We start from the raw sequence: 54,749 nt of genomic DNA on the forward strand, positions 1-54,749 counted from the left end.
AAATCGTCTCTGAATATCACGAGCATCGCCCCCAACACCGACCTTTCAGCGGCAAGGCCAACGGCGAAATCGTCACGCCACTCCGCCGCGCCAGCAACCACCCGGTTTTTGCGGGTCTCCATATTGCTCAGTGGCTGGCTGAAAAGGCTCCCGGGATCATACGTGAACGTGTGGACTTTATCCTAGACGCCACCTTGGGGCCGGAGCCTGACGGTGAAGCCGCCGATGAGATTGGAGAGCAAGCAGGATGACCGCAATCGATCCCATGAAGGTGATCGCTAAGCATTGGGATTCAACCCCGGTGCCGATTGACGCGATCATCAGAGATATTGGCTTGTCGCTAATTTATGAGCCAATGGACGACAATATTTCAGGTTATATCGAACGGCAGAACGGTAGTTACCGGATTGTCGTGAACTCGACCCATGCCCCCACGCGGCGGCGATTCACCGCCGCTCACGAGTTAGGCCACTACATCTACCATCGCGACCTTCTTGGTGAAGGTGTTGGCGATAACCGGGCATACCGAACGGAGGGGACCGACCGCCCCAACGTGAACATTCGCCCCATCCATGAGCGCCAAGCTAATAGCTTCGCCGCGAACGTATTGATGCCACGGCATAGACTGAATTCCGTGGCTGGGGAATCCACCGCTGCGCTTGCGAACCGGTTTGGCGTTTCGCAAGCAGCCATGAAAATCCGTCTTGGTAGGTAATCAAAACAGCGTCGGTTATTTTGGTTGAGGCTTAGGCAAGGCTAGTGTCATTTGCACCATAGTCTTGCCGTAATGCTCCGCAACCTTTTCACGCAACTCTCTCATATCATTGCAGGTTTTTGCCATACCCACAACTTCGTAACAGCGAGAAACGAGTTGGCGGACGCCAATATTCTCAGTTAGCTGGCGATGCCAATGCACCCCTTTTTCAGGTTTGTTGTCCTTCAAATATTGCGCAACGTCAGCATCCAACGTGTCGTAGATAAGCTCAATAACTAACTTACCCCACCAACGTGGACGACTGTGCAGGGGGCCAGACCAGTTTGTGAGTCGGCCAAACTCTTGCCATAATTCATCAGGGAAAGTTTTTTCCCATACTCTCAACTCATCTGCAATGAAGGCGCGTAGCTTCACCTGTAGCGCGTCTTCGGCGCGCTCATACTGGTAGCCAGTCGCTTCATCGACCAGTGCGTCAAGGCCGAGTCTCACAAGGCCGGAGCTAATGACCGCACATTTGATTGCGATTTCGCGCTGTCGGTCAGTCAGATCAGCTTTTTCGTAAAGCGCCTTCACATACGCGCTCAGGATAATCTCGAAATTAGCCGTAGTGAGGCCATTGCCTTTGAACTGTGTTCCGGGGATTGAGAACTCAATTAGTTCGCCCAGCACTAACTCACTGTTTATAAATGGCTTTAGCGCTGATACCCCGATGTAGTTGCCCAGGTTGCCACTGTCCGCGCCGGAGATAGCTCGGATTGCAGATCGAAGTGCAAGCACTCTCTCACCTGTATCCAGCACATAGCAGTCGATTGGGTCGCCACCGAGATCAATCTTCCCCGGCCATTGCGCGTAGGGGGATTCAGGCAAACGCGATAGCGCACCTGCCTGTGGCTGTTCAGGCGCTGCCACCATAGCTTTGGCCACTTCGTCAAACGCCGCGTCAATCGGCTCAATCATCTTCTTGTCATCAGGCATTGATCAAACCCTTGTAGGTGAGGCGCTTACCAACCGCGCGGCTAAGGGTCATGTCGATGAACGGCATGGTTCCAGCCTGTGCAGTGTTGTGGCGGAATGAGAACTCGTTGACGTAGCGATGCAGGTGCTTCGCGCTCATATAGTGGTAAATGCCGATGTAGCCGCGCTTCAGGAGCGACCAGAAGCTTTCAATGCCATTGGTGTGGGCCATGTCGCTGACATATTCGCCAACGGTGTGGTTGATCCGAATGTGATTGAAGCCAGCAGCAGCAAGGCCGACATAGCCGCCGTGGGTGTCAGTGACGACCGTAGCACCGGGATTGGCGTGTTCACGAACAAAAGCGCCAAGCGTCGGGGCCTTGGTGTCTTCTACGATTTCCGCACGGACTTCGCCGCTTTCAGCACGAATGCCAACCACTGCAATTTTGCCGACCATGCCGCGACCAGCGCGAAGCTTCTTGTTGGCGTGCTTATTCTTTTCACGGCCACCGATGTAGGTTTCGTCAACCTGCACATGGTCACCCATGCCGCCGTCCTGTCCAGACAGCCACGTTTCGCGGATGCGCTGTGCGAGGAACCATGCCGACTTCTGCGTGATGCCAAGTTCGCGCGCCATCTGTGTTGACGGGATGCCCTTGCGCGCCGTGGTCATCATGTAGATCGCCATCAGCCACTTGTGGAGCGGCAGGCGGCTTTCAGCAAGCACGGTGCCAGTGCGAACACTGAAGTGCTGGCGACAGTCGCGGCAGCGGTAAGGCATTGGCTTGTGGTTCTTGACTTCGGCAACCGACAAGCTGCCGCAGTGGGGGCATGAGACTTCACCGTTCCAGCGGTTGCGCTCGAAATATTGCCGTGCAGCTTCCTCATTCGGGAAGCGCTCGAAGAACTGATACAGGCTGACGGTTTCGGGCTTGTCGGTCATGACAACCTAACTAGCCAGATTTTTCGATGCCGTCAAATTATTTTTGGCTAGTTAAGTATATAGGCCCCAACAAAATGGGCTAAACCGCGTTCGCCAGCAATTCCTCCGCGCCGCCCAGGTCGACGCTGACCAGGCGGGAAACGCCGCGCTCGGCCATTGTGACGCCAAACAGGCGGTGCATGCGGCTCATGGTCACGGCGTTGTGCGTCACGATCAGGTAGCGGGTGCGGGTTTCGGCCACCATCGTATCGAGCAGGTCGCAGAAGCGTTCGATATTGGCATCGTCGAGCGGCGCGTCCACTTCGTCGAGCACGCAGATCGGCGCGGGGTTGGTAAGGAACAGGCCGAAGATCAGGGCGATCGCGGTCAACGCCTGTTCGCCGCCCGATAGCAGTGTCAGCGATTGCAGGCGCTTGCCCGGCGGCTGGGCCATGATTTCCAGGCCCGCTTCCAGCGGATCGTCGCTGTCCACCAGCGCGAGGTGGGCTTCGCCGCCGCCGAACAGGCGGGTGAACAGGCGGCGGAAATGGCCGTCCACCGCTTCGAACGCGGCGCGCAGGCGTTCGCGGCCCTCGCGGTTGAGACTGCCGATCGAGCCGCGCAGGCGGTTGACTGCTTCGGCGAGTTCGGCCTGTTCGGCAAGGCTCGTCGCCTGGCGCGCCTCGGCCTCGGCCAGTTCGTCGGCAGCCACCAGGTTGACCGGGCCAAGGCGCTCGCGTTCGGCCAGCAGCCGTTCGTGGGCGACGCTTTCGAGGGCGGCGTCCTCCACCTCCGCGCCGGCAAAGGCAAAACGTTCGGGCAGAAGCGGGGGCGGGCACTGGAAGCGTTCGCCCGAAAGCGTGGCCATTTCCTGGCGGCGCTGGTCTTCGTGGGCGGCGCGGGCCTGGGCCGTGGCGCGCGTTTCCCGCGCCGCGGCAAGCGCTTCGTTGGCCTGGGCCAGGGCCGCGTCGGCCGCCTTGCCCGCGCTTTCGGCCTGGGCCAGCGCGGTTTGCGCCGTGGCGAGATCCTGCGCCAGGCGGTTGCGGATCGATTCGCCCTGGTCGATTTCGGCCATGAGCGCGGCGGGCCGAGCGGCACCGGCCGCACGCTCGGCAGCAAGGTCTTCCGCCCGTGTGGCCATCTGCGCCAGGCGCCGGGCAGCCTCGCCGGCGCGGGCCTGCCAGTTGCGCATGTCGGCCTTCATGCCGCCCAGCCTTTCCCGGCCCACGGCGAGGCCCTGCTCCAGCGCGGCATGGGCCGCCATCGCCTGTTGCAGCACCGCGCGCGCGGCCTGGTGCCGGTCGCGCGCGGCGTCCACCGCGGCGCGGCCATGGGCGGGGTCGGGCAGGGCCGCCTGGCGCGCCTGCGCCGCCTCCACCTCCCGGCGGGAGAGCGCCATCTGCTCCGCCAGCGTGGCCTCCTGGCGGGCGAGGTCTGCCAGGCGGGCCTCGCGCTGGGCGCGGGCGGCCTCGGCCTGATCGAGCGCGCGCAGAGCGCTGCGCTCGGCCTCGGCCGCCTGGCCGATGGCCCTTTCCACCCCGGCCCATTCGGCCTGGACCCGGGCCAGGCCGTCGCGCGCGGCATCGTGCGCGGTTTCCGCCGCCTGCACCGCCGCTTCCAGCGCCGGGCGGCGCCCTTCGAGATCTGCCAGGCGATTGTCCGCCTCGAGCACGGCAGCCTCAGCCGCGCCTTCGCCCCGTGCCACGAAGCCGTCCCAGCGGCGCAAGTGCCCGGCGCGCGTGACCAGCCAGGTGCCGGGGGCCAGCGTCTGGCCTTCGTCGGTTTCCACCGCGCGCACCAGGGCCAGCCGCGCACGCAGTTCGGCGGGGCAGATAGACACTTGGCGCAGCAGGGCATCGTCCAGCGGTTGGGGCAGCGGTTCGGGCAAGGGGGTGCCGGTCCAGAACCGCCCTTCGCCGGCATCGGGCGCCGGCCCCAGCGGCGCCATGGCATCGCGGCCCAGCACGGCGGCCAGCGCGCGCTCCCATCCCGGCACCGCCCTGCAGCCGGAAAGGGCGGCTGGCCCCTGCCCACGCGCCGTGGCGGCGCTGGCCCGCGCCGCCTTGTCGCGGGCCAGCGCCTCAGCCTCGCGCGCCACGCCGGCAAGGTCTGCCCGCGCGGTGGCGAGCGTGTTGGCGGCATTATCGCGGGCCTGCGCCAGATGCTCGCGCGTGCTGGCCAATTCCTCGCGCCGGGCGCGGTGGGTCGCCAGCGCCGCGGCGGCTTCGGCCCGGCGGTTTTCCGCGGCGGCCAGCGCATGGGCCGGATCGGGTTGCGCGGCCAGATCGTCGCCTTGTGCGGCCAGGCGCTGCTCGTCGGCAGCAAGGCGGGCCAGTGCCGCCTGGGCCGTGGCCAGCGCGGCCTGCGACACGCGCCACTCCGCTTCCACCCCGGCCTGTTCGGCCTGGGTCTGGGCCTGGGCCAGTTCGGCGGCGCGCGCGGCGCGTTCGGCGTCTTCCAGCGCGGCGGCAAGCAGCGGCCGGCGCGCCTCTTCGGCCAGAAGCGCGCTTTCCGCCCCGGCGAGATCGCTTTCCAGGCGGGAAAGGGCCTGCGCTGCCTGGGCCGTCAACTGGTCGGTCTGGGCGCGATCTTCGGCAATGGTGTGCAATTGCCGATCGATATCGGAAAGCCGCTGTTCGGCCGCTTCCAGTTGCGCGGAAAGCGCGGCCATGCGCTGGCCATGGGCTGCTGCGTCTTGCCGGCGGTCGAACAGCTCTTCGCGCGCGGCCGCCATAATTGCGGCTGTAGCGTGCTGCCCTTCCTGCGCTGTGGTCGTCGCGGCCTGGGCCGTAGCCACCGCCGCATCGGCGCGCGCGGCCTCTTCGCGCGCGGCTTGCGCGGCGTTGGCGGCATCGCGCCAGCGGGCAAATACCAGCCGCGCTTCGGCAACGCGGATGCGTTCGGACAGGGCGCGATAGCGTTCGGCCGCGCGGGCCTGGCGGCGCAGCGTGGCGATCTGCCCGTCAAGGCCCGCCATCAGGTCTTCCAGCCGGGCCAGGTTGGCCTCGGTCGCGCGCAGTTTCTGTTCGGCATCGCGGCGGCGCACGTGCAGCCCGGCAATGCCCGCGGCCTCTTCCAGCATCATCCGCCGCTCGGCCGGCTTGGCCGCGATCACCGCGGCGATGCGCCCCTGGCTGACAAGGGCCGGGCTATGCGCGCCGGTGGCGGCATCGGCAAAGATCAGCCCGACGTCCTTGGCCCGCACGTCGCGCCCGTTGACGCGATAGGCAGAGCCCGCGCCCCGCTCGATCCGGCGGACCACTTCCAGTTCGCCACCCCATTGGTCCTGCGCGTCGGTCTGCGCGGTCAGCGATACTTCGGCAAAGGCACGCGCGGGGCGGCTGGCGCTGCCGGCAAAGATGACGTCGTCCATCCCCGCGCCGCGCATGGCCTTGGCCGAAGCCTCGCCCATGACCCAGCGCAGCGCTTCGAGCAGATTCGACTTGCCGCAGCCGTTGGGCCCGACCACACCCGTCAACCCCGGTTCGATGCGCAATTCGGCCGGTTCGACGAAGCTCTTGAAACCGGACAGTTTCAAGCGCTGGAAATGCATGATCCCCCCGTGCCCCCTCGGGAATCAGCGCGCGCCGGCGCGTTGCAGGATCGGCTCAAGCTCCTCCCAGGTCGCCACGTCCAGCTTCTTGCCGTTGAGAATGAACGTGGGCGTGCCGGTGATCGCGTACTTGTCGCTCGACGTCTGCGTATCGTTGGCCAAGGCTTCGGCCTTGCGCGTATCGGCCAGGCAGGCCAGCGCCTGATCGCGGGCGATGCCGCGCGCGCCGAAGAATTCGATCAGGCCTCCCTTGTCGGCCATCACGGTGAACAGCTGCGCGGGCGGCAGGTTCTTGCCCTGGATGTCCTGGGCCACGGGTTGCAGCCTGGCGAAGATGTCCCTCTGGTTGGCGTAGACCTGCTGGGTCAGCGCAAAGAAGCTTTCCGGTGCGCCGCAGTGCGTCAGCACGGCCATGGCGGTGTCGAACGGATCGCGCACGAAGTTGCGGAACTCCAGGCTCACCCGTCCGCTGTTGACATAGGTATCACGCAGCCTGGGAAAGCCCTTTTCCTCGAAATCCGCACAGTGCGGGCAGGTGAGCGAGCCGAACTCGATCAGCTTGATCGGCGCATCGGGATTGCCCATGACATAGCCGCCCTCGACATTCCTGCTGACCACGTCGCTCCAGGCCTTGCCGGCGGGCGACGCCACCGTTGGCAGGGCGGCGGCGGTTTCGGCCGTGGGGGCGGCGGCATCGTCCTTCTTGTCGCAGGCGGCAAGGCCAAGCGCGAGCGGCAGGGCCAGAAGGGCAAGGCGGACAGTGGCAAACGTCATCGCAGGTCTTTCCCGTATCGGAAGGGCAGAGGAAAAGGGTGGCAGGCGGTCAGTTCATGCGCGCTTCGATCTGGGGCTTGAGCGCGGCCCAAGTGCGTGTGCCGGCCAGCGTCACCCCGTTGATCATGAACGTGGGCGTCCCGTCGACATAATCGTTGTCGATCGCCGCCTTGGTGCCGGCCGCCAAGCGGTTGGCCAGGCCTTCGTCGGCCAGGCAGCGATCGAGCGCGGCGCGGCTGAACCCGCGCGTGGCCATCAGATCATAGAACTTGAAATCGCCGGCGATCGCGCGGGTGCGGCTGGCAAAGGGCCCTGCGAGCCAGCGTTGGCGCTGCGCGTCGGTGGCGGTCGTCATCAGCTCCAGCCACTCCTGCTGGCGGCCAAGGAAGAGAAGATGCGTCTGCCAGAACTGTGCCGTAGGCACGCAATGGGTGAGCAGGGCGACGGTCATGTCCACCGGGTCGCGCACGATGTTCCGCACCTCGATCGAGCCCTTGCCCGGCGCGATGAAGCCCAGGCGCAACTGGGCATCGGCCTCACGCGTGAACGCGGCGCAGTGCGGGCAGGTATAGCTGATGTATTCCACCAGCTTGACCGGGGCATCGGGGTTGCCCAGCACGAAACTGTCGCGCGGCGTGCGCATCGCGGTCTGGGTCCAGTTGCGGCCGGTCGGCGGGGCGGCGTGGGCGGGGCCGGCCAGCGGCGAGACGGCGAGAGTGGCGAGTGCAAGCAGGCGGGCGAAGGCATGATGTTTCATCGTCATTTCGCGATATCCCCGTTTTCCGTGTCGTTCCTGCCGCTGGCTTCTCCCAGCGAGCGCGCCAGCGATTCCAGCACAGCGCGCAGTTCCGGATCGCCGATGGCGCGCAAGCCGTCGCCCAGGTCCATCGGCACCGGTTTGAGCGCCGGCGGCGCCAGCGGCGCGGGGCCTGTCGGGCGCGGCGCCTGAACCACGCCTTGACGCAGTTTCACTTTGGCGACCGCGCGATAGCCGAAGAAGCGGTTCACCCGTTCGATGATTTCGGGCACGACATGCTGGATAAGCGGTGCATGCGCCGGCGTCACGACCAGTTGCAGGATGCCGTCGGCCTTTTCGCCCGGCGCGAAACGGATCGATTCGGGCATGCAGTGGCGGGCGTGGGTCCCTCCCACGATTTCCGGCCAGCGCGTGACGACGGAGCTTTGCACGAAGCCGAAGCGGCGGAAGGCGGTGCGGCCAATGGCGGGCATCAGATCGGCGATCTGGCGCGCTTCCCCGCCGCGGGGGCGTTCAGGCGCCGTGGCGGCCGGCCGGGCGGCTGCTTTATCGGCGGCGGCCTTTCGGGCAGGGCGTGGCTTGGGCAGATCACTTTTCATCCTGGGCCTTGCCATGCCATAGCGGCGCCATGCAAGCCAGTGGCCATCCCGATAATATCCCCGTCCACTGCGACGCCCATGTCATGGATCGCCCGCCCGCCGGTGTCGCGCCGGCGTTGCTTGCCTGGTACGATGGGCACGCCCGATCCCTGCCGTGGCGTTGCCCGCCCGGCGCCGGCGTGCCCGCGCCCGATCCCTATCACGTCTGGCTGTCTGAAGTGATGCTGCAGCAGACGACCGTCGCCGCGGTCCGCGCTTATTTCGAAAAGTTCGTCCGCACCTGGCCCACCGTGCAGGATCTGGCCGCGGCCGACGATGCGCAGGTCATGGCGGCATGGGCGGGGCTGGGCTATTATGCCCGCGCGCGCAATCTGCTCGCCTGCGCGCGCGCCGTGGCGGCCCGGGGCGCCTTTCCCGATAACGAAGCGGACCTGCGTGGCCTGCCGGGCCTGGGCGCCTATACCGCCGCGGCCGTGGCGGCGATCGCGTTCGATCGGCGCGCGGTGGTCGTCGATGCCAATGTGGAACGGGTGGTGGCACGCCTCTTTGCCATCGATGCGCCTTTGCCCGGCGCGCGCCCGGCGATCCGCGCTGCGGCCGATACGATCACGCCGCAGGCCCGCGCCGGCGATTTCGCCCAGGCGATGATGGACCTGGGCGCCACCGTCTGCACGGTCAGGGCGCCGCGCTGCCTGCTGTGTCCGCTGCGCGAGGCCTGCCAGGCGGCGCACAGCGGGCGGGCCGAAGCGCTGCCCGTCAAGGCAGCGAAGAAAGCCCGGCCCCAGCGCCGTGGTCAGGCTTTCTGGGTCGAGCGCACCGGCGCCGACGGGCAGGCCGAAGTGCTGATGGTGACGCGGCCGGGCAAGGGCCTGCTGGGCGGCATGCGCGCCTTGCCCGATGACGGGTGGAGCGCGCGGGCCGATGGCCACGGCCAGGCGCCGATGGCCGGCCCATGGCAATCGGCCGGCGTGGTGCGCCACGGCTTCACTCATTTCGATCTCGATCTGCAATTGCTGGTGAGTGAAGGACCGGTGCCGGCCCATATCCCCGGCGCGCATTGGTGGCCCCGCGCCGCGGTGGAAAACGCCGGGTTGCCAACGGTCTTTGCCAAGGCCGCGCGGCTCGCCCTGGCCGGTACGCGCAAAGCTTGAGAAAGGGTTTGGCGATGACGCATGACGGGATGACTTCGACTCTGAACCTGGCTCTGGCTCTGGCTCCGGCCCCGGCGCTCAGCCGCCGCGCCTTGCTTGGTGCGGCTGGCCTGCTGGGTGGCGGGCTGTTGCTGCCGGGCTGGGCCAGCGCTGCCCCCGATCCGCGCCTGCCGGCGCTGTCGGCCCTTCTCGATGACTATGTGCGCCGGGGGAAGCTGGTGGGGGCGGTGGCCAGTCTGGGCTGGGGAGATGCGGCCGCCGAGATCGTGGCCCGCGGCACCGGCACCCGGGGCGACACGCGGCCGCTCGACGAAAACAGCCTGTTCCGCATCTATTCGATGACCAAGCCGATAACCGGCATGGCGGCGATGATGCTGATCGACGAAGGCAGGCTCAAGCTGGATCAGCCGATCGCCGATTTCCTGCCTGCCTTTGCCCGGATGAACGTGCTGGCGGATCCGGCCGGCCCCATCGACAAAGTGGTGCCCGCCCGGGCGCAGATCACGGTGCGGCACCTGCTCACCCATACCGGGGGGCTGGGCTATACGATCGTGCAGACCGGCCCGATCCGCGACGCCTATGTCGCGGCGGGAATCACGCCCTTCGCCATCAGCCGCGTGCCCGTGCCCGGTTCCGGGCAGACCCGCCCCGCGCCAAGTCTCGCGGCCTTTGCCGAAAGGCTGGCCGCCCTGCCGCTGGTCTATCAGCCCGGCACGCGGTGGTCCTATTCGGTTGGGCTCGATCTCCTGGGGCGGGTCATCGAACTCGCTTCGGGCCAGGAATTCAGCGCTTTTCTGAAAGAGCGACTGTTCGATCCGCTGGGTATGACGAGCACCAGGTTCCGGCTGCGTCCGGCCGACGTGCCCCGGTTCACCACCAGCTACGTCGTCACCGACGGCCGCCTTCTGCCGCTGGACGGGGCGAGCAATTCGATCTTTCTCGACCGGCCCCCGTTTTCCTTCGGGGGCGCCGGGCTGATCAGCTCGCCCCGTGACTACGACCGGTTCCTGGCCATGCTGCTGGGCGGCGGGGTTTTTGCCGGCAGACGGATCATGCGCCGGCAGGCGGTGGACCTTGGCACCAGCAACCTCTTGCCGCCCGTGGCGAATACGGCGGGCACCGCAGTGGCCGGGCAGGGCTATGGCGCGGGCGGCCGGGTCGGGCTGGGCGAACGGGCGGGCACGTTCGGTTGGTCGGGCGCGGCGGGGACGATCGGTTTCATCAGCAAGACGGCCGGGGTCCGCGCCGGTTTCTTTGCCCAGTATTCCCCCACCACGGTCTATCCGCTGGACCGCGCCTTTCCCGAGGCGGTGCGCAGCGACGTGCGCGCGCGGCTGCTGGCGCAAGGCAAGGCGGCGGCATGACGGGCGTGGCCGCGCGGGCCGGCGCCCCGGCGCCGATCGCCTATTCCGGCAATCCGTTCGACCGCGCCGATGCGATACGCGGCGATCCGGCGCGGCTCGCCGCCGTCCAGGCCGCGCCCGGCGCGCGGCTGCTGGTGCTCGATGGCCTGGCGCCTGCCTTTGCCGCCGACGGCGGGCTCACCTGGGTGTCGCTCGACCGCGTGCCAGCCGGGGCCGAACTCGTGTTCCTGGGGCTCGATGCGGCCGGCTGCGGGTGCTTTGCCGCGGTGCTTTCGCGCCTTGCCGGCAGCACCGCACCCGCCGCGCCCGATCTGCGCGCGCTGCTCGATGCCATGCCGGTGCACGACCTGGCGATCTATGGCGCTGCGCGCAGCCTGGTCGATTGGCATGCGCGCCACCGTTTCTGTGCCCGCTGCGGTCATGCCACCCAGGCGGCCAAGGGCGGCTGGCAGCGATCTTGCAGCAATCCCGCTTGCGGCGCCGAGCATTTTCCGCGTGTCGATCCGGTCACCATCATGCTGGTCGAACACGATGACCGCCTGCTGCTGGGGCGCCAGCCCCGTTTTCCCGCGGGGCGCTATTCCACGCTCGCGGGATTTGTCGAGCCTGGCGAGACGGTGGAAGAGGCCGTCGCGCGCGAAGTGCTGGAAGAAGCGGGCGTCAAAGTGCACAGCGTGCGCTATGTCGCCAGCCAGCCTTGGCCCTATCCCTCTTCGTTGATGCTGGCCTGCCACGCGATGGCCGATGATCCCGCCATTGTCGTCGATCGGACCGAGCTGGAAGACGCGCGCTGGTTCACCCGCGACGAAGTGGCCGCCGCCCTGGCCGGCAGGCCGGATGCGACGTTCGGCGCCCCGCCGCGCAGCGCCGTTGCGCGATACCTTATGGAATGGTGGATGGCACGTTAGAACGGGAAAGGCCCCGCTTCCGGTCAGCGGGGCTTCCTGCGCCAGGCCTCAGCCCCGATAATGGCGATCGGCATGGCGGATCTTGTGGTGCAGCGCCCGGCGATCATGGCGCAGGTCACGGCGATCGTGACGCAGTTCATGCCGGGCGATATGCGCCGCGCGCACGTTGCCCCGGGCGCGGGCCATGGCCAGAGCATAGCGATCCCGGCGCACTTCGGCACGGTCCCGATGCACTTCGTGGCGTGCGGCGACGACAGCGGGGGCATCGAGAGGATGAGCGTTGGCAGCGGCCGGCGCCGCGACAGGCGCCAGGGCGGCAGCGGCGATAAGGGCGAGGACGAGCTTGCGCATGGATCGAACTCCTTGAGCGGGCCGTCCCTCGGCAAAGCGCCGGGGTCTGTCGGCCACCAAGAAATCATGCCGCCCCGCTGCTGAACGCTTGCAAAAGCGCTTTGCAAGAAACCGCTCAGGTTTGTCGTGTTCACGAAGCAAACTGTCGCATGATTGTTACCTGGCTTGTGCATTTCCCGGCCGTGGCGCTTGCACGGCGCCAATCAGGCCCTACACTCGGGCTGCAGCGGTTTAACGAAAGGAGCGCGAAAACCCCTTCCCATGGCTCGCAAATTCCCTCGCGCCCATGAAGAGGCGCATCGCGACATGACCTTCGACCGCCCTGGGCACCGTGCCGGAACACCCGGCGGCGCCACGGTCAAGCCGGAAGGCCCCCGCCGCGCGCGCGTGGAACTGGAATTTGAAGAGCAGACGATGCTGGGTGCGCTATTCGGGCAATTCGACACCAACCTGGTCCAGATCGAAAACCGGCTTGGCGTCTACATCTCTGCCCGGGGCAACAAGGTTCTGATCGAGGGCCCGGAAGACGCCGTCGCCCGCGCGCGCGACGTGCTCAAGGGCCTGTACCAGCGCCTCAACACCGGGCACGAGATCGATAGCGGCGCGCTGGAATCGCTGATCGCGATGAGCGCGGAACCCACGCTGGAAGGGATCATCACCGGTACGCCCGGCGCGGCCCCGCCGATCATGATCCGCACCCGACGCAAGACCATCGTGCCGCGTTCGGCCACGCAGATCGCCTATATGCAGGCGCTGGTAAAGAACGACGTGATCTTTGCCCTGGGCCCGGCGGGCACCGGCAAGACCTATCTGGCCGTGGCCCAGGCGGTGGCCCAGTTGATGACCGGATCGGTGCAGCGCCTGATCCTGTCGCGCCCGGCGGTGGAAGCGGGTGAGCGGCTGGGCTTTCTGCCCGGCGACATGAAGGAAAAGGTCGATCCCTATCTGCGCCCGCTTTACGACGCGCTTTACGATTGCATGCCGCCCGAGCAGGTGGAGCGGCGCATGGCCAGCGGCGAGATCGAAATTGCCCCCATTGCCTTCATGCGCGGCCGCACGCTGGCCGATGCTTTCGTCATTCTCGACGAGGCGCAGAACACCACGCCGGCGCAGATGAAGATGTTCCTCACCCGCTTTGGCCAGAACAGCCGGATGGTGGTGTGCGGGGATCCCAGGCAGGTGGATCTTCCCGGCGGCGTCGCGGCCAGCGGCCTTGCCGATGCGGTCGGCCGGCTGAACGGGGTCGACGGCATCGGCGTCGTTCATTTCACCCGCGCCGACGTGGTGCGCCACCCCATCGTCGGCCGGATCGTGGAAGCTTACGAAGGCGCGGACGGCTGAACGCCGGGCTCTGCCATGTCGGCGGGGTGGCGCGGGCCGCCCCGCCGTGCCAAAGCCGAATCAGCACCTGCCGTCCCTTTTTGCACAGGCGATATCGAATGACCGCGCCGGTTCTGGAAATCGACATCGATCCGATCTGGGGAGACGCCACCGATTGGGAGGAACTCGCCAACCGCGCGGCCGAAGCGGCGGCCCGGGTTGCCCCTGAACTGGCGCATCCCAACCTGCTGGTCAGCCTGGTGCTGGCCGACGATGAGGAAGTGCGCGGGTTGAACAAGCAGTGGCGGGCCAAGGACAAGCCCACCAATGTCTTGTCTTTCCCGATGCTTGCCCGTGAAGACGTGCTGCGCGCGGCGGCCGATGAAAGCGCGCCGGGGATGCTGGGAGATGTGATCCTGGCCCATGGCGTATGCAGTTGCGAAGCGGCGGAGAAGGGCCTGCCGGTGGCAAGCCACGCGGCCCATCTGGTGATCCACGGCCTGCTTCATCTGGCCGGCTACGACCATGAAGAGGGCGATGCGCAGGCCGAAGAAATGGAAGACATGGAACGGAAGGCGCTTGCTTTGCTGGGCCTGGCCGACCCATATGCGTGATCTGACGAACAGACGAAGGAGCGATGTCCGTGCCCGAGGGCAATGGACCGGGCGGTGAAAACCGTTCGGGCGAAGGCGACAGTAGCAGCGCGTTGTGGCGCGCGATAAGGGCCTTTTTCCGGGGGCCCGACCATGACCAGTCGCTGCGGGCGCAGATCGAGGAAGCGATCGAGGAGCACGAGCACGAACCCGGCCATATCGAGAGCGCGGATGGCGATCTCGTGCCCGTGGAGCGGCAGATGCTCAAGAACCTGCTGCATTTCAGCGAACGCGATGCCGATGACGTGGCCATTCCGCGTGGGCAGATCATTGCCATTCCCGCCTCGTCCACTTTTCCCGAAGTGGTCGCCGCTTTTGCCGGTCACGGTCACAGCCGCCTGCCGGTCTATGGTGAATCGCTGGATGAAGTGCTGGGCATGATGCACATCAAGGACGTGTTCCCGATTGTGGCGGACATGGCTTTCAAAGGCACGCAGCCGCCGCAGGACTGGACCGTGCTGATGCGCCAACCCTTGTTCGTGCCCCAGGCGCGCAGCGCGATCGACGTGCTGGCGGACATGCGCGGCAGCCGCACCCACCTGGCCGTGGTGATCGACGAATATTCCGGCACCGACGGGATCATCACTTTCGAGGATCTGGTCGAAGAAATCGTCGGCGACGTGGAGGACGAGCACGACGATGCCCCGGAAGTGCTGCTCAACCGGCTCGATCACGATACCTGGGATGCCGATGCCCGTGCCGAACTGGAGCACGTCGCCCAGACTATCGACCCACGCCTGGCCGAGATCGAGGAAGACGTCGATACGCTGGGCGGCCTGGCCGTTGTCCTCGCGGGCGAGGTGCCGCCGGTGGGCCGCGTGCTGGAGCATGGTTCGGGCTGGCGGCTGGAAGTGACCGGCGGCGACGAGCGCCGGCTGACGCGCCTGCGCCTGCATGCCCCCGTCACTGCCATCGCCGAACAAGAAGACGCCTGATGATCCGCCGCCTGCCCCCGCTGCGTTCGCTCGAAGCTTTCATCCGCGTGGTGCGCGCCGGCTCTGCCAAGACGGCGGCGGCCGAACTGGCGCTCAGCCCGTCGGCCCTGTCGCGGCGGCTCGGCGCGCTTGAGGAATTCGTGGGCAAGCCACTGTTCGAGCGCAAGCATCAGGCGCTCAAGCTGACCGAAGACGGCCAGACCCTTTACAACGCGGTGGCACCGCTGATCGACGAAATGGCCGACCGCATCGACAGGATGATCGATACCGGCAAGGTCATGCGCCTGCGCCTGGGGGTACTGCCCCTGTTCGGCAGCCAGCGCCTGTTTCCGCGCCTGGGCGAACTGCGCAAGCTGCATCCGCAATTGCACATCGATATCGACAGCTCGACCGCGGCCGAAACCAAGCTGGGCGATACGATCGATGCGGCCATCATCCTGTCGGAAGGGCCCGATGCCGCCCTGCATGCCGTGCGGCTGGATCACAATCGCGTCTATGCCATTGCCAGCAAGCAGCTTGCCGCCGAACTGGGCGATCGGCCTGACATGGCAACACTCGCCAGGCAGACGTTTCTGGTGCACAACGATCTGCCCGCCAGCTTCGAGGCCTGGAAGCGCACGCTGCATCTTGAAACGCTGGAGCCAGCGGCGATCGACCATTTCGATTCGGGCCAGCTCATCCTGGAAGCGGCCGCACAGGGCCTGGGCATCGCCATCATGCACGATGACCATTTCACCCGCAGCCACGATCCGCGCCTTGCCCGCGTCTATGACATCGAGGTGGACAGCCCTTATTCCTACTGGTTCGTCTGCCGCCCGCGTGCCCTGCAATCGCGCCCGGTCAGACTGTTTCACGACTGGATGCTGAAAGCCGGGCTGTAATGCCAGGCAAAAGAAACGAGGCCCCGGATTTGATCCGGAGCCCCGCTCGCATCGCATCTGGCTTGGTCAGGCGGCTTGCACCACCGCCTTGCGGATCACGCCGGGATCCTTGGGCGGCTCCCCCTTGGGCAGCGCGTCGACATGCTCCATGCCGCTCTCCACTTCGCCCCAAACGGTGTACTGGCGATCGAGGAAGCGCGCGTCGTCAAAGCAGATGAAGAACTGGCTGTTCGCCGAATGCGGATAGCTGGTGCGGGCCATCGAGCAAACGCCGCGCACATGGGGGTGATCGTTGAATTCGGCCTTGAGGTCCGGCTTGTCGGAACCGCCCATGCCGGTGCCCTGCGGGCATCCGCCCTGCGCCATGAAGCCGGGGATCACGCGGTGAAACTTCACCCCGTCATAAAAACCTTCCGAAACCAGTTCCTTGATGCGCTCCACATGGCCGGGGGCCAGATCGGAGCGCAGCTTGATCACCACGTCGCCCGAATCCAGCGACAAGACCAGTTTTTCTTCAGACATCGATCACTCTTCCTTGCCAAGAATGCCGCCGATATAGGGCCTTTCCGCCCAAAGTCACGCCGCACTGCACCATTGCATTTGGCCCATGATGGCCTATCCCCGCCAGGATGGACGAACGCCCGCCCCTGGAACCGAACCCGCAGATCGAGGCCGATGCCGCGTTGATCACCGCGCCCGAGATGGCGCGCAATTCGCAGGAACTGGACCAGGAAGACAACACGTTGCGCCCCTCGTTCCTGCGTCGGGTGACCGACGCGCTGGACGCGGAAGACCAGGAAACGGTCTATAACCTGGTCGAGCCCCTGCACCCGGCCGACATCGCCGACTTGTTCGAACTGATCGGCCAGGAATACCGCACCCCGCTGGCCCGCGCGATCAACGATCTGCTCGGCTCCGACGTGCTGGCCGAACTCAACGACTGGGTGCGCGACGACCTGGTCGAGGAACTCGACCCGGAAGAGGTGGCCGAGCTTGCCGAACAGATGGAGACCGACGACGCCGTCGCGTTGATCGGCGATCTCGACAAGGAAGACCAGGCCGCGGTTCTGGCCGAGATGGAGCCGGAAGACCGCGCCGCAATCGAAAGCGCGCTGTCCTATCCGGAAGAGTCGGCCGGCCGTCTGATGAGCCGCGATCTGATCGCGGTGCCCGAGCATCTCTCCGTGGGCAATCTGCTCGACTACCTGCGCCGCGACGACGACGATCTGGCTAACGAATTCTGGGAAGTGTTCGTCGTTGATGTAAAGCACCGCCCGGTCGGCACCTGCATGCTGTCCTGGCTGCTGCGCGCGCCGCGCGACGTTCCTCTGGCCGACGTGATGAAGCGGGACCAGACGCTGATCCCCGTCACCATGGATCAGGAGGAAGTGGCGCTGCGGTTCCAGAAGTATGCGCTGATTTCGGCCGCGGTAGTTGACGATAGCGGCCGCCTGGTGGGCCAGATCACCGTGGACGACGTGGTCCACATCATCCAGCAGGAAGCCAGCGAGGATATCCTGCGCCTGTCGGGGGCGGGCGACGGCGATATCAACGAACCGATCGCGCTCACCGTGCGCACCCGCCTGTCGTGGCTGGTCGTCAATCTCGGCACCGCGATCGTGGCCTCGTCCGTGGTCGGGCTGTTCCAGGGCGCCATCGCGCGCTATGCCCTGCTGGCGGTGCTGATGCCGATCGTTTCGGGCATGGGCGGCAATGCGGGCACGCAGACGCTCGCCGTCGTGGTGCGCGCGATCGCCACCAACCAGCTGACCAGTTCCAACACCGCGCGCATGATCCTGCGCGAGTTGCGGATCGCGCTGACCAACGGGCTTTCGCTGGGCGCGCTGATCGGGCTGGGCACCACGCTGGTGTACGGCAACGTGCATCTGGGCGCGGTGATCGCCGCGGCCATGGTGATCAACAATCTGGTGGCGGGCCTCGCCGGCATCCTCGTGCCGGTCAGCCTCGATCGGTTGCGAGTGGATCCCGCTGTCTCTTCGGCCGTATTCGTGACGATGGCCACCGATGTCATGGGGTTCTTCTCGTTCCTGGGCCTGGCCGTGGTGACCGGCCTCGTCCGCTGAGACGAAGACATCCTGAAAGATTGCCGCAATGCCTTTGCACATGACCAAAGTGGCCTATGGTGCCCAGTCGCTGGCCGAGATCCATGCATGGTTTTCCGAGGGGCACCGCCACGGCGCCACCGGCATCGCGCGCCTGACCACGCGCAACTGTCCGCGCCGCCACGCCGAAATGATCGGCGGCTCGCTGTACTGGATTCTCAAGCACCAGCTGGTGGCGCGCAGCGAGATCGTCGGTTTCGAGGATACCGACGGCGGGCGCACCAACATCCTGGTTTCCACCCGGCTGATCGACGTGGTGCCCAAGCCGCGCCGCGCCCATCAAGGCTGGCGCTATCTGGACGAAGCCGATGCTCCGGCGGATCTGGGCGCAGACGATGCCGGCGACGTGCTGCCGGCAACCGTCGCCGGCGAGCTGGCCCGGCTGGGCCTGGTCTGACGGGATCAGGCCACCAGTCTGCCGGAGAGGGAATTGGGCCCTGCATCCACCAGATCGACGGTAACCAGATCGCCGATCGCCACCGGGCCGGTAAAATGCACCGATTGCAGCCAGGGCGATTTGCCCAGCCACTGGCCGGGATGGCGCCCGTGCCGTTCCACCAGCACCTGGCACCGCCGACCGACACTGGCCTGATTGAAAGCCGTGGCATCGCGCACCAGCGCGGCCTGAAGGCGCTTGAGCCGCTCGTCCATGATTTCGGCCGCAACCTGTCCGTCCATCGTGGCGGCAGGCGTGCCCGGGCGGGGCGAATACTTGAAGCTGAACGCCTGGGCATGGCCCACCGTGGCCACAAGGTTCAGCGTATCCTGAAATTCCGCCTCGGTTTCCCCCGGAAAGCCGACGATGAAATCGCCCGAAAGCGCGATGTCGGGCCGCGCCGCGCGTACCCGCGCGATGACCGCCAGATAACTTTCCACCGTGTGGCTGCGGTTCATGGCCCTGAGCACGCGATCGTTGCCTGCCTGGACCGGCAGGTGCAGGAACGGCATGAGCTTGTCGATTTCCCCATGTGCGGCGATCAGGCCTTCGCTCATATCGTTGGGATGGCTGGTGGTATAGCGGATGCGGGCAAGATCGGGCTCGGCCGCCAATGCGCGGATCAGACCATCCAGGCCGATGGCCCGGCCCTTGTCGTCCTCGCCGGCCCAGGCATTGACGTTCTGCCCCAGCAGCGTGATTTCGCGCGCGCCGCCCGCCACCAGCAGCTTGGCCTCTTCCACCAGATCGGCAAACGGGCGCGAGATTTCGGCGCCACGTGTGTAAGGCACCACGCAATAGGTGCAGAACTTGTCGCAGCCTTCCTGCACGGTGAGAAAGGCGCTGGGGCCGGAACGGCGGCGCTTGGGCAGAGCGGCGAATTTCGCCTGTGCGGGCATGTCGGTTTCGGTGCCGGGGCGGCCTGCGGCCGCATCGGCAACCATTTCGGGCAAGCGGTGATAGGCTTGCGGGCCGACCACCACTTTCACCGACGGCGCCCGCGCCATGATTTCCTCGCCCTCTGCCTGGGCCACGCAACCTGCCACCGCGATCAATGGCGCGGTTCCGTCGGCCCGGCGCAGGCGGCCGATATCGGAATAGACCTTTTCCGTCGCCTTCTCGCGGATGTGGCAGGTGTTGAGCACGACCAGATCGGCGCCTTCGCGGTCGGGCGTGGCGGTCATGCCCTGGGCAGCGAGCAGTTCGGCCATGCGCTCGCCGTCATAGACGTTCATCTGGCAGCCGAAGCTTTTGACGTGAAACGTCCGGGGGGGATTCGATGCGGGCATAGGCGGCGGCCCATAAGGCAAACCGCAGGGAAATAGAAGCCGCCTTGCGGCGGGGAGCGCTTGCCCCGTCAGGCCGCCCGGTCGTGCTTGTCGCGGCTGTAGCCCACCTGCGGAACATCGAGATGGAACGGGCGCAGCGGCTGGCCCAGATTGCGTTCCATCGCCGGCACGATGCGGGCGCGCGCCTGGGCGGCGATGGCTTTGCGGCCCGGATAGTCGCGCGGGTCGAACGGTTCGAGGAAATGGATGTCCAGCCGGAACGACCCGCGTCGCGCCAGGATGCGCAAGGCATTGGCAAGCCCGCCCTCGGTGCCGATCCAGCCGATCCATTCGGCCACGGCACCGTAATCCAGCACGACCGGCTGCACCAGCACGCCCGGCGGCGGCGGTTCCAGCACGCGCAGCATCGATGTCTTGAACGGCAGCAGCGACTGCCCGTCGGTGGTCGTGCCTTCGGGAAAGACGGTGATCGCCCAGTTGTCGGCCAGAGTTTCGCGCAGGCGGTTGATCTGTTCGGCTACGCCCAGCCTGTCTTCCCGGCTGACGAACACCGTCCGGTTCAGTCCTGCGAGCCAGCCCACGATCGGGGTCCGGCCGACTTCCGCCTTGGACACGAAAGCCGTGCCGCTGGCCCCGCCCAAGGCCAGGATGTCAAGCCATGACAAGTGGTTGCTGATGTAGAACACATCGCGGCGCAGCGGTGTGCCATGCACCCGCACGCGCGCCCCGCACAGCCGCGCGGCCATGAACAGGAAAAGACGCGGCAAGGGCGAACCGTAATGGACGGTGCGCCAGACGTAATGCAGCGGCACGCAGACCGCCAGAGCCAGCACGATGCCCAACGCGCGCCACGCGATGCGCAGCTTGCCAAGCGTATCGATCGGCGCGTTGCGTTCCGGCCCGGCACCCTGCTGGCGTGCCATGGGGTCAGCTATCCCGGCCCAGCCTGACGCCGTAAAGTTCCATGCGATGATCGACCAGGCGATAACCGAGCTTTTCCGCGATCTGACGCTGCAACTGTTCCAGTTCGGGATCGACGAATTCGATGACCCGGCCGCTCTCCACGTCGATCAGGTGATCGTGGTGCGCCTCGGGCGTGGCTTCATAGCGGGCACGGCCATCGCCGAAATCGTGGCGATCGAGAATCCCGGCTTCTTCGAACAGGCGCACGGTGCGATAGACCGTCGCGATCGAGATGCGCGGATCGCGCGCGGCCGCGCGCTCGTGCAGCTTTTCCACGTCGGGATGGTCCGTGCTTTCCGACAGCACTTGCGCGATAACGCGGCGCTGGTCGGTAATGCGCAGACCGCGCTCGGCGCAAAGGGCTTCGAGATCGATCAGTCGGTGCACGCTGTTCTCGTCTGTCTGAGAGGTTCGCCGGCACTATAGGGGAATTCGCCGTGCTTGTTAACCGGGCACGCAGGCGGACCGGGCGAACCCGGCAAGCCAAGGTAGGCCAGTGCGGAATAACGGATAATCGCGATCGGCGCGCCGGGACAGCGGCATGCAAAAGCCCGGGTGGCATGCAGCGCAAAGCGCCTGTGCCAGCCGGGCCGGATGCGACGGTCGTGCCGGTCGGTCGGGCTTGATCAGGCCGAAGCGGCGGCCTTGCGCCCGCGCTTGGCCGGTGCAGCAGCGGCGGCAGGCTTGCGGCCCAGGCCGATCTTCTTGGCCAGTTCGCGGCGCTTTTCGGCATAAGCCGGCGCCACCATCGGATAGTCGGCGGGGAGATTCCAGCGCGTGCGATACTGTTCGGGCGTCATGTTGTAACGCGTGGCCAGATGACGCTTGAGCATCTTGAGTTTCTTGCCGTCTTCCAGGCAGACGATGTGATCGTTCTTGACCGAAGCGCGGATCGAAACGGCCGGTTCGGGCGCAGGTTCTGCAACGGGTTCAGACGGTTTAAGCCCCGCCAGCGCCGAATAGACGTTGGAAATGAGAACGGGCAGATCACCCACAGAGACGCTGTTGTTGCTCACGTGGGCGGCAACGATGTCTGATGTCAGCGTGATCAGGGTTTCACGCATATCGTTTTCGATTTCACTCATTGCGATCCGGCTTTCATTCTATGTTGGTATGCGACACATATAGGACCAGGTCCGATATACTAAGTCGCATTTCCTGTCTATACGCGTTTGTCTTAAAGAACAACCACCCGATGCTATGATATTCGATAAAAAGCAGCGGGTTTCAGAAACCGCAGATTTGCCGAGAATAGCGGATCACAGTTTAAGTTCCTGACTGATTGCGGCAATCCTTTCACCGCCCACCCCGCGATAGTAACCCGGCCTAATTCCGATCGCCTGAAAGCCATGCTTGCGGTAAAGATGGCCGGCCGGATTTCCTTCGCGCATTTCAAGAAAGATGCGGGTCATGCCCATTTCGCGCGACTGCGCAATGAAACGGGTCAATAGCGCGTCACCCAGGCCACGGCGGCGATACGGCGGCGCGATGGCGAACAGCAGCAGTTCTTCTTCATCGAACAGGCTGCGCGACAAGAAGAAACCAGCCGTGGACGCAGGATCGGCAGGACGTTCGCCGCCCTCCGCGCAGATCAGGCCATATCGCGTGCGTCCGATGAGGAGAGCATCGCTTACCTGGCGGCGGTTCCAGGCCTCGCCGTAATCGGCCGGAAAGGCCGCGGTCATAACCGCCATGATGTAATCGAGCGTGTCGCCTGGCCCCGTCATGCCGGCCCCGTCATGCTGGCCCCGTCATGCTGGCCCGGTCATACTGGCTCAGTCATGCCAGCAGGGCCGGGCAATATGCCGTCCGGCAGCCGCGCGTCGGGCGCGCGGCCATAGGCCGGAGCGGCACCGTCGACCAGTAGATCGGGCGCCAGAAGATGCGCGCTGCGCGCATCGGGCCAGAGCGGGCATGCCACCGTGCCCGGCCGGGCATCGCCGCAGGCGGCGGCCTGGCTGCCGGCGACAACCGGTGCGTCGAGGCGGGCCAACACCTCTTGCGGCGGCAGCGAGACGGGTGCAGCGCGGGGCCGGCCGGCGGCATCGAACGGGCAGAAGAACCATTCGCCATGTCCGCCGGTCATCACCACGTCCACCGCGGTTGCGCCGGCATGTTCGGCCAGAGCCATGGCCGCCACGAGCGCCAGGCTGTGATAACCCGAAACCGGCGCGTTCCATGCCAGTGCCAGCGCGCGCGCCGCTGCAAGGCCGACACGGATGCCCGTGAAACTGCCCGGGCCGCTGTTGACCAGGATCGCACCGGCGCGCCCCCTGCCGGGCAGCGCTGCGATCATCGGCACCAGCCGTTCGGCATGCCCGCGCCCCAGCATGTGGCACGCGCCGGCGATCAACCGGTTTCCGTCGAACAGAGCCACGGAACAGTTTTCGGTGGCACTGTCGATCACCAAGCGGCGTGGGGCGAAAAGGGCAGGATCGACCAAGGCGCGGTTCTTGTCCGGTCAGGCGGCGCGCACTTCGGTCACTTCGGGCACATAGTGCTTGAGCAGGCTTTCGATCCCGTTCTTGAGCGTTGCGGTGGATGACGGGCAGCCCGAGCACGCGCCCTGCATCCTCAGGTAGACCACGCCTTCGCGAAAGCCCCTGTAGATGATGTCGCCGCCATCGTTGGCCACGGCCGGACGCACGCGGGTTTCGATCAGGTCCTTGATCTGATCGACGATATCGGCATCGGCCGGATCATCGCCGATGTCGTCGTCTTCGGCCGGCACGGCAATGCCCGACGCGTCGCCACCAAAGAACAACGGGGCTTGCGAGACGAAATGGTCGAGCAGGATCGCCAGGATCTGCGGCTTGGCATCGGCCCACTGCGCGCCCGGTGCGATCGTCACGGCGACGAAGTGCTGGCCGAAAAGGATTTCCGTCACATCGCCGAGCGAAAACAGCGCCTGCGCCAGGGGAGACGCGTCCGCCGCTTCGGGCGACGTGAACGCCCGCGTGCCGCTGGCCATCACCCGTTCACCCGGCAGGAACTTGAGCGTGGCCGGATTCGGCGTCGTTTCGGTTTCGATGAACATAATATCTGCATGTAGGACCGGGGAGCCGGGGGTCAAGGGGCGAGAAGGGCAGAGCGCCCGCCAGACGCGCTCTATTTCGCTGGAAAGGGCACTATCGCCTGCTATGAACCGCGTCATGACCAATGCCTATGTGCGCGCACCGCGCTTCGCCATCGTCGTTTCCGCCGCGCTGCTGGCCTGGCCCGCCCTCGCGGCCCCGGCCAGGGCGCCTGCCCGGGGCCCTGCGAAAACGGCGATCCGCCCCGCCGCGCCGGCGGCGCCATCGGCGGCGATCCTGCCGGTGCCGTTGATGCCGGTGGTGCCCGCCGGCCAGCGCCAGTGCGGCGCAAGGACCGCCTCGGGCCTGGGCACGCTGGCGCTCCGGCCGCAGGCTGCGGCGATGGCGGCTCCCGGTCCCGCAGGCAATGCCGCGCACCCTGCCAAGGGTGATTTCGTACTGGTCAACTACATCGGCTATCGCGCCGCCGACGGGCGCATGTTCGATCAGAACACCGGCGCGGCCTTTCCGGTTGCCGGCGTCATTCCCGGGTTTTCCGAAGGGCTGCAACTGATGACAAAGGGCAGCATCTGGCGGTTCTGCGTGCCGTCCACCCTGGGCTATGGCGCGCAAGGGGCTGGCGAGATGATCCCGGCCGATGCCGATCTGGTTTTCCAGGTGGAACTGGTGGATTACAAGACCGCGGCCGAGGTGGAGAAAATGCGCGCCGCCGCCACCGCCGCTGCCGCCCGGCCGAGCGCCGGTGGCGATCAGCCTGCCGCACCCGCACCTTCACCGGCAGACCCGGCACCGGCAGACCCGGCACCGGCAGGCACTTCATCGGCCGGCACTTCATCAGCGGGCACGCCACCGGCGCCGGCCACCCCGCCCAAGCCGTAACGCTGCAAAATCGCGATGCGATCGCGCCGGCGCGCCGGTCTATTCACTGGCCCTTCACAAACCCCCTCCCTATAGATAGGCGATGCGATCCAATAACCGGCGCGTGCGGCGCTTCGCTTTTCTCCTTTTTCCGTTGCTCGCCACGGCGGCGCCTGCGGGTATCGCCGCCCAGGCCCGGCCTGCTGCGGTGCCCGCGGCAACGGCGGTGGACAACACCGCTCAGAACTGGCTCTATGCCGGCAGCGATGTGCCGCAGGACAAGGAATGGATCTTCGGCCGCCTGCCCAATGGCCTGCGCTATGCCGTGCGCCGCAATGGCGTGCCGCCCGATCAGGTCTCGGTGCGCGTGCTGGTCGATGCCGGTGCCTTTTACGAAACCGATGCCCAGCGCGGGTTTGCCCACCTGATAGAACATCTGACGTTCCGCGATTCCAAATACCTCAAGGCGGGCGAGGCAATCCCCACCTGGCAGCGCCTGGGCGCCACGTTCGGCAGCGATACCAATGCCGAAACCAGCGGCACGCAGACGGTTTACAAGCTCGATCTGCCCGGTGCCACGCCTGCCAAGCTGGATGAAACGTTCATGCTGCTCTCGGGCATGATCGTGGCGCCGATTTTCACACCCCAGGGCGTGAAGACCGAAGTGCCGATCGTGCTGGCTGAAATGCGCGAGCGGTCCGGCCCGCAAACCCGCGTTTCCGACGCCACGCGCGCATTGTTCTTCGCCGGCCAGCCGGCCGCCACCCGCTCGCCCATCGGCACGGTCGAAACGCTCGAGGCGGCCACGCCCGAAAGCATCAAGGCGTTCCACGACAAATGGTACCGGCCCGACAACACCATTATCGTCGTTGCGGGCGACGCCGATCCGCCGGTGTTGCTCGACCAGATCAAGAAATGGTTCGGCCCCTGGACGGCCAAGGGACCCAAGCCCGCCCCGGTCGATTTCGGCAAGCCGGTAGCACCCAAGGGCGCCGATCCCGCCAACCCGGTGGGTGAAACCGGCGTCGTGGTCGAACCCAGCGTGCCGCTCCAGTTCAACTATGCTATCGTGCGGCCCTGGAAACGGCATGCCGATACTATCGCCTATAACCAGGGACTGATGATCGACCGCCTGGGCATGGCGCTGATCAACCGCCGTCTGGGCGTGCGCGCCCGCGCCGGGGGCAGCTATCTTTCGGCTTCGGTGGACCAGCAGAACTATGCGCGCTCCGCCGATACGACGCTGGTATCCGTAACGCCGCTGGGCGACGACTGGATAGCCGCCGTGGCCGACGTGCGGGCAGTAATCGCCGATGCCCTCGCTTCGCCCCCTTCGCAGGCCGATATCGCCCGCGAGGTGGCCGAATTTGAACTCTCGTTCAAAGTGCCGGTGGAAACCCAGCGCACTCAGGCCATGTCCGATCTGGCCGATGACATCACCCAGGCCGTCGACATCCGCGAAACCGTGGCCAATCCCGACACGGTCTATGCGATTTTCCGGAAATCGATTCCCCTGTTCACGCCGCAGGCGGTTCTGGCGCACACGCGCGGGCTGTTCAAAGGCACCGTGGTGCGCGGCATGTTGACCACCCCGCGCGATACGGGCGCCACGCAGGCCGACGTGCGCGCCGCCCTTGTCGCCAAGCCGGTGGCCGGCAGCGGCATCCGCCTGCCGACGGACAAGCTGACGTTTGCCCAGTTGCCGCCGATCGGCACGCCCGGCACCGTGACCGAGGCGGTGCAGACCGGCATTCTGGGCATCGAGCGGCTGACTCTTGCCAACGGGGTCAAAGCGCTGCTGTGGGCCAACGACGCCGAACCGGGGCGGATCATCATCCGCATCCGCTTTGGCGGCGGGCTGGCGGCGATCGCGCCCAAGGACGCGGTCTATGCCTCGCTGGGCGATCTGGCCCTGATGGAAACCGGGTTTGGCAACGTCGATCGCAATGCGATGGACGAGCTGGCCACGGGCCGCAAATTCAATCTCAATTTCAAGCTGGACGATACCGCGTTCGAGTTTTCCGCCGATACGCGCCCGTCCGATCTCAAGGACCAGCTCTATCTGTTCGCGGCAAAACTTGCCCGGCCGCGCTGGGACCCGAACCCCGTGCAGCGGGCGGTGGCGGCGGCCAGGCTGCAATATGCCGCCAGCGGATCATCGCCCCAGGCTGTGTTGCAACGAGACATCGGCTGGCTGCTGAAAGACAAGGACCCGCGCTACAAGTTTCCCGATCCCGCGGCGCTCGACACGGTCAACCCCGACGATTTCCGCCGCGTGTGGGAACCGCTCCTCGCCCAGGGGCCGATCGAGGTCGACATGTTCGGGGATTTCACGCGGGAACAGGCGCTGGACGCTCTCAATGCCACGTTCGGCGCTTTGCCGCCACGCGCCGCCGCCAATCCGCCGCCGCTCGATCCGCGTCTGCCGGCACACAATGAAACGCCCCTGGTTCTGGCCCATACGGGCGATCCCAGCACGGCCGCGGCCATGGTGGTTTGGCCGACCGGCGGCGGGCGCACCGGCGTGCGCGAATCGCGTCAGCTCGAAATCCTGGCGCAGATCGTCAACAATCGCCTGTTTGATGACATGCGCGAAAAGATCGGTGCGTCCTATGCGCCGCAGGTCGAATCGGTCTGGCCGATGGATCTGCCTTCGGGCGGATACTTGGGCGCCACGGTGCAATTGCGCCCGCAGGACATGCCGGCCTTCTTTGCCGCTGCCGACAAGATCGCCGCCGACCTGGCCGTCAATCCGCCTTCACCGGACGAGATCGAGCGCGTGACCGAACCGCTCAAGCAACTGATCACCCGCGCCAGCACGGGCAACAGCTTCTACATGTCGCTCTTGGGCGGCGGCGCGCTGGAGCCGGGCAAGTTCGACGATATCCGCTCGATCCTTGCCGATTACAGCCAGACTTCGCCCCAGGCGATGCAGACGCTGGCGAGCCGCTATCTTCAGCACGACCGGTCGTGGCGCGTGGAAGTGGTGCCGAAGACCGGGAACTGAGATAGCGATCAGTCTAAGCGTAACGCGCCCTTTGCAATCGAGGGCCGGCGCGCCTATGTCGCCGCTCTTGAAAGGACGAGGGCTGTGGCACAGAACTGGAATGCAAGGAGCTGGCGGGATCACGAGGCACGGCATCTGCCGGTCTATCCCGATGCGGAAAAGCTGGGCGCTGTCGAAAGCACCCTGGGCAACTTTCCGCCGCTGGTCTTTGCAGGCGAAGCGCGCGCGCTCAAGGCCGATCTGGCCCAGGTGGCGGCCGGCAAGGGTTTTCTGCTCCAGGGCGGGGACTGCGCGGAAAGCTTTGCCGAGTTTCATCCCAACAACATTCGCGACACGTTCCGCGTGCTGTTGCAGATGGCCGTGGTGCTGACCTTTGCCGGCAAGCAGCCGGTGGTGAAGGTTGGCCGCATGGCAGGCCAGTTTGCCAAGCCGCGCTCTTCCCCGGTTGAGCGCCAGGGCGATGTCGAATTGCCGAGCTACCTGGGCGACAACATCAACGGCATCGACTTCACGGCCGAGCAGCGCACGCCCGACCCCGACCGGATGCTGCGCGCCTATAGCCAGGCAGCCGCCACGCTCAACCTGCTGCGCGCCTTTGCCGGCGGCGGCTATGCCAACTTGCGCCAGGTCCACGGCTGGACGCTCGACCATATCGCCAAAAGCCCCTGGGCCGCCAGGTTCGGCGAAATGGCCGACAAGATCGAGGAAGCGCTGGACTTCATGGAAGCCTGCGGCGTCGATCCGTCAAGCGTGCCCCAGTTGCAGGGCACAAGTTTCTATACCAGCCACGAAGCCCTGCTGCTGCATTATGAAGAGGCGATGACGCGGCAGGATTCGTTGACCGGCGATTGGTACGATACCAGCGCGCACATGCTGTGGATCGGCGATCGCACCCGTTTCGAAGGGTCGGCTCATGTCGAGTTCCTGCGCGGCGTGGGCAATCCGATCGGCATGAAGTGCGGACCAAGCCTGACGCCCGATGCGCTGCTCCGCATGCTCGACACGCTCAACCCCGCGCGCGAGCCCGGGCGGATCACGCTGATCAGCCGCTTTGGCCACGACAAGGTAGAGACGGGCCTGCCGACGCTGGTGCGCGCGGTGAAGCGCGAAGGGCACCCCGTGGTGTGGAGCTGCGATCCGATGCACGGCAACGTGATCAAGGCCGACAACGGCTACAAGACGCGGCCGTTCGATCGCATCCTGGCCGAAGTGAAAGGCTTCTTTGCCGTGCACCGCGCCGAAGGCACCCATGCAGGCGGCATTCATATCGAGATGACCGGCCGCGACGTGACCGAATGCACTGGCGGGGCCGTGGCGATCACCCAGGAAAGCCTGGCCGATCGCTATCACACCCACTGCGACCCGCGCCTCAACGCCGCGCAGTCGATCGAACTGGCGTTCCTGCTGGCCGAAATGCTCAACCTGGAGCATGCGGACCGCAAGGCGGAAGCGGCCTGAGTTGCCCTGAAAGACCCCCTCCTCTTTAGAGGAGGGGGTTGGGGGTGGTGGATGTCTCGCGCTAATTTTAAAAGATCGATGAAAATTGACGATGGAGGATGTTGTGAGTAGTCCTCAACCCTCAGGAGAAGAAAATTTTCGTGAATATTTCGAGGCGCTGAGAAAACGTATTGAGAATTTGTCTGAACGTTTCAATGCTTTTTCAGATCTTGAGTTAGTTGTTCTTTCGGCGAATGTCACAGATTGCCTATGCCGATTGATCTTGGCACAAGGGAACCGTCTATCTGCTGCAGATACGTGGGATCCAAGTGAGGTCAAAAGAAGTTTTGGCACCCGGATTTTGGAGCTTAAAAAGCAAGATTTTATCGATGAAGGTCTAAAAGAAATTCTTATATCAATCAAAAATATCAGAAATAAATTTTGTCATGATTTTCGAATAGATAGCTTTAGAATTATTAATTCTGATAAAATTTTTAATTGGAAAGTCAAAAAACAGCATTTTCAAAAAGTTGTCATGGATAATGTGTCAAGATGCGACGAAAATTTTTTAGATCTTGACCCCATTGAATATGAAAATTCGGGGTATAAATATTTTCAATGTGACGAAAATTTTAGAATAATTTGGGGAATAAAGTCTTTTAGTCCGTTCAAAGATGAACGAAAAAATGCTTTTTGTGAAACAATCAGTGCAGTGCTGTTCGTGATGGGCGCAATATATGTCCATGAGCTTATGGTGAAGTTTGGCATCGAGCATCTCTGACACCGCTATTTGCCCGCACCCACATTTCCGGGCACAACCGCACACTCCCACTTCCCCCCGCGTGCGCCATCGCGCACAACGCGTTCCATGAGCCCGCCCAACGCCAAGCCAATCGACCCCCTTGCCCAGCGGGCGCTGTTTGCCCAGGCGGTGGATCTGTTGGGCGGCGTCAAGGCCGCGGGCAAGGCCATCGGGGAAAGCGAGCTTGGCATGGCTGCGCTGCTTTCGGGTGCGGAGCCGTTGCAGCCCTTGACGCTTGAGCGGGCGAGCAAGGCGCTGATCGCCCATGCCGATGCCTGCCGCCTGCTGGAACGGCGCATTTCTCCCGCTTTTGTCGCCAATCTTACCGATGCGCAGATCGGCAGGGGTTGAATAAAGGGCGGGCTTTCGTTCATCGCCGGCCGTATGGCGTTTGTCGAACTGGTGGGAAACTATCGCTTGACACGGTTGGCGTTGCGCGTTCGATGCAAGGGTAACTATCGAACAGGATTATATCTTTGCGCCACGCTTTGTTGCTCGCCGCTGCTGTTTCCCTACTGACTTTGCGGCCCATGCCGGCGCTTGCCAAGCCCGCCGAAGCCGATAAGACCGCAAGTACGCCACGCGGCGACGATCCCGATGGCGTGCCCGATCCCGATACCGCCACGACCACGCGCTTTTTCCAGCCGCGCAAGGTGCTGTCCGCCGGCACAGTGACGGTTGGCGGCCAGAAGATCGACTATGCGGCGGAAGCCGGCACGATCGTGGTGCATCAGGGGGACTGGGACGATGCCGACTGGCGCGAGAAGGTCGCTGCCGGCAAGGGCAAGGAACAGGCCGGGGATGCTCCCGCCGAAGCATCGATGTTCTACACCGCCTATTTCAAGAAGGGCACCCCTGCCGCCGATCGGCCGATCACGTTCCTGTTCAATGGCGGCCCCGGTTCGGCCACGGTGTGGTTGCACATCGGCGCATTCGGCCCGCGGCGGGTGCTGACCGCCAATGACACTCATACCCCGCCTGCGCCTTACACGCTGGTGGACAACGCCCATAGCCTGCTCGATGCGTCAGACCTGGTGTTCATCGATGCGCCCGGCGCGGGCTGGTCGCGCATTGCCGGCAAGGACAAGGAAAAGGCGTTCTGGGGGGTGGACCAGGACGTGCATGCCTTCCGCGAGTTCATCAAGGCGTTCCTGTCTGACCATGGCCGCTGGAATTCCCCCAAGTTCCTGCTGGGCGAAAGCTATGGCACGCCGCGCGCGGCCGCACTGGTCAATGTTCTGCAATCCGACGATTCGATCGATTTCAACGGCATCGTGCTGCTTTCGGCGATCCTCAATTTCGACCTTTCGGCCGATAGCCCGCAGAACAATCCCGGTGTCGATCACGCCTATGTGGTCAGCCTGCCCACGGTGGCGGCCACCGCGTGGTATCACAACCGCCTGTCCGGCACGCGCCCGGCCGAGCTGGAGCCGTTCCTGCGCGAGGTGGAACGGTTCGCCACCACCGACTATGCCATGGCGCTGATGCAGGGCAGCGCGCTGCCCGATGCCCAACGCCAGGACATGGCCAAGCGCCTGGCGGGCTATACCGGCATTCCGGCCGATTACTGGCTGCGTTCAAACCTGCGCCTGAACGTGGGGCAGGTGATGCAGCACATGCAGCAGGACCTGGGGCTGACCACCGGGCGCCTCGATACCCGCTTTTCCGGCCCGGCGCTCGATCCCACGGCCAAGGAAGCGGGATACGATCCGCAAAGCGCGGCGATCAGTTCGGCCTATATCACCGCGTTCAACAGCTATGCCCGCGAAAGCCTGCGCTATGCCACACAGGCAACCTACAAGCCCTTTGCCGGCCTGACCGACTGGGACATGACGCACCGCCTGCCCGACGGCGGCCGGTCGGAAAGCGGCCCGCTCAACGTGATGCCCGATCTGGCCAATGCGATGAAGCAGAACCCCAGGCTGAAATTGCTGATCGCGGGGGGCTATTACGACTTGGCCACGCCCTATTTCGAAGGCCTGTTCGAAGCGCGCCACCTGCCGATGGCGGCATCGCTGCAGGGCAACATCAGCTATGCCTATTATCCTTCGGGCCACATGGTCTATGCCCACGAGGCGTCGCTCAAGGCATTTCACGATGCCACCGCCGCCTTCATCGCGCGCAACAGCGGCGGCGGGCGCTGACTGGCAAGCAGGCTAGGGACTGTCGAACAGGACCACGGTGCGTGCGCCGTCACCCCGGCGCATTGCATCGAACCCGGCGTTGACCTGATCCAGCGCGATCCGCTTGGCGAGCATCGTGTCCAGCCGCAACTGGCCGTTCAGATAGAAATCGACCAGGCGCGGCAGGTCTACCGGGAAGCGGTTCATGCCCATCAGCGCGCCTTGCAGTCTCTTGCCCGAAAGCAGATCGATGGCCGAAAGGCCCACCTGCTGATCGGGCGGCAACATGCCCAGGATCGTGGCCGTGCCGCCGCGCCGCAAGACCCGCACCGCCAGTTGCGCCGACGACTGCCGCCCCACGGCCTCGATCGCATGGTCCACCCCGCCGCGGGTCCATTCCACGATCGTCTTGGCCGCATCGTCGATTGCCGGATCGATCGTGTCGGTGGCGCCCATTTCTAGCGCCAGCGCGCGCTTTTCGGCGGAAAGATCGGCGGCGATGATCCGGCCTGCGCCGGCAATCCGCGCGGCATTGATCGCGGCCAGGCCCACGCCGCCGCAACCGATCACGGCCACGCTTTCGCCGGGCGTCAGCTTGCAGGCATTGAACACCGCGCCTGCCCCGGTGGTTACCGCGCAGCCCAGCAGCGCGGCGCGGTCGAGCGGCATGTCGGGATGGATGGCAACGCAAGCATTCTCGTGCACCAGCATCATCTCGGCAAGACCGGAAAGATTGAGCAACTGGTGTACGGCGGCGCCGTCGGCACGGGCCAGGCGCGGCGGATCGGCCCGCCCGCGCCGGGTGTCGCTGCCCCGGCACAGCGCCAGGCGCCCGGTCACGCAGAATTCGCAGTGGCCGCAGAACGCAGACATGCAGGTGACGACGGCATCGCCTTTCTTCACGCGGCGCACGTCGCTGCCCACGGCTTCCACGATGCCGGCCGCCTCGTGCCCCGGCACGCAGGGCATGGCGTGGGGATGAACGCCGTCGATGAAATGCAGATCGGAATGGCACAGGCCGCAGGCAACGGTGCGGATCAGCACTTCGCGCGGGCCAGGCTTGGCGATCGCCAGGTCTTCCACGGTCAGCGGCTGGCCCGCTTGCAGGGCAACGGCGGCTTTCATCGGTGTTCCTTCGTCCGGCTTTCGACGCTTAGCCTTGCCCGGCGAAGCGGTGCCCAGTCAACTGGCGTCGAGTCAAATGGCATCGAGGCGACCGGCTGCCTTAACGGCCTTTCAAAGTGATCATCCAAAAGTCGGTGCGCGTGCCGATGCGCAGCGGAAACGAGCCCGATCCCACCCCGGCGGTCACGAAGACCTGGTGGCCGCGCCAGGGGATCAATCCGCAGCGAAAGTCCGGATCGTAAAGCTTGCTGCCGTCGATAAAGCTGTTGGCGGTAGAAAGGCCGGGCAGATCGATCTGCCCGCAATGGGTATGACCGGCGAGCAGGACCGGGGCATCGTCGGGCAAAGTGCGGGCAAGGTTGGGGGCATGTTCCACCACCACGATCGGCCCGCCCAAGGCTCTCGCGCGCCCGAAAATCTGCTTCAGCGACAAGTGGCGCCTGACGTAATCGTTGAAGCCCACCAGCGCTACAGGCCCCAGGCGTGCCGCTTCATCGTCGAGCACGATCACGCCGGCTTTCGTCAATGCCCTGGTCACGGCAACTGGATCGGTCGCCTGGTCATGATTGCCCATCACGGCATAGACGCCAAGCGGTGCCCGCAGGCGCGCAAGCGGGGCGGTCAGCAAGTCGGGACGGAAATTCGGATCGCGCGGGGTTTCGCCGTTGACGAAATCGCCGGCCAGAACGACGGCATCGGGGCGCTGGGCATTGATCAGCGCGACCACCCGTTCCAGGCGGCGCGTCGACATGCCGTGATTGCCGACGTGAATGTCGGACGCGAGCGCGATCGTCACCTGGCTTTTGGTGCCCGAAAGCGCGTCGAGCGTCACGGTGGCGTGGCGGACCGCCGGCATCCAGGTTTCGACCCAGTAACCCCAGGCTGCCATCAGGGCGACGAGAATGACGAGCGCCGGGATCAGGCGGCGGATGATGAAACGCGATGCCGTGCCTGGTGATCCGGCCGCCGGCGAAGCTTCGTCCTCGATCAAGGGATCAGCCGCGCATCAGTTCGCGGACAAATCCGATCAGCCCGGTCTGCCGCGCCCGCTTCAACCGTTCGGCGGTAAGGATCTGGCAGATCTGGGCATAGCACGCGTCCATGTCGTCATTGACCACGACATAATCGTAACTGTCCCAGTGGCTGATTTCGGCCTGGGCGCGAGCCATGCGCGCGGCGATCACGTCGGCGCTGTCGGTGCCGCGCCCGGTCAGGCGGCGGCGCAGTTCCGCAATGCTCGGCGGCAGGATGAACACGCGCACCACATCCGCCTCGGCCTTTTGATAAAGCTGCTGCGTGCCCTGCCAATCGATGTCGAACAGCGTATCGAGGCCCTGCTTGAGCCGCACGCGGATTTCAGCCTTGGGCGTGCCATAGCAATGGCCGAAGACTTCGGCCCATTCGTAGAAGGCATTGGCTTCGACCATGCGGTCGAACGCCGCCCGATCGACGAAATGATAGTCCCTGCCGTCGACCTCGCCCGGGCGCATGGGCCGGGTGGTGGCCGATATCGACATGGCGATCTGCGGATCGTGGGCGAGCAGACGCCGGGCAATCGTGGTCTTCCCCGCGCCCGAAGGCGATGACAGGATCAGCATCAGGCCGCGGCGATGCAGCGCATCGGCATGCGGCAGGGGCAGGATCGGGGACGATGCGCTTTCGGCCATGGCCGCAGATGGACCATGGCTGCCCTGCCGGTCAAGCCGCAGCCGATCCGCCGGCTAAGATTCCCGTCCGCTTCAGCGGGGCTTCGACGGGGCCTTGCCGCCCTTGCGGGCGCGGCGGGCCTGGCGCTTGTCATAAAGCGCCTTGGCCACCAGGCTGCCACCCACCACGATGGCGCCCGGGACCGACCGGGTGGCCACGCGCGCGATCGCGGTGCCGATCAGGCTGCCGGTCAGCGTGGGGGCCTTGACCAGGCTGCGCGGGCCGCCCCGGGGCAAGGCACGGCCCAGCACCCGCCCGGCAACGCCACGTCCGGCCATGCCGCGGGCCAGCAAGGCACTGCCCGCACTGAGCGCGATATCGGTGAGGATCAAGGTGGTCAGCGCGGGCGGGCGGACCTCTTCGGCCCGGGCGTCAGCCTCCGCCTTGGCGTAAGCCTCTGCCCCGGCCTTGGCCTCGGTTTCGGCCTCGTCGCTGGCAGCCGGCCGCGTCGGACCGTCCTGCCGCTTGTCGTGCTTCGTTCTGAAAACCATCTGCGCATGCCCCGTTGCCCTGGTGCCTGCGCCAGACCGGGAGCGGGCTTGCGGCAGGCGTTTACTTCTTGCGGCCGAAATCGACGGTGACGACATTCGAGCCATCGTCGCTGCGTTCAACGGCAGGTTTGTCGGATGTTTCCCCGGGGCTGGCCGACGAGTCGTTTTCGGCATCCTCATGCGCTTCTTCGTCCAGCGTATCGGCGGCCTGGAACTGCAGCCCGAAATCGACCGCCGGATCGACGAAAGCAGTGATGGCGCGGAACGGGATCACCAGGGTGGAGGGCACCTGGTTGAAGCTGAGCCCCACCGAAAAGCTGTCTTCCCCGACTTTCAGGTCCCAGAACTTGTTCTGCAGGACGATGGTCATCTCGTCGGGAAACCGTTCCTTGAGACGGACGGGAATCGAAACGCCCGGAGCCCCGGTGCGGAACGTGATGTAGAAATGATGCTGGCCGGGAAGCATGCCGCCCGATGCTTCCACCTGGCCCAGAACGCGGCCCACTACCGCGCGCAGGGCTTCCTGCACGATCTCGTCATAGGGGATCAGGCTGTCGGGCGCGTCGCTCATAGGCAGCACAACTGGCGCTGGCGCGGGCGCGGGTCAAGAGGGAGTGATTGATTCTCGCCCCTCTGGGCGTATAGGCATGGCTCATGCGCACCGGATCGATCACCCGCACCACTCACGAAACCGATATCGGCGTCAGCGTCAACCTGGATGGCACCGGCGTTTACGATATCAGCACCGGGATCGGCTTCCTCGATCACATGATCGAGCAGTTTTCGCGCCATTCGCTGATCGACGTGACTCTGCGCGTGAAGGGCGACCTCCATGTGGACGAGCATCACACGGTAGAAGACAGCGCGATCGCGCTGGGCCAGGCCATCGCCCAGGCCCTTGGCGACAAGAAGGGCATCACGCGCTATGGCGCTACCTATGCCCCGATGGACGAGGCGCTGGCTCGTGTCGCGCTGGATATCTCCGGTCGCCCCATGCTCGTGTGGAAAGCGGCGTTCAGCCAGGCGCGGCTGGGCACCATGGATACCGAGATGTTCGAACACTGGTTCCACTCGCTGGCGCAGGCGGCGGGGATCACCCTGCATGTCGAATGTCTGTACGGCGCCAACAACCACCATATCATCGAAGGCATCTACAAGGGGTTCGCCCGCGCCATGGCCCAGGCCATCGCCATCGATCCGCGCAAGGCCGATGCGGTGCCGTCGACCAAGGGCATCCTTGGTGGCTGAGACGCTGGCCCTGATCGATTATGGCGCCGGCAACCTGCGCTCGGTGGCCAACGCCCTGAAAGTCGCCGGTGCCGAAGAGGTTGTTCTGACCGCCGATCCCGATGTCGTGCGCCGGGCCGATCGCATCGTGCTGCCCGGGGTCGGCGCTTATGGCGCCTGCGCCGGCGCGCTGCGCGGCGTTGCCGGCATGATCGATGCGCTAGAAGAGCGGGTGCTGGTCGATGGCATGCCTTTCCTGGGCATCTGCGTGGGCATGCAACTTCTGGCCACGCGCGGCGTGGAATTCGGCGTGACCGAGGGGCTGGACTGGATCGGCGGCGAAGTGCGGCGGATCGACCGGACCGACCCGGCCATCAAAGTGCCGCACATGGGGTGGAACGACGTTTCGCCCATGCGCCATGCCGACGGTGCCGCCCTGATCCAGGGTGGCGAGGCCTATTTCCTGCATTCCTTCCATTTTGCGGTGGATGACGGCGCCGACGTGGCGGCGATGACCGATCATGGCGGCGGCCTGGTTGCCGCCGTGGCCCGCGACAATATGCTGGGCGTGCAGTTTCACCCCGAGAAAAGCCAGGCCTATGGCCTGGACCTGCTGTCGCGCTTTCTGGCCTGGCGGCCCTGATCGCCCCACCGCGCCGGTTTGCAGCGTTGCCCCGCACATAGGTTAAGGGGTGGAACGCGCCTGTCCGACAATGGCTTTCTTTCCTGACCGAACCACGGAAAGGACATGCCATGGCAACGACATACATCCCCGCCCGCAACGGGCAGGGACATACCGAACTGGTCTCTCTGGCCGGGCGCCGCGTGGCGATCACCGGCGGATCGACCGGCATCGGCCGCGCCACCGCCCTGCTGCTGGCCGGCGAAGGCGCGCGTATCTTTACCTGCGGGCGCGATCCCGAAGCGCTGGGCGACGCCATCGCCGCCGTGCAGGCCGCTGGCGGTGAAATGGACGGGCTGGCGCTCGATCTGGCCCATGACGGCGCGGTCGACCGCTTTTTCACCGCGGCGGAGCAGGCGATGGGTGGAATCGATGTGGCCGTGATCAACGCTGCCATCGCGGCAGGGGGCCTGACCTCGATGGACGAAGCAGGCCTGCGCGAGGCGATCGCTATCAATTTCACGGCCTATCTGATCTCTGCCTGGCGCGCTCAGGCGGCTATGCCCAACGGTGGCGACATTGTGCTTGTCGGTTCGGTCTCGGCGCACAGCCTTTCGCCGGGATCGACCGTCTATGCAGGGATCAAGGCCGGTATCGCGGGCTTTTCCCAGGCGCTGAGCCGCGAAATGGGCAGACGCGACGTCCGCGTCAGCCTGGTCGAGCCGGGATTGACCGGCAGCGATATGCAGTTGCCGGAAATCCCGACCGAAAGACAGCGTGAGATGATCGGCGAGGGAACAATGCTGCGCGCCGAAGATATAGCCGTCGGCGTTCACTACTTCCTTACCCAGCCGCGCCGCACCGTGGTGCAGCAGCTGGTCATCGTGCCGCGAGTAAGCAACGAATGACGTTTCCCCACGATCGTCTTGTCATCACGCCTCATGTCATCGACCTTGCCCGTTCGCCGCTGGCCGGGCATTTCGACGCCCCCACCTACGTGCTGGGGGCGTTCAACCCGGGCATGACAGTCCTGCCCAACGGCAACGTGCTGTTGATGGTCCGCGTGGCCGAAGCGCTGCGCGAGCCGGTCCATAACGGCAAAGTGCGTGCGGTGCGGTGGGACCGGGGCGCTTACGTGCTCGACAACTGGGCGCTGGAGCTGACCGATACCCGCGACCCGCGCAAGTTCATGGTACCGGGCGCGGGGTGGAAAGTCATGGCGCTGACCTCGCTTTCCTGGCTCTTGCCGGTGGAAATGACGCCCGATGCCATGGACATCGTCACTATCCATTATGACAAGGCGATCGCCCCCGCGGGTTCCTGGCAATGCTATGGCGTGGAAGATGCGCGCATATCCCGGATCGCCGATGGCCAGTATCTGATGACGACGTGTTCAGTCAGTCCCGAACGCCACTCCACCACGCTCTATTCATCGGCCAATGGACTGGACTGGACGTTCGAAGGCCTGGTGCTCGATCATCAGAACAAGGACATGCTGATTTTCGAAGGTCTGGTGGATGGCCAGTACTGGGCCCAGACCCGCCCGTTGGGCGATCTGTGGTTTGCCTATCCGCCCGGCAGCCCGTTCCGGGCGGGCCCTTCGATCAATCTGGCCACCTCGCCCGATGGCCGGCACTGGAAACCCCATCTTTCTCCGCACATTCGCCCCCGTGCCGATCGATCCGCCACGGCGCGCATGGGCGGCGGCGCGCCCCCCGTCCTGACCGAAGTTGCCGGGCAGCACGGCTGGCTGTCGCTGTGGCACGGGGTGGAGCCCAAGGAGATCGTGGGCGTTTATCGCACGTTCTGGACGCTGCTCGATCCCGCTGACCCCACGCGCGTCCTGGCCGAGGGCGAGGCGCCGCTGCTGGAACCCGATCCGGCGCTCACCCAGCCGCTCGAAGACCTGCTCTATCTGCGCGATGTGGTCTTTACCACCGGCATCATCGACCAGGGTGATCGCTTCATCGTCGCGTCGGGCGAGGCGGACCTTGCCTGCCGGATCACCCACGTGCCCAAGGATGCGTTCGGATAAGCGCCGCCAGGCCGGCGCGCAAAACAGCGGCAAAACCCGTTGGACATGCCTGCGCGCGATGCTAGGCGCGCGGGCTATGATCGTATTTCCCGCCATCGACCTCAAGGGAGGTCAGGTCGTTCGCCTTGCCGAAGGCGACATGGATCGCGCCACCGTCTATGGCGACGATCCCGCGCATCAGGCCCGCTTGTTTGCCGATTCCGGTTCGCAATATCTTCACGTCGTCGATCTGGACGGCGCCTTTGCCGGCGAGGCACGCAACGCGCAGGCGGTGGAAAGCATTCTCAAGGCCTTTCCCGGACACGTGCAACTGGGCGGCGGCATCCGCAACCGGGTCTCGGTGGACGGCTGGTTCGATCTCGGCGTTTCGCGCGTGGTGATCGGTACGGCGGCGCTGCAGGACCCGCAATTCGTCAAGGACATGGCCCGCGCCTATCCGGGTGGTATCGTCGTTGCCGTGGATGCGCGCGATGGCATGGTCGCGACGCAGGGCTGGGCCGACGTGTCCGACGTCTCGATCGTCGACATGGCGCGCCGCTTCGAGGATGCTGGCGTCGCTTCGTTGCTGTTTACCGACGTGGGCCGCGACGGGCTGCTGAAAGGCTGCAATATCGAGGCGACAGTCGATCTGGCACGGGCCACGCGCCTGCCGGTGATCGCCAGCGGCGGGGTGAAAGGCCTTGATGACATCGCCATGCTCAAGGTGCATGAAGCCGATGGCATCGAAGGCGTGATCACCGGCCGCGCGCTCTATGACGGGCGGCTCGATCTTGCCGCCGCGATCCGGATCGCCGAGGGCTGAAGAAAGGCACGCATTGCCATGACCGTTCGCGTCCGCGTCATCCCCTGCCTCGATGTGGCCGATGGCCGCGTGGTCAAGGGTGTCAATTTCGTCGATCTGCGCGATGCCGGCGATCCGGTGGAGCAGGCCCGCACTTATGACGCCGCCGGCGCGGACGAGCTGTGCTTCCTCGATATCTCGGCCACCCATGAAGGGCGCGGTACGCTGCTCGACGTGGTGGCCCGTACGGCAGAGGTATGCTTCATGCCGCTGACCGTGGGCGGCGGGGTACGCGCGGTGGAAGATGCGCGCGCGCTGCTGCTGGCCGGGGCAGACAAAGTGGCCGTCAACAGCGCGGCGGTGGTTCGTCCCGAACTGGTGCGCGACATTGCCGAACGGTTCGGCGCGCAATGCGTGGTCGGCGCGGTGGACGCACGCCGCACGGGGCCGGCGAAGTGGGAAATCTTCACCCATGGCGGGCGCAGGGGCACCGGCATCGATGCCCTGGCCCATGCCGAACGACTGGCCAGCCTGGGTGCGGGCGAATTGCTGGTCACCTCGATGGATGGCGATGGCACCAAGGCCGGCTATGACCTGGAATTGACACGCGCCATCGCCGATGCGGTGCCCGTGCCGGTGATCGCGAGCGGCGGGGTGGGCACGCTCGATCATCTCGTCGATGGCGTGATCAAGGGCCATGCCAGTGCCGTGCTGGCGGCCTCGATCTTTCACTTCGGCACCCACACGATCGCGCAGGCCCATTCCGCCCTGCGCGCCGCCGGCCTGCCCGCGCGCGGCTGATGCCTCGGCTGTATTGCCGGGGAGAGGGCGAGAAGTCTTGACCCATGCCCCGTGCCGTTCCATGCCGCGTGCGATGGACCACAGCAACGCCACGCTTGCCCGTCTCGAGGCGACGATCGCCGCGCGACGGGGCGCCGATCCCGATGCCAGCTACGTAGCCCGGCTTCATGCCCGGGGCCTTGCCAAGATCGCCCAGAAAGTGGGCGAGGAAGGGGTGGAAACGGTGATCGCCGCGCTTGGCGGCAGCGACGCCGAACTGGTCGGCGAGGCGGCCGACCTGCTGTTTCACCTGATCGTCCTGCTGGGCGCGCGTGACGTGCCCCTGGCCAGTGTGCTGGCCGAGCTCGATCGGCGCGAGGGGGTTTCCGGCCTTGCCGAAAAGGCGGCCCGCCCGCGCGACTGATCACTTTCACCGGGCCAGGCCTTCCGAACCGACGACAATCGGTCCAACATCTTTCAAAGAGCCAATGCCATGCCGATCGATGCCACGCTGCCTTATGACGAGCAGAACGTCTTTGCGAAAATCCTGCGTGGAGAAATCCCCGCGAACAAGGTCCATGAAGACGCTTTCGCCCTGGCGTTCCACGATATCGCACCGCAGGCGCCGATCCACGTGCTCGTCATTCCCAAGGGGCCTTACGTGAGCTGGGACGATTTTTCGGCCCGGGCACCGGCAGAACTCATCGCCGGTTTCGTGCGGGCCGTTGGCACGGTGGCGCGCAATCTGGGGCTGGTGGAACCCGGCTATCGCCTGCTGGCGAATCTGGGCGGGCATGGCGGGCAGGAAGTGCCGCACCTGCACGTGCACCTGTTCGGCGGCGCACCGCTTGGGCCGATGCTGACGCGTTAACCCTTTCGCACCGCAACACGATAGAGTAGGGTACGATCATTCCGTCGCAAGGCAGCAACGCTTCGCCCATGAACGATCCGGAAATCCCGTCTGGCTCTCTCGATGGCAGAATTCACCGACTGGGCCTGCGCGTCTATTACGAGGATACCGATCTTTCCGGCGTCGTCTATCATGCCAATTACTTGCGGTGGTTCGAGCGGGCACGTTCGGATCTGTTGCGGTTGATCGGCATAGACCAGCGCGCCGCGCACGAGGGCGGCGAAGGTGCCTTTGCCGTTGCGGAGATTCGCCTGCATTACAAGGCGCCGGCGCGGCTGGATGACGGCGTCGTGGTCCAGTCCCGTCTTGCCGCGCTGCAAGGTGCAAGCTGCACGCTGCTTCAGCAGGCGTTCAGGCACACCAGCCTTTTGTGTTCCGCGCGTGTTCGCGTCGCCTTTGTCACGCCAGAGGGCCGGCCGCGCCGTCTGCCGCCTGCGTGGCGCGATGCTTTTGCCGCCCTGATTGATCCCGAACAGGACCTTGAGAAAGCTCTTTCATGACACTGGCCCTTCTTGCCGCCGCCGCAGGCGTGACTGCCGGCGCTCCGACCAGGCTCAATCCGCTGGCCCTGTTCCTGCATGCCGATATCGTGGTGCAGACCGTGATGGGCGGGCTGGTGCTTGCCAGCATCTGGGTGTGGATGATCATCGTTTCGTTCAGCCTGCGCATGGGCGGGGCCAGGCGCCGTGCCAATCGCTATGAGCAGGGCTTCTGGGACGCGCGCGATGTCGATCTCTATCACAAGGAAAACGGCAAGGGCGACGTGCCCACCGCCCGGGTGGTGACCGCCGCGCTCGCCGAATGGCGCCGTTCGACGGCAGGGAAGAACGTTGACCGCGAAGGCACGCGTCAGCGCCTGGCCGTGGCCATGGATAGCGCCGTTGCCATCGAGACCGACCGCCTTTCGAGCCGTCTCAACTTTCTCGCAACGGTCGGTTCGGTGGCGCCGTTCGTAGGCCTGTTCGGCACGGTCTGGGGCATCATGGACAGTTTCTTCAACATCGGCGCGCAGGCGAATTCCTCGCTCGCGGTCGTGGCGCCCGGCATTTCGGAAGCGCTGTTCGCCACGGCCATCGGCCTGGTTGCCGCGATCCCGGCGGTCATTGCCTATAACCGCTTCAGCAATGCCGTGAACCGCTTCGAAGCCGGCCTTTTCCGCTTTGCCGACCGGTTCCACGCCACGCTCAGCCGCGAACTGGAACAATAGGCCATGGCCATGAACCTGGGCCAGAGCAGCGGAAGCGGAGGCCGGGGGCGCAGGCGGCGTTCGCGCAGTGCGCCGATGGCCGAAATCAACGTGACGCCGTTGGTTGACGTGATGCTGGTGCTGCTGATCATTTTCATGGTCACTGCGCCGATGCTGACCGCCGGCGTGCCGATCGACCTGCCCGACAGCAAGGCCGAGGCGTTGCAGGAAAAGAAGAACGAGATCACGATCAGCATGGATGGCCAGGGCCGTCTGTTCCTTGACGATCAGGAACTGGCCCCGGGCGAACTGGCCGACCGGCTGGCGGCGGTGCAACGCCCGGACGGCAAGGCGCCGCTGGTCACTTTGCGTGCCGACAAGACGCTCGATTATGGCCGGGTCATGGCAGTGATGGGCGAACTGAACGCCGCCGGCTTCAAGCAGATCTCGCTCGTCAGCAATGGTACGGCGGGGGGTGCCGCAGGGGATATGGAGACCGGTGATGGCGCTGCCGCTGCTGCGCCGGTCGCAGAAAGCCGGCCCTGAATTTTTATGGCCACGCGCGTTCCCCTGGATAACGTCGGTTCCGGTTTCCGCCGGGAAGAGGCGCTGGCACTGGGCGTGGCGGTGGCGGCCCATGCAGCCCTGATTGCCGCGCTGACGCTTTCGCCGCCGGGCAAATCGCTCAGGCCGCAGCCCGAACGCATGGTGGTGACCATCGCCGATGAGGTGGCCGATAGTGCTACCTCTCCCGATCCCAACGCCCAGGCTGCGCCCGATATCGCGCCGGACCTGGGCGAACGGCAGGCCGCCGCGGCACCCGAAGCGGCACCGCCCGCCCAGCCCCAGCTAACTACGCCCCAGCTAACTCCATCGGCGCCCCGACGCGAGGCACGCCCCGAACCGCGCCCGGCGCCGCGTCCCGCAGCACGGCCCGCGCCGGCCCGGCCCGAACCGGCCCGCACCGCCCCGGCAAAGCCCGCGCCGGACAAGCCGTCGCCGCCGGCCCCGCGTCAGGCCGATCGGGCGCCCGGCCGCGCCACGGCCGCCCCCACGCCACCACGCAAGGCGCCGCAGGGTGGCAGCCGGATCGGCAGCGATTTCCTGGCCGGCGTGCCCGGCAGTGCGAACCCCGGCACATCGCGCACCTCGCCGGCGCAGGCTGCCGGGCCTGAGGTGCGGGCATCGCTGGGCATGGCCTTGTCGCGCCAGATCAAGCCGCACTGGATCGGCCCCTCGGGAGTCGAGATCGAAAAACTGGTGACCGTCGTGGCGTGGAACCTCAATCCCGATGGTTCGTTGGCCGCACGGCCGGTGGTGATTTCGCAAAGCGGGATCACCGATGCCAACCGCGCCCAGGCCCGCCGGCACGCTGAACTGGCAATCCGGGCGGTGGAACTGGCGGCCCCGTTCGACCTGCCACCGCAATTCTATAACAGCTGGAAGCGCGTTTCCGCGTTTCGGTTTGACTGGAAACTGTCGCAATGATGCGTATTCGCGCCGCATTTCTTGGCTTTTTCGCTTTGGTTCCGGCCGCCGTCCCTGCTCTGGCGCAGCAGCAGACGCTGCCCGCTTCCAGCGCGCCGCAAGCGGCCGCAACGCCCGCGCCCGATGACGACGGGCTGACCGGGTCGGTGACCGGGGAAGGCGCCTGGCAGGACCTTGGCGTGGCGATACCCGCTTTTCCCACCGACAACGCGGTTTCGACCGCGGCCGAGGGCGGCAACACCGTCGATCTTGGCAAGAACCTGGCGCGGGTCGTCTATAACGATCTGCGGAACAACGGCTTGTTCAAACCGACCGGGCCGGATGCCTTGCCCGGTATTGCCTATCAGGAAGTGCCGGCGCCCAATTTCGGCAACTGGCGCGCGCGTTCGGCCGAAATGCTGGTGCAGGGCTTCGTCCGTGCCGCGCCGGACGGGCGGCTGACGGTGGGTTGCTATCTTTATGACGTGGCGCTGGGCAGCGAACTGGCGCGCCAAGGCTATGTCGTGCCGCCGGCCGACTGGCGCCGCGCCGCTCACAAGTGCGCCGATATGGTCTATGCGCGCCTTTCGGGCGAAAGCCCGTTCTTCGACAGCAAGATCGCCTATATCGCCGAAACCGGCCCCAAGGATCGTCGGCGCAAGCAACTGGCGATCATGGATTCCGATGGCGCCAACCACCGCTTCATCACCAATGGCCAGGCCACCGCGCTGACGCCGCGCTATTCCCCCGATTACAAGCGGATCGTCTATCTTTCCTATCTCAACGGCAATCCCCGCATTTATGTCTATGACATCGGCACGGGTACGCAGCGCCTCGTCCTGCAAAGCCGCAACCCTACCTTTGCACCGCGCTGGTCGCCCGACGGCAAATCCCTGCTGTTCTCGATGGCGGTCGGCGGCAATACCGATATCTATCGTATTCCGGCAGCGGGGGGCGAGCCGGTACGACTGACCAATGCGCCCGGGATCAACGTGGGTGGATCTTACAGCCCGGATGGCAAGCGCATCGTGTTCGAAAGCGATCGCTCGGGCAGCCAGCAGATCTATGTCATGAATGCCGACGGCACCGACCAGAAGCGCATCAGCTTTTTCGGTGGCCGCGCCGCGACTCCGGAATGGAGCCCGCGCGGCGACCAGATCGCGTTCACCTGCATCTGCGGCAACTTGCGGGTGGCGGTGATGAACCCGAGCGGCGGCGACATGCGGTTTCTGACCGATAGCTGGCAGGACGAAGCGCCGACCTGGGCGCCCAACGGCCGTATCGTTCAGTTCTTCCGCACTCAGAAGAATACGGGTCGCACGTCGATCTGGCAGGTCGATCTGACGGGCCGTAACGAACGTAAGCTCAATACCCCGGTGGACGCATCCGATCCGGCATGGGGGCCGGTGCTGCCTTGATGCTTTTCCTATCGCACTGCGGTGCAAAAAAATTGGCGCTTTATGCCCTGCAATGCAATATCCTGAAACGGGATTGGAGGAGACTATCATGAATCGCATGTTTCTTGCAGTGACCATGCTGGCGGGCAGCCTGTCGCTGGCGGCTTGTTCTTCGAACTCCGCCAAGAACCGCACCGCGGCTGAACTGCCGCCGCCGCCCGCCTCGACGACCACGACGACCACGCCCCCTCCGGCGGCCACGCCGGCCGGCCCGGCGCCCGGCAGCCAAGCCGATTTCGTCGCCTCGGTTCAGGCCGATACGATCCATTTCGACACCGACCGTTACAACGTCGACGCGCAAAGCCAGGCCATTCTGCAGAGCCAGGCCCAGTGGCTGGCACGCTATCCCGGCAAGCTGGTGACGATCGAAGGGCACTGCGACGAACGCGGTACCCGCGATTACAACATTGCGCTGGGCGAGCGCCGCGCCAATGCGGCCAAGGCCTATCTGGTCAGCCTCGGTGTCGATACCGGTCGCATCACGACCGTCAGCTATGGCAAGGAGCGCCCGATCGCGACGGGGTCCGACGAATCCAGCTGGGCACAGAACCGCCGGGCAGTGACCGTGACGGTGCAATAAGCGATTGCTTGCGTCGGGACATGCCCGGCGGTTAAGAGCAATTTCGGATCAGGGGGCGCCTTGTGCGGCATTGCCGCGCAAGGCGCCCCGTCCGCATCAGAAGCGAATGGCAGCTCGATGGCAAGACAAGGGCGATCCACCGACTGGGGTTTTCCCCGCTGGCGTGGCTATGGCAGCGCGCGCGAGACGGTGAACGTGCGCCTGTGCGATCGAGTGGGGTGCACCGAACCAGGCAATTGCCCCGCACCCAAATCGCCCAACAGCCCTGATCGATGGTATTTCTGCGAAAGGCACGCAGCCGAATACAATGCCGGCTGGGACTATTTCGCCGGGCTCGACAAGGAAGAAGCGCAGGCCCGCGAGCATGCCGAACGGCGCACCAGCGCAGGCTATCGCGAGGCATCGTGGCAAGCCTGGGGCGGGCCGGGCGACGGCAGCCGCAGCCGCGACGAGCTGCGCGCGCTCGATGTCCTTGGCCTCGATCCCGATGCGACCTTCGACGACGTGCGCAAAGCCTGGCGAACCCGCGCCAAGGAAGTCCATCCCGATGTCCGGCCGGGCGACGAAGCGGCGGCGGCAATGTTTCAGACGCTGCAACTGGCCTATGACGTGCTGCGCGCGGCCGAGGAACGCCGCACCTGGAAGGGTTAGCCTCGGCGAGGCCCGGCCCCTGCGTCTCGGCGTCTCGGCGTCTCGGCGTCTCGCGAACGGGGGCAAAGATGGGACAGGCTGCACGGGGCGCGGTTGACAGGGCAAGCCCCTGCCCACGATGGTGGCCGGCGCAGGGGCCGTTATCGGGGCAGGAAACCATATGGGGTTGCCATGAAAAGGATTTTAATAGGCAAAAGGCTTCTGACGGGCTTCACCGTTGCCGCGGGCCTGCTGGCCTGCCCAGCGCTGGCTCAGGCCAAGGGGCTGGGCGTGGAAGCGACGGGCGGCAAGGCGGATGGCCAATGGGGCTTCGAACTGGGCGGCAGCTATAGCATGGGGTTCGGGCCGGTTACCGTGCGGCCGGTCGTGGGTGCATTCATTCCCACCAGCGATGGGGCCGACACCTCGCTCTATGCCAAGGGAGAGGCGACGTTCACCATTCCCGCCATTGCCGAACTGGGTTTGGGCGCACGCCTGGCCCATGAAAAAGTCCGTGCCTACGGCATTGCCGCGTTTCCCTTGATGCCCGCACTCAAGCTGACGCTGCAGGGCGGCGAACACTATGGCGCGGCGGGCGTCAGGTTCTCATTCTGACAGCGCGCCGGTGCGGCCCGGGCCGGGTTCGAATATCGACCAGCCGGTGTGCTGCACCAGCCGCTCCAGCGCCAGAGTGCCGGCCAGCGAATTGCCCCGCGCGTTGAGGCCGGGCGACCACACGGCAATGCTGGCCACCCCCGGCGCGATTGCCAGGATCCCGCCGCCTACGCCGGATTTGCCCGGCAGGCCGGTGCGGAAGGCGAATTCGCCAGACCCGTCATAATGCCCGCACATCAGCATGAGGGCATTGATCCGGCGCGCCCGCTGCGGGGAGATCACGCTATGCCCGGTATCGGGATTGCGTCCGCTTGCCATCAGAAAGCGGCCTGCCATGGCCAGCTGGCGGCAGTTCATCGCCAGGGCGCATTGGTGGAAATAGAGGCCGAGCACCTTGTCCACCGGATGATGCACGTTGCCGAAAGCACGCATGTAATTGGCCAGCGCCATGTTGCGATAGCCGGTTTCCTGTTCCCCGCGCGCCACGTCCTCGTCGATCAGGATGCGCTCGTCGCCCGCCAGCCCGCGGACGAAGCGCAGCAGTTCGCCGATCGCCTCGCGCGGTTCGTAACGGCCCAGCAGAATGTCGCACACCACGATGGCGCCGGCGTTGATGAAGGGATTGCGCGGAATGCCGTGCTCGCTTTCCAACTGGACGATGGAATTGAACGCACTGCCCGATGGCTCGCGCCCGACCCGCCGCCACAGCGCATCGCCCACCGCGCCCAGGGCCATGGTCAGGGCGAACACCTTGGAGATGCTCTGGATCGAAAAGCTTTCTTCCGCGTCGCCAGCCAGATGGCAGGTGCCATCGGCCATCACTACCGCCATGCCGAAGCGATCGGGCGAAATGGCGGCCAGCGCGGGAATGTAATCGGCCACTATCCCCTTTTCGGGCAGGGCGTGCATTTCGGCGGCAATATCGCATACGATGGCGCCAAGATCAGCCATGGCATCCTCCTCATCGCGTCTCGTTCCACATCACACCGGTCGAGGGCAAGTGCGGGATAGCCAGCCGGGGCCTTTACCGTTTAGGAGGCTGCGCCATGGACCCGATCACCGTTGCCGCCCTCTACCAGTTCGCGCGTTTCGCCGATCCGGGCGCCCTGCGGGCGCCGCTGGAGGATCTGTGCCGGGCACAACGGATCAACGGCACGCTGCTGCTGGCCGGAGAGGGGATCAACGGCACGATCGCGGGAACCGCACCGGGGGTTGCCGCTGTCCTGGCGCATGTGCGCGCACTACCGCATTGCGCAGATCTCGACGTCAAGTACTCCACTGCCGCGGCCATGCCCTTTGGCCGCCTGAAAGTACGCGTGAAGCGCGAGATCGTGACCATGGGCGTAGACGGCATCGATCCGCGGGCGGGCGTTGGCACCTATGTCGATCCGCAGGACTGGAATGCATTGATCAGCGATCCCGAGACGCTCGTGATCGACACGCGCAATGCCTACGAAGTGGCGGTTGGCACGTTTGCCGGGGCGATCGATCCGGGCACGCGGAGCTTCCGCGAATTTCCCGCATGGTTTCGCCGGGAACGCGCGCGCCTGTTCGATGAAGGCCGCGCCCGCAAGGTGGCAATGTTCTGCACCGGCGGCATCCGCTGCGAAAAATCCACGGCCTTTCTCAAAAGCGAAGGCGTGAGCGAAGTCTATCACCTCAAAGGCGGCATTCTCAATTACCTTGAAAAGGTGCCGCCGCAGCAAAGCCTGTGGCAGGGCGAATGCTTCGTATTCGACGAACGGGTGGCCGTCGGCCCGGGCCTGTCCCCTGGCAGCCACGTGCTGTGCGGCCCGTGCGGACGCCCGGTCGACGCCGCCAGCCAGCGCTCGCCCCGCTATCGGCCGGGGATTTCGTGCCCGGCCTGCGATACGATGGGCGATTGAAAACGGTGATTGGTCGGGGAGACAGGATTCGAACCTGCGACCCTCTGCTCCCAAAGCAGATGCGCTACCAGGCTGCGCTACTCCCCGACACGGCGATGCCTTAGGTAGGCGGCCGTGATCGCGCAAGCGTGAAGTGCGTCTTCAGGCGGCGGCGCTGAAGCGGGTGGCGTAGCGCTGGCTGATCTGCTCCACCGGCAGGACCACGCAGACGTCGACCGTGTTGAACGCGCTGTCGATGAACGCACCATCGCCAAAGCGCGCGCCGCAGCGCAGATAGCCCTTGATCAGCGGCGGCAGGGCCAGCATCGCGCGGCGCTCGTCATAGCTGCCGCGTGGCAGACGCTCCAGCGCCACGCCCTGGCGTACCATGGGCCGTTGCGCGGCGGGTGCCAGGCAGGTGTGCGCCAGAAGCGACAGCGCCGGCGCGTGGGCATCGGGATCGACGCCGGAAAACGAGGCGCAGCCGAACATCAGGCCGATCTCGTATGCCGCGATATAGTCGGCAATGCCCCGCCACAGCAGGGAAATCGTGGCGCTGGTGCGAAACGCGGGCAGCACGCAGGAACGGCCCAGTTCCAGCAATTCGCCCCTGACGCGCCCTGCGCCGTCGAGCAGCGGCGCCAGGTCGAATTCGCCGGCGCTGTAGAACCCGTCGGCGGCGCGCGCCACGCTTTCGCGCAGCAGGCGATAAGTGCCGACGACCTGGCCATCGGGCACCAGCGTGCCCGGCTGGTCCTCGTCGATTACCAGCAGGTGATCGCACAACGCATCATAGGGATCGGCATCGAGTTCGTTCAGAAGGCTTTGCGCCTGCGCGCCCATTTCGTCGAAGAAGACCTGCCAGCGCAATCTTTGCACCGCGGCCAGATCGGCCTTGTCGCGCGCCAGGCGCACGGCCAGGCGGCGCGGCCGCTTTTCGATCCCGATCACATCACCCATTCGCGCCCTCCATCCGGACCGGCATAGCGCGGGGGCATGACGCCAATCTTGCAGAACGATGATGATCGTGCGTCAATTGCCACACGCATGTCGCACGGCTGTCGCAATCGTGACGAGGACGGCGGAATGAGAGCGGAGAGTCAGGACGGGGTGATGGTGGGCCCGGCAGGATTCGAACCCGCGACCTAGCCGTTATGAGCGGCCAGCTCTAACCACTGAGCTACAGGCCCCCGTTGCTTTTCCTGCCGTTAAACGGCCGCCGCCCGGTTTGCAAGAAAGTGGTTCATATCTGCGCGGCCTGCATGATCTGGGTTACGCTGGCCGGTTTGACGCCACGGCCGGCGAGATGAGCGAAGACCTCGCGCCACCAATCGTGAAACCGGTCAAGCGCGTCTGCATCGCGAACGTAGGGCGTGTGGCCGGGACGCAGCGACGGGCTGTGAAACGAAAACACCAGAACCGGCAGGCCATCGGCGAGGGCCAGATCGATGCCCCGGATCGCCTCGGCCACCGTGACCCCTTCGGGGGTAAGCGGCACCCGGTTCATCAGCCCGGCGCGCGCCATGGCCCCGCGCAGGCGCGGCCAGCGCCACATGCGCGGGAACAGCCAGGGCCCCCGGCGCCGCAATGCACCGGAAAACACCGTGGTCAGCGGCAGTTCCATCAGCCCGCCCTGGCGATCGATCCACCAGGGGTGGCACGGCAGCCCGCTAAAATCGGGGCCGCCCTGGCCGGAATAATCAAAGTGGGGCCGCACCGAGGTATCGATCGCGATGCCCGATTCGGCCATGATCCGTGCCGACGCCGGCCCTATGCCGTAACGCCCGGCGCGATAGATGCGCGGGGCATCGCCAAACATTGCGGCGATCGTGTCCCGCAGCTTGACCAGCTTGGCCCGTTCCAGCCCGGGCGGCAGATTGCCGGCAAAGCTGTTCAATTCACCAAGGTCCTCCTTGTGCGGCGGGTTGACCCACGGGTGCAACTGTATACCGATCTCGGCACGGCCGGCGCGCACCGCATCGCCCAGGGCATCGGCCACGGCCGGATCGCAGGCCACGGGATAATCGATCAGATAGACCGGCGTGACGCCGAAACTTTCGCAGAACTGCTGGAACTTGGCCAGCCGCGGCACATGGCCGAGACCATGGCCCGTGCGTTCGAACGGCTTGGCCCAGTCGAACTCCTCTTCGGTATCGACGGTGACGACAAAGCGCTGCCCGAACGTCGCCGCAAAGCGCACGCGCGCTTCTGACGGGGGCATGGCGGTAATGCGCGGCTGTGCCGCAATGCCCTCTTCGCCGTCGATAGCGCGGGATGGCACGCGTTCAACCCGCTCGGGCCGGGGCGGCGCTTTGGCCTGAAAGATCATCGGCCGCGGCGGCCGCGGGCAGAAACGCCAGCAGACGGGGGCCGTCACGGTCCAGTGCGCCGCCCATGGCGCGCAGCTCGGCCGCTGCCAGGCGCAGGGCAAAGCCGTTGCCCATCATGCCGCCCGGGCTCGTCGCACCCCCCTGCGCCCGGGCACCCTCGGCGGCGAACAGAGCCGCATCCTCGCGCATGGCAAGCGCGGCCGGCAAAGGCAGGGCAAGACGCACCAGTGCCCCGGGCGGCGCGGCCGGTTCCAGCGCGATCGCCAGCCGTTCGCCCGGCGCCGCCGTGCTGGCGATCACCGCCAGCAGCCGCCAGAGCGCATGTTCGAGTTCGGCCGCCGGGGCCGCGACAAGCAGAGGCAGGGCGGTGGCCTGCCAGCGCAGCCGCACCTCGCGCGGGCCGATCACCGGATCGAGCTGGGCTACCAGCCGGCCAAGCAGCGCGCCAAGATCGACGACATCGGCAGCCGCGAAGGCGCTCAAAGGCATTTCGGCAGTGCCCGTTTCCAGCCGTGCCAGTCGCTCAAGATCTTCAAAGCCCGCCAGCATGCGGGCGGCATCGGCGGCAATGCTGGCCGCCAGGCTGCGATACTGGTGTGGCGTGGCGCCGAACACCTGCTGCTGGATCATTTCGGCAAAGCCCTGGATCGCATTGATCGGCGTGCGCAGTTCATGCAGCGTCTGGCGCAGACGATCGGCGCCGTGGCTCTCGGCCGTGGCAGCCGCCGGTGCATTGTCCAGCGTATCGGCCGGCCGGCGCAGCCGCGCGCGATAGCCGACAAAGGCCCCGCCGGGGCGGGAGAACACCGGCACGCCATCGATCTGCCAGGCGCCGGCCACGGCGGCCGCGCCCTCGATCTGCAACAGCCCGGCCGTGATCGGCATCCGTGCGGCAAAGGCGCGGATCGTGCGTGCATCGGCCCGGGCGGGTGCATGGGGCTGGCCGGTGAACGCGCGGTGCCCCACCAGCATGGGCGCCCAATCGGCATCGGCGGCGACCAGGGTTCCTGCCACGTCGATCGCGATGTCGATAGCCAGGGGGCGCGGCACATCGCACATCGGTTCATCGGCAAATGGCAGGCGGGGGTGCGGATCGGCCATCGCGCCGGCGGGCTGGGGCGGCACCATGCCACCCGGGCGTGCCTCACGGTCGCGCCGGAACGCCTCGATCCGCCGCACGATCGCCCCGATGCCTTCGACCCCGGTGGCATGGGCGGCGGGGGGGCTCTCAAGTCCTGATGCCGGCGGCGGTGCAACCTTTTGGGCATCTGCCGGCACGGGCAGCGGCGCAGCGGTCATCGCCGGGGCTACCCGGGCCGTTTCCACCGGGGCTGATTCCACCGGGGCTGATAAGGCGAAGTCCTCGATCCCCAGCTGCGCCAGCAATGCCGCGACGGCAGGCCCCAGATCGCCGCGATGGCGCAGGAAACCGCGCGCCTGGATCGGCAGGCGGGGAACGAGATCGAGCCAGTCCCGCTCGCTGAGCCGGGCGGCACGGATTGCGGCAAGCGCGAGGCGCGGTGCCTCCCCGGCAAAGTGGGCGACCAGGCGGGGGTGGACAAGCGGGGTGCTGGCCAGCAGCGCGGCAGCGCTCTCTTGCCCGCCGGGTTCGGCCGCGATGGCCCGGAACAGCGCATCGAGCCGCGCCAGGCCCTTGTCATGACGGCTGGTCCATTGTCCCGTCGTCCCATGGCCCAGCAGATCGGCCAGCTGGCGGAATTGCACGCGCATGGCCGCCGGTCCCGCCGCGCGCGTGCGCAGCACCGTTTCCAGGCGATCATCGACGACTCTGGCATCGACGATCCTGGCCGAAGGCGCGGCCGTGCGGACCCCGCTCACTGGCGATCCGGCACCGTAAGGCGCGGCGGCGGCGGGCGTATGGCGCCGGGGCGGGGCAGGGGGATCACGATCGGCAGGCATGGCTTAGGCGCCTGAACATCCTTGTGCACGGTCTGCTGCCATGGGCCATAGCCAGGCCGGAGGCAAGCAGGTTACGGACTGTGAGCAAGCGCATCGCCTGCCTATATACCTCGGGCTTTTAAGAAAGTGTGGCCACGATCGCCAGCCGCGTTCAGCATGGCGTCATCTGCACGATCAAAAATGGCCTGTGAGGATCATGCGTTGCATTGCAGGTCCATTGCGGTATGAGCTAATAAAATTAGCCTCACTACCAACGGTAGCGCACAATCTTGCGGATCGAGCGGCAAACGAATACGACATGGCAACACTTGATGGGATTGACCGGCGCCTGCTCGCCGAACTTCAGGACGAGGGCCGCGTGACCAACGTGGAATTGGCCCAGCGCGTGGGATTGACCGCGCCGCCATGCCTGCGCCGCGTGCGTGCCTTGGAAGACGCCGGCGTGATCCGCGGGTATCATGCCGATCTCGATCCGGCCAAGCTCGGCTTTTCCATCACGGTATTCGCTCTGGTCAGCCTGAAAAGCCAGGCGGAAGAATCGCTGCGCCAGTTCGAGGAACACATGCGCACGCTGCCCGACGTGCGCGAGTGCCATATGCTGAATGGCGAGATCGATTTCATTCTCAAGATCGTCAGCCGCGATCTGCAAAGTTTCCAGGAATTCCTGACCAGCAAGCTCACTCCGGCACCCAATGTTGCCAGCGTGAAGACGTCGCTGACCATCCGCACCGCCAAGCAGGTGCCCGGGGTGCCGCTGGCCGATTAAGGCCTGCGGCCCCGCCGACAGGCCCGGTGCACCCTCCGCGGCGCTCATCTCAGTGGTGCTGCCGGTGCCCGTCGTTGCGGTGCCGGGCAGATCGACCGGCGTGCGCTCCCTAATTCTGCAATCTTGCGCGCCGTTCGAGGAGGAAGGCGCGCAGGGGCGGGTCTTCGGCAAGGGCGGCGGCGCGCAGATAGGCCTCCGCCGCCTCGGGGCCGCGCCCGCTCTGTGCTAGAGCATAATCCGACCTGATAGAGTCGTTTGCGATTCCCTTGGCGCTGAAAATCTGATTCATCCTGTTTGCTGGATAGGAGGCCAGCAGGCATGGTGAGACCGATATCCGAGGATTTG

General features: G+C 65.7%; 60 protein-coding genes and 2 tRNA genes. 35 read left to right on the top strand and 27 right to left on the bottom strand.

Annotation, left to right across the window (positions count from 1 at the left end; genetic code table 11):
- Both AC3EDY_RS14255 and AC3EDY_RS14260 read left to right on the top strand, forming a co-directional pair.
- On the top strand, positions 1-251 hold a 251-nt coding region (locus AC3EDY_RS14255; RefSeq protein ID WP_488573167.1), incomplete at its 5' end, for a hypothetical protein.
- Complete coding sequence (locus tag AC3EDY_RS14260) at positions 248-715, top strand: ImmA/IrrE family metallo-endopeptidase (protein WP_488573168.1); 468 nt, start codon at positions 248-250, stop codon at positions 713-715. The genes AC3EDY_RS14255 and AC3EDY_RS14260, both read left to right, overlap by 4 nt.
- Positions 716-730: 15 nt before the next feature.
- On the opposite strand, the gene AC3EDY_RS14265 is transcribed toward AC3EDY_RS14260, so the two are convergent.
- From AC3EDY_RS14265 to AC3EDY_RS14290, 6 genes are all read right to left on the bottom strand, one after another.
- Entirely contained in the window at positions 731-1,690 is a 960-nt protein-coding gene (locus AC3EDY_RS14265) for a P63C domain-containing protein (RefSeq protein WP_488573169.1), read from the bottom strand.
- Complete coding sequence (locus tag AC3EDY_RS14270; RefSeq protein WP_488573170.1) at positions 1,683-2,612, bottom strand: IS1595 family transposase; 930 nt, start codon at positions 2,610-2,612, stop codon at positions 1,683-1,685. Before AC3EDY_RS14270 ends, AC3EDY_RS14265 begins: the two co-directional genes overlap by 8 nt.
- 79 nt (positions 2,613-2,691) lie before the next feature.
- Positions 2,692-6,144 carry a chromosome segregation SMC family protein gene (locus tag AC3EDY_RS14275; RefSeq protein WP_488573171.1) on the bottom strand — a complete coding sequence of 1,151 codons (3,453 nt, stop codon included), beginning with the start codon at positions 6,142-6,144 and terminating at the stop codon, positions 2,692-2,694.
- A gap of 24 nt (positions 6,145-6,168) precedes the next feature.
- Positions 6,169-6,918 carry a thioredoxin domain-containing protein gene (locus AC3EDY_RS14280; protein WP_488573172.1) on the bottom strand — a complete coding sequence of 250 codons (750 nt, stop codon included), beginning with the start codon at positions 6,916-6,918 and terminating at the stop codon, positions 6,169-6,171.
- Positions 6,919-6,967: 49 nt separating this feature from the next.
- Positions 6,968-7,681 carry a thioredoxin domain-containing protein gene (locus tag AC3EDY_RS14285; protein ID WP_488573173.1) on the bottom strand — a complete coding sequence of 238 codons (714 nt, stop codon included), beginning with the start codon at positions 7,679-7,681 and terminating at the stop codon, positions 6,968-6,970.
- Positions 7,678-8,274 carry a DUF721 domain-containing protein gene (locus AC3EDY_RS14290; RefSeq protein WP_488573174.1) on the bottom strand — a complete coding sequence of 199 codons (597 nt, stop codon included), beginning with the start codon at positions 8,272-8,274 and terminating at the stop codon, positions 7,678-7,680. The genes AC3EDY_RS14285 and AC3EDY_RS14290 overlap by 4 nt, the downstream gene beginning before the upstream one ends.
- 83 nt (positions 8,275-8,357) lie before the next feature.
- Here AC3EDY_RS14290 and AC3EDY_RS14295 point away from each other — a divergent pair, with 83 nt between their 5' ends.
- The 3 genes from AC3EDY_RS14295 to nudC are packed head-to-tail and all read left to right on the top strand — an operon-like array spanning position 8,358 to position 11,697.
- The gene (locus tag AC3EDY_RS14295; RefSeq protein ID WP_488573224.1) at positions 8,358-9,425 is read left to right on the top strand and encodes an A/G-specific adenine glycosylase; all 1,068 of its coding nucleotides are present in this window, start codon (positions 8,358-8,360) and stop codon (positions 9,423-9,425) included.
- A 14-nt stretch (positions 9,426-9,439) separates the two neighbouring features.
- On the top strand, positions 9,440-10,789 hold the full coding sequence (locus tag AC3EDY_RS14300) for a serine hydrolase domain-containing protein (protein ID WP_488573175.1): 1,350 nt from the start codon (positions 9,440-9,442) through the stop codon (positions 10,787-10,789).
- Complete coding sequence (gene nudC / locus AC3EDY_RS14305) at positions 10,786-11,697, top strand: NAD(+) diphosphatase (RefSeq protein ID WP_488573176.1); 912 nt, start codon at positions 10,786-10,788, stop codon at positions 11,695-11,697. Before AC3EDY_RS14300 ends, nudC begins: the two co-directional genes overlap by 4 nt.
- Positions 11,698-11,745: 48 nt before the next feature.
- Here nudC and AC3EDY_RS14310 read toward each other — a convergent pair whose 3' ends face one another.
- On the bottom strand, positions 11,746-12,048 hold the full coding sequence (locus AC3EDY_RS14310) for a hypothetical protein (RefSeq protein WP_488573177.1): 303 nt from the start codon (positions 12,046-12,048) through the stop codon (positions 11,746-11,748).
- A 261-nt stretch (positions 12,049-12,309) separates the two neighbouring features.
- Between AC3EDY_RS14310 and AC3EDY_RS14315 the strand changes: the two genes are divergently transcribed.
- The 4 genes from AC3EDY_RS14315 to AC3EDY_RS14330 all read left to right on the top strand — a co-directional run bounded on the left by AC3EDY_RS14315 (position 12,310) and on the right by AC3EDY_RS14330 (position 15,837).
- Positions 12,310-13,389 (top strand): PhoH family protein, encoded by a 1,080-nt coding sequence (locus AC3EDY_RS14315; RefSeq protein WP_488573178.1) that lies wholly within the window; start codon positions 12,310-12,312, stop codon positions 13,387-13,389.
- A gap of 98 nt (positions 13,390-13,487) precedes the next feature.
- Positions 13,488-13,982 (top strand): rRNA maturation RNase YbeY, encoded by a 495-nt coding sequence (gene ybeY, locus AC3EDY_RS14320; RefSeq protein WP_488573179.1) that lies wholly within the window; start codon positions 13,488-13,490, stop codon positions 13,980-13,982.
- Positions 13,983-14,011: 29 nt separating this feature from the next.
- The gene (locus AC3EDY_RS14325) at positions 14,012-14,956 is read left to right on the top strand and encodes a hemolysin family protein (RefSeq protein WP_488573180.1); all 945 of its coding nucleotides are present in this window, start codon (positions 14,012-14,014) and stop codon (positions 14,954-14,956) included.
- Entirely contained in the window at positions 14,956-15,837 is an 882-nt protein-coding gene (locus AC3EDY_RS14330) for a LysR substrate-binding domain-containing protein (RefSeq protein ID WP_488573181.1), read from the top strand. The genes AC3EDY_RS14325 and AC3EDY_RS14330 overlap by 1 nt, the downstream gene beginning before the upstream one ends.
- 66 nt (positions 15,838-15,903) lie before the next feature.
- Here AC3EDY_RS14330 and AC3EDY_RS14335 read toward each other — a convergent pair whose 3' ends face one another.
- Positions 15,904-16,359: a peptidylprolyl isomerase gene (locus AC3EDY_RS14335; protein ID WP_488573182.1), complete on the bottom strand. Its 456-nt coding sequence runs from the start codon at positions 16,357-16,359 to the stop codon at positions 15,904-15,906.
- A 107-nt stretch (positions 16,360-16,466) separates the two neighbouring features.
- On the opposite strand from AC3EDY_RS14335, the gene mgtE reads away from it, so the two are divergent.
- Both mgtE and AC3EDY_RS14345 read left to right on the top strand, forming a co-directional pair.
- Positions 16,467-17,921, top strand: coding sequence for a magnesium transporter (mgtE, locus tag AC3EDY_RS14340; protein ID WP_488573183.1), 1,455 nt, complete (start codon positions 16,467-16,469; stop codon positions 17,919-17,921).
- A gap of 28 nt (positions 17,922-17,949) precedes the next feature.
- Positions 17,950-18,357, top strand: a complete 408-nt coding sequence (locus AC3EDY_RS14345; RefSeq protein WP_488573184.1) for a DUF1489 domain-containing protein — start codon at positions 17,950-17,952, stop codon at positions 18,355-18,357.
- A 5-nt stretch (positions 18,358-18,362) separates the two neighbouring features.
- Here the strand turns inward: AC3EDY_RS14345 and miaB are convergent, their stop codons facing one another.
- From miaB to AC3EDY_RS14380, 7 genes are all read right to left on the bottom strand, one after another.
- Positions 18,363-19,685 carry a tRNA (N6-isopentenyl adenosine(37)-C2)-methylthiotransferase MiaB gene (gene miaB, locus AC3EDY_RS14350; protein WP_488573185.1) on the bottom strand — a complete coding sequence of 441 codons (1,323 nt, stop codon included), beginning with the start codon at positions 19,683-19,685 and terminating at the stop codon, positions 18,363-18,365.
- Positions 19,686-19,753: 68 nt separating this feature from the next.
- On the bottom strand, positions 19,754-20,608 hold the full coding sequence (locus AC3EDY_RS14355; RefSeq protein WP_488573186.1) for a lysophospholipid acyltransferase family protein: 855 nt from the start codon (positions 20,606-20,608) through the stop codon (positions 19,754-19,756).
- Between the two features lie 4 nt (positions 20,609-20,612).
- Positions 20,613-21,035, bottom strand: coding sequence for a Fur family transcriptional regulator (locus AC3EDY_RS14360; protein ID WP_488573187.1), 423 nt, complete (start codon positions 21,033-21,035; stop codon positions 20,613-20,615).
- Positions 21,036-21,274: 239 nt separating this feature from the next.
- The gene (locus AC3EDY_RS14365; protein WP_488573188.1) at positions 21,275-21,733 is read right to left on the bottom strand and encodes a Ros/MucR family transcriptional regulator; all 459 of its coding nucleotides are present in this window, start codon (positions 21,731-21,733) and stop codon (positions 21,275-21,277) included.
- A 174-nt stretch (positions 21,734-21,907) separates the two neighbouring features.
- Positions 21,908-22,375 carry a GNAT family N-acetyltransferase gene (locus tag AC3EDY_RS14370; RefSeq protein ID WP_488573189.1) on the bottom strand — a complete coding sequence of 156 codons (468 nt, stop codon included), beginning with the start codon at positions 22,373-22,375 and terminating at the stop codon, positions 21,908-21,910.
- Positions 22,376-22,413: 38 nt separating this feature from the next.
- On the bottom strand, positions 22,414-23,091 hold the full coding sequence (gene tsaB, locus AC3EDY_RS14375; RefSeq protein ID WP_488573190.1) for a tRNA (adenosine(37)-N6)-threonylcarbamoyltransferase complex dimerization subunit type 1 TsaB: 678 nt from the start codon (positions 23,089-23,091) through the stop codon (positions 22,414-22,416).
- Between the two features lie 18 nt (positions 23,092-23,109).
- Entirely contained in the window at positions 23,110-23,685 is a 576-nt protein-coding gene (locus AC3EDY_RS14380; RefSeq protein ID WP_488573191.1) for a NifU family protein, read from the bottom strand.
- Positions 23,686-23,800: 115 nt separating this feature from the next.
- On the opposite strand from AC3EDY_RS14380, the gene AC3EDY_RS14385 reads away from it, so the two are divergent.
- From AC3EDY_RS14385 to AC3EDY_RS14410, 6 genes are all read left to right on the top strand, one after another.
- A complete protein-coding gene (locus tag AC3EDY_RS14385; protein WP_488573192.1) occupies positions 23,801-24,562 on the top strand; it encodes an FKBP-type peptidyl-prolyl cis-trans isomerase in 762 nt (253 codons plus the stop codon).
- An 82-nt stretch (positions 24,563-24,644) separates the two neighbouring features.
- The gene (locus AC3EDY_RS14390; RefSeq protein WP_488573193.1) at positions 24,645-27,548 is read left to right on the top strand and encodes a M16 family metallopeptidase; all 2,904 of its coding nucleotides are present in this window, start codon (positions 24,645-24,647) and stop codon (positions 27,546-27,548) included.
- 84 nt (positions 27,549-27,632) lie between these two features.
- A complete protein-coding gene (locus tag AC3EDY_RS14395) occupies positions 27,633-29,006 on the top strand; it encodes a class II 3-deoxy-7-phosphoheptulonate synthase (RefSeq protein WP_488573194.1) in 1,374 nt (457 codons plus the stop codon).
- Between the two features lie 85 nt (positions 29,007-29,091).
- A complete protein-coding gene (locus tag AC3EDY_RS14400; protein ID WP_488573195.1) occupies positions 29,092-29,766 on the top strand; it encodes a hypothetical protein in 675 nt (224 codons plus the stop codon).
- Positions 29,767-29,853: 87 nt separating this feature from the next.
- Positions 29,854-30,138 carry a hypothetical protein gene (locus AC3EDY_RS14405; protein ID WP_488573196.1) on the top strand — a complete coding sequence of 95 codons (285 nt, stop codon included), beginning with the start codon at positions 29,854-29,856 and terminating at the stop codon, positions 30,136-30,138.
- Positions 30,139-30,317: 179 nt separating this feature from the next.
- Positions 30,318-31,931, top strand: a complete 1,614-nt coding sequence (locus AC3EDY_RS14410; protein ID WP_488573197.1) for a S10 family peptidase — start codon at positions 30,318-30,320, stop codon at positions 31,929-31,931.
- A gap of 12 nt (positions 31,932-31,943) precedes the next feature.
- On the opposite strand, the gene AC3EDY_RS14415 is transcribed toward AC3EDY_RS14410, so the two are convergent.
- The 5 genes from AC3EDY_RS14415 to AC3EDY_RS14435 form a co-directional block, all read right to left on the bottom strand.
- Positions 31,944-33,035, bottom strand: coding sequence for a Zn-dependent alcohol dehydrogenase (locus AC3EDY_RS14415; RefSeq protein WP_488573198.1), 1,092 nt, complete (start codon positions 33,033-33,035; stop codon positions 31,944-31,946).
- A gap of 100 nt (positions 33,036-33,135) precedes the next feature.
- On the bottom strand, positions 33,136-34,026 hold the full coding sequence (locus AC3EDY_RS14420; protein WP_488573199.1) for a metallophosphoesterase: 891 nt from the start codon (positions 34,024-34,026) through the stop codon (positions 33,136-33,138).
- Between the two features lie 4 nt (positions 34,027-34,030).
- Positions 34,031-34,702 carry a guanylate kinase gene (gene gmk, locus AC3EDY_RS14425; RefSeq protein ID WP_488573200.1) on the bottom strand — a complete coding sequence of 224 codons (672 nt, stop codon included), beginning with the start codon at positions 34,700-34,702 and terminating at the stop codon, positions 34,031-34,033.
- A 72-nt stretch (positions 34,703-34,774) separates the two neighbouring features.
- Positions 34,775-35,233, bottom strand: coding sequence for a hypothetical protein (locus AC3EDY_RS14430; RefSeq protein ID WP_488573201.1), 459 nt, complete (start codon positions 35,231-35,233; stop codon positions 34,775-34,777).
- A gap of 61 nt (positions 35,234-35,294) precedes the next feature.
- A complete protein-coding gene (locus AC3EDY_RS14435) occupies positions 35,295-35,804 on the bottom strand; it encodes an SspB family protein (protein WP_488573202.1) in 510 nt (169 codons plus the stop codon).
- A gap of 83 nt (positions 35,805-35,887) precedes the next feature.
- On the opposite strand from AC3EDY_RS14435, the gene hisB reads away from it, so the two are divergent.
- From hisB to AC3EDY_RS14515, 16 genes are all read left to right on the top strand, one after another.
- The gene (gene hisB, locus AC3EDY_RS14440) at positions 35,888-36,481 is read left to right on the top strand and encodes an imidazoleglycerol-phosphate dehydratase HisB (RefSeq protein ID WP_488573203.1); all 594 of its coding nucleotides are present in this window, start codon (positions 35,888-35,890) and stop codon (positions 36,479-36,481) included.
- Positions 36,474-37,103: an imidazole glycerol phosphate synthase subunit HisH gene (gene hisH, locus AC3EDY_RS14445; protein ID WP_488573204.1), complete on the top strand. Its 630-nt coding sequence runs from the start codon at positions 36,474-36,476 to the stop codon at positions 37,101-37,103. The genes hisB and hisH overlap by 8 nt, the downstream gene beginning before the upstream one ends.
- Before the next feature lie 110 nt (positions 37,104-37,213).
- Positions 37,214-37,990 carry an SDR family oxidoreductase gene (locus AC3EDY_RS14450; RefSeq protein ID WP_488573205.1) on the top strand — a complete coding sequence of 259 codons (777 nt, stop codon included), beginning with the start codon at positions 37,214-37,216 and terminating at the stop codon, positions 37,988-37,990.
- Entirely contained in the window at positions 37,987-39,117 is a 1,131-nt protein-coding gene (locus AC3EDY_RS14455; RefSeq protein ID WP_488573206.1) for a glycoside hydrolase family 130 protein, read from the top strand. The genes AC3EDY_RS14450 and AC3EDY_RS14455 overlap by 4 nt, the downstream gene beginning before the upstream one ends.
- A 76-nt stretch (positions 39,118-39,193) precedes the next feature.
- On the top strand, positions 39,194-39,919 hold the full coding sequence (gene hisA / locus AC3EDY_RS14460; protein WP_488573207.1) for a 1-(5-phosphoribosyl)-5-[(5-phosphoribosylamino)methylideneamino]imidazole-4-carboxamide isomerase: 726 nt from the start codon (positions 39,194-39,196) through the stop codon (positions 39,917-39,919).
- Positions 39,920-39,937: 18 nt separating this feature from the next.
- Complete coding sequence (hisF, locus tag AC3EDY_RS14465) at positions 39,938-40,699, top strand: imidazole glycerol phosphate synthase subunit HisF (RefSeq protein ID WP_488573208.1); 762 nt, start codon at positions 39,938-39,940, stop codon at positions 40,697-40,699.
- Between the two features lie 73 nt (positions 40,700-40,772).
- On the top strand, positions 40,773-41,102 hold the full coding sequence (locus AC3EDY_RS14470) for a phosphoribosyl-ATP diphosphatase (RefSeq protein WP_488573209.1): 330 nt from the start codon (positions 40,773-40,775) through the stop codon (positions 41,100-41,102).
- A 69-nt stretch (positions 41,103-41,171) separates the two neighbouring features.
- On the top strand, positions 41,172-41,549 hold the full coding sequence (locus AC3EDY_RS14475; protein ID WP_488573210.1) for a histidine triad nucleotide-binding protein: 378 nt from the start codon (positions 41,172-41,174) through the stop codon (positions 41,547-41,549).
- 68 nt (positions 41,550-41,617) lie between these two features.
- A complete protein-coding gene (locus AC3EDY_RS14480) occupies positions 41,618-42,088 on the top strand; it encodes a YbgC/FadM family acyl-CoA thioesterase (RefSeq protein WP_488573211.1) in 471 nt (156 codons plus the stop codon).
- Positions 42,085-42,795, top strand: coding sequence for a protein TolQ (tolQ, locus tag AC3EDY_RS14485; protein ID WP_488573212.1), 711 nt, complete (start codon positions 42,085-42,087; stop codon positions 42,793-42,795). The genes AC3EDY_RS14480 and tolQ overlap by 4 nt, the downstream gene beginning before the upstream one ends.
- 3 nt (positions 42,796-42,798) lie before the next feature.
- Entirely contained in the window at positions 42,799-43,320 is a 522-nt protein-coding gene (gene tolR / locus AC3EDY_RS14490) for a protein TolR (RefSeq protein ID WP_488573213.1), read from the top strand.
- Between the two features lie 6 nt (positions 43,321-43,326).
- On the top strand, positions 43,327-44,262 hold the full coding sequence (locus tag AC3EDY_RS14495; RefSeq protein WP_488573214.1) for a hypothetical protein: 936 nt from the start codon (positions 43,327-43,329) through the stop codon (positions 44,260-44,262).
- Complete coding sequence (tolB, locus tag AC3EDY_RS14500) at positions 44,262-45,659, top strand: Tol-Pal system beta propeller repeat protein TolB (RefSeq protein WP_488573225.1); 1,398 nt, start codon at positions 44,262-44,264, stop codon at positions 45,657-45,659. Before AC3EDY_RS14495 ends, tolB begins: the two co-directional genes overlap by 1 nt.
- Before the next feature lie 88 nt (positions 45,660-45,747).
- Positions 45,748-46,278 (top strand): peptidoglycan-associated lipoprotein Pal, encoded by a 531-nt coding sequence (pal, locus tag AC3EDY_RS14505; RefSeq protein WP_488573215.1) that lies wholly within the window; start codon positions 45,748-45,750, stop codon positions 46,276-46,278.
- A 117-nt stretch (positions 46,279-46,395) separates the two neighbouring features.
- The gene (locus tag AC3EDY_RS14510; protein ID WP_488573216.1) at positions 46,396-46,929 is read left to right on the top strand and encodes a J domain-containing protein; all 534 of its coding nucleotides are present in this window, start codon (positions 46,396-46,398) and stop codon (positions 46,927-46,929) included.
- A gap of 171 nt (positions 46,930-47,100) precedes the next feature.
- Entirely contained in the window at positions 47,101-47,523 is a 423-nt protein-coding gene (locus AC3EDY_RS14515) for a hypothetical protein (protein ID WP_488573217.1), read from the top strand.
- Here AC3EDY_RS14515 and AC3EDY_RS14520 read toward each other — a convergent pair.
- The gene (locus AC3EDY_RS14520; protein ID WP_488573218.1) at positions 47,515-48,474 is read right to left on the bottom strand and encodes a glutaminase; all 960 of its coding nucleotides are present in this window, start codon (positions 48,472-48,474) and stop codon (positions 47,515-47,517) included. The two genes, AC3EDY_RS14515 and AC3EDY_RS14520, sit on opposite strands and share 9 nt — an antisense overlap.
- Before the next feature lie 95 nt (positions 48,475-48,569).
- Between AC3EDY_RS14520 and trhO the strand changes: the two genes are divergently transcribed.
- Positions 48,570-49,409, top strand: a complete 840-nt coding sequence (trhO, locus tag AC3EDY_RS14525; RefSeq protein WP_488573219.1) for an oxygen-dependent tRNA uridine(34) hydroxylase TrhO — start codon at positions 48,570-48,572, stop codon at positions 49,407-49,409.
- A gap of 10 nt (positions 49,410-49,419) precedes the next feature.
- Here the strand turns inward: trhO and AC3EDY_RS14530 are convergent.
- The 5 genes from AC3EDY_RS14530 to AC3EDY_RS14550 all read right to left on the bottom strand — a co-directional run bounded on the left by AC3EDY_RS14530 (position 49,420) and on the right by AC3EDY_RS14550 (position 53,638).
- Positions 49,420-49,496, bottom strand: a tRNA-Pro gene (locus tag AC3EDY_RS14530).
- A gap of 54 nt (positions 49,497-49,550) precedes the next feature.
- Entirely contained in the window at positions 49,551-50,348 is a 798-nt protein-coding gene (locus AC3EDY_RS14535; protein WP_488573220.1) for a GNAT family N-acetyltransferase, read from the bottom strand.
- A gap of 154 nt (positions 50,349-50,502) precedes the next feature.
- A tRNA-Ile gene (locus tag AC3EDY_RS14540) sits at positions 50,503-50,578 on the bottom strand.
- Between the two features lie 53 nt (positions 50,579-50,631).
- Entirely contained in the window at positions 50,632-51,609 is a 978-nt protein-coding gene (locus tag AC3EDY_RS14545; RefSeq protein WP_488573226.1) for a polysaccharide deacetylase family protein, read from the bottom strand.
- A gap of 64 nt (positions 51,610-51,673) precedes the next feature.
- Positions 51,674-53,638, bottom strand: a complete 1,965-nt coding sequence (locus tag AC3EDY_RS14550; protein ID WP_488573221.1) for a sensor histidine kinase — start codon at positions 53,636-53,638, stop codon at positions 51,674-51,676.
- Positions 53,639-53,936: 298 nt separating this feature from the next.
- On the opposite strand from AC3EDY_RS14550, the gene AC3EDY_RS14555 reads away from it, so the two are divergent.
- Complete coding sequence (locus AC3EDY_RS14555) at positions 53,937-54,404, top strand: Lrp/AsnC family transcriptional regulator (protein ID WP_488573222.1); 468 nt, start codon at positions 53,937-53,939, stop codon at positions 54,402-54,404.
- A gap of 109 nt (positions 54,405-54,513) precedes the next feature.
- Here AC3EDY_RS14555 and AC3EDY_RS14560 read toward each other — a convergent pair.
- Positions 54,514-54,749, bottom strand: a 236-nt coding sequence (locus tag AC3EDY_RS14560) for a hypothetical protein (protein WP_488573223.1), incomplete at its 5' end; no start/stop codon positions are given.

It is taken from the genome of Novosphingobium sp. DS6-6 (assembly GCF_057784975.1).

Excerpts from the sequence above, each read along its gene's own strand:
- AC3EDY_RS14435 (WP_488573202.1), bottom strand. The coding sequence starts at position 35,804 with ATGAGCGACGCGCCCGACAGCCTGATCCCCTATGACGAGATCGTGCAG.
- AC3EDY_RS14285 (WP_488573173.1), bottom strand. The coding sequence starts at position 7,681 with ATGACGATGAAACATCATGCCTTCGCCCGCCTGCTTGCACTCGCCACT.
- AC3EDY_RS14330 (WP_488573181.1), top strand. The coding sequence starts at position 14,956 with ATGATCCGCCGCCTGCCCCCGCTGCGTTCGCTCGAAGCTTTCATCCGC.
- AC3EDY_RS14475 (WP_488573210.1), top strand. The coding sequence starts at position 41,172 with ATGCCGATCGATGCCACGCTGCCTTATGACGAGCAGAACGTCTTTGCG.
- AC3EDY_RS14290 (WP_488573174.1), bottom strand. The coding sequence starts at position 8,274 with ATGAAAAGTGATCTGCCCAAGCCACGCCCTGCCCGAAAGGCCGCCGCC.
- AC3EDY_RS14495 (WP_488573214.1), top strand. The coding sequence starts at position 43,327 with ATGGCCACGCGCGTTCCCCTGGATAACGTCGGTTCCGGTTTCCGCCGG.
- AC3EDY_RS14335 (WP_488573182.1), bottom strand. The coding sequence starts at position 16,359 with ATGTCTGAAGAAAAACTGGTCTTGTCGCTGGATTCGGGCGACGTGGTG.
- tolQ (WP_488573212.1), top strand. The coding sequence starts at position 42,085 with ATGACACTGGCCCTTCTTGCCGCCGCCGCAGGCGTGACTGCCGGCGCT.
- AC3EDY_RS14480 (WP_488573211.1), top strand. The coding sequence starts at position 41,618 with ATGAACGATCCGGAAATCCCGTCTGGCTCTCTCGATGGCAGAATTCAC.
- AC3EDY_RS14260 (WP_488573168.1), top strand. The coding sequence starts at position 248 with ATGACCGCAATCGATCCCATGAAGGTGATCGCTAAGCATTGGGATTCA.
- pal (WP_488573215.1), top strand. The coding sequence starts at position 45,748 with ATGAATCGCATGTTTCTTGCAGTGACCATGCTGGCGGGCAGCCTGTCG.
- AC3EDY_RS14385 (WP_488573192.1), top strand. The coding sequence starts at position 23,801 with ATGACCAATGCCTATGTGCGCGCACCGCGCTTCGCCATCGTCGTTTCC.
- AC3EDY_RS14410 (WP_488573197.1), top strand. The coding sequence starts at position 30,318 with ATGCCGGCGCTTGCCAAGCCCGCCGAAGCCGATAAGACCGCAAGTACG.
- AC3EDY_RS14450 (WP_488573205.1), top strand. The coding sequence starts at position 37,214 with ATGGCAACGACATACATCCCCGCCCGCAACGGGCAGGGACATACCGAA.
- AC3EDY_RS14405 (WP_488573196.1), top strand. The coding sequence starts at position 29,854 with ATGAGCCCGCCCAACGCCAAGCCAATCGACCCCCTTGCCCAGCGGGCG.
- miaB (WP_488573185.1), bottom strand. The coding sequence starts at position 19,685 with ATGCCCGCATCGAATCCCCCCCGGACGTTTCACGTCAAAAGCTTCGGC.
- AC3EDY_RS14455 (WP_488573206.1), top strand. The coding sequence starts at position 37,987 with ATGACGTTTCCCCACGATCGTCTTGTCATCACGCCTCATGTCATCGAC.
- ybeY (WP_488573179.1), top strand. The coding sequence starts at position 13,488 with ATGACCGCGCCGGTTCTGGAAATCGACATCGATCCGATCTGGGGAGAC.
- AC3EDY_RS14535 (WP_488573220.1), bottom strand. The coding sequence starts at position 50,348 with ATGGGTGATGTGATCGGGATCGAAAAGCGGCCGCGCCGCCTGGCCGTG.
- trhO (WP_488573219.1), top strand. The coding sequence starts at position 48,570 with ATGGACCCGATCACCGTTGCCGCCCTCTACCAGTTCGCGCGTTTCGCC.
- nudC (WP_488573176.1), top strand. The coding sequence starts at position 10,786 with ATGACGGGCGTGGCCGCGCGGGCCGGCGCCCCGGCGCCGATCGCCTAT.
- gmk (WP_488573200.1), bottom strand. The coding sequence starts at position 34,702 with ATGGCCGAAAGCGCATCGTCCCCGATCCTGCCCCTGCCGCATGCCGAT.
- mgtE (WP_488573183.1), top strand. The coding sequence starts at position 16,467 with ATGGACGAACGCCCGCCCCTGGAACCGAACCCGCAGATCGAGGCCGAT.
- AC3EDY_RS14370 (WP_488573189.1), bottom strand. The coding sequence starts at position 22,375 with ATGACGGGGCCAGGCGACACGCTCGATTACATCATGGCGGTTATGACC.
- AC3EDY_RS14380 (WP_488573191.1), bottom strand. The coding sequence starts at position 23,685 with ATGTTCATCGAAACCGAAACGACGCCGAATCCGGCCACGCTCAAGTTC.
- AC3EDY_RS14315 (WP_488573178.1), top strand. The coding sequence starts at position 12,310 with ATGGCTCGCAAATTCCCTCGCGCCCATGAAGAGGCGCATCGCGACATG.
- AC3EDY_RS14390 (WP_488573193.1), top strand. The coding sequence starts at position 24,645 with ATGCGATCCAATAACCGGCGCGTGCGGCGCTTCGCTTTTCTCCTTTTT.
- tolB (WP_488573225.1), top strand. The coding sequence starts at position 44,262 with ATGCGTATTCGCGCCGCATTTCTTGGCTTTTTCGCTTTGGTTCCGGCC.
- AC3EDY_RS14300 (WP_488573175.1), top strand. The coding sequence starts at position 9,440 with ATGACGCATGACGGGATGACTTCGACTCTGAACCTGGCTCTGGCTCTG.
- AC3EDY_RS14280 (WP_488573172.1), bottom strand. The coding sequence starts at position 6,918 with ATGACGTTTGCCACTGTCCGCCTTGCCCTTCTGGCCCTGCCGCTCGCG.
- AC3EDY_RS14545 (WP_488573226.1), bottom strand. The coding sequence starts at position 51,609 with ATGCCCCCGTCAGAAGCGCGCGTGCGCTTTGCGGCGACGTTCGGGCAG.
- AC3EDY_RS14510 (WP_488573216.1), top strand. The coding sequence starts at position 46,396 with ATGGCAAGACAAGGGCGATCCACCGACTGGGGTTTTCCCCGCTGGCGT.
- AC3EDY_RS14265 (WP_488573169.1), bottom strand. The coding sequence starts at position 1,690 with ATGCCTGATGACAAGAAGATGATTGAGCCGATTGACGCGGCGTTTGAC.
- AC3EDY_RS14555 (WP_488573222.1), top strand. The coding sequence starts at position 53,937 with ATGGCAACACTTGATGGGATTGACCGGCGCCTGCTCGCCGAACTTCAG.
- AC3EDY_RS14415 (WP_488573198.1), bottom strand. The coding sequence starts at position 33,035 with ATGAAAGCCGCCGTTGCCCTGCAAGCGGGCCAGCCGCTGACCGTGGAA.
- AC3EDY_RS14275 (WP_488573171.1), bottom strand. The coding sequence starts at position 6,144 with ATGCATTTCCAGCGCTTGAAACTGTCCGGTTTCAAGAGCTTCGTCGAA.
- tolR (WP_488573213.1), top strand. The coding sequence starts at position 42,799 with ATGGCCATGAACCTGGGCCAGAGCAGCGGAAGCGGAGGCCGGGGGCGC.
- hisB (WP_488573203.1), top strand. The coding sequence starts at position 35,888 with ATGCGCACCGGATCGATCACCCGCACCACTCACGAAACCGATATCGGC.
- AC3EDY_RS14295 (WP_488573224.1), top strand. The coding sequence starts at position 8,358 with ATGGATCGCCCGCCCGCCGGTGTCGCGCCGGCGTTGCTTGCCTGGTAC.
- AC3EDY_RS14520 (WP_488573218.1), bottom strand. The coding sequence starts at position 48,474 with ATGGCTGATCTTGGCGCCATCGTATGCGATATTGCCGCCGAAATGCAC.
- AC3EDY_RS14430 (WP_488573201.1), bottom strand. The coding sequence starts at position 35,233 with ATGGTTTTCAGAACGAAGCACGACAAGCGGCAGGACGGTCCGACGCGG.
- AC3EDY_RS14470 (WP_488573209.1), top strand. The coding sequence starts at position 40,773 with ATGGACCACAGCAACGCCACGCTTGCCCGTCTCGAGGCGACGATCGCC.
- AC3EDY_RS14310 (WP_488573177.1), bottom strand. The coding sequence starts at position 12,048 with ATGCGCAAGCTCGTCCTCGCCCTTATCGCCGCTGCCGCCCTGGCGCCT.
- AC3EDY_RS14345 (WP_488573184.1), top strand. The coding sequence starts at position 17,950 with ATGCCTTTGCACATGACCAAAGTGGCCTATGGTGCCCAGTCGCTGGCC.
- AC3EDY_RS14550 (WP_488573221.1), bottom strand. The coding sequence starts at position 53,638 with ATGCCTGCCGATCGTGATCCCCCTGCCCCGCCCCGGCGCCATACGCCC.
- AC3EDY_RS14270 (WP_488573170.1), bottom strand. The coding sequence starts at position 2,612 with ATGACCGACAAGCCCGAAACCGTCAGCCTGTATCAGTTCTTCGAGCGC.
- AC3EDY_RS14515 (WP_488573217.1), top strand. The coding sequence starts at position 47,101 with ATGAAAAGGATTTTAATAGGCAAAAGGCTTCTGACGGGCTTCACCGTT.
- hisA (WP_488573207.1), top strand. The coding sequence starts at position 39,194 with ATGATCGTATTTCCCGCCATCGACCTCAAGGGAGGTCAGGTCGTTCGC.
- AC3EDY_RS14365 (WP_488573188.1), bottom strand. The coding sequence starts at position 21,733 with ATGAGTGAAATCGAAAACGATATGCGTGAAACCCTGATCACGCTGACA.
- AC3EDY_RS14355 (WP_488573186.1), bottom strand. The coding sequence starts at position 20,608 with ATGGCACGCCAGCAGGGTGCCGGGCCGGAACGCAACGCGCCGATCGAT.
- hisF (WP_488573208.1), top strand. The coding sequence starts at position 39,938 with ATGACCGTTCGCGTCCGCGTCATCCCCTGCCTCGATGTGGCCGATGGC.